Here is a 57,671-nt window from a genome sequence, read left to right as displayed (position 1 = left end):
CACACAACGCGCGACGTGACATCTTGCAAGGAGCACATCATGAACCGCCGCTATTGGCTTTTGAGTTTGGCCGTCTGTGCACTAGGCACGCATATGACGTCGTCGCGGGCCGCCGATCCCCAAGTCGTCAAGATCGGTTTTGTCGGACCGTTGACCGGTCCGGTTGCACGTGTCGGCAAAGACTTGCAGTACGGTGCGCAACTAGCACTCGACGAAGAGAACGCCAGGCATCCGACGATCGGCGGCAAGCCGGTCACGTTCGTGCTCGACGTGCAAGACGATCAGGCGGACCCGCGCGTGGCGATCCAGGTCGCGCAGAAACTGGTCGACGACGGCGTAGTTGGCGTGATCGGCCACTACAACTCGGGGTGTAGCATCCCCGCATCGACCGTCTACCATCAAGCGAACGTCGCGATGATTACGCCGGGTTCGACCAATCCCCAATTGACCAAGCAGGGCTACAAGAACGTGTTTCGCACGATGGGGCACGACGGCATTGGCGGTGTCGTCGCGGGGCATTTCGTGGTCGAACAGATGAAGGCGAAGCGCATTGGGATCATCGACGATCGTACGGCGTTCGGGCAGGGGCTTGCCGATGCCTTCGAAAAAGGTGTTAAGAGACGGTTTCAAAAAGGCCCCGTGGGGCTGTTAACTTTCGCGGTGAGCTGTTAACCTCAGGCATCGGAACAACCGAGACTGAGGAGATGGCCAAGCCGATCATCGACGATGAATTGTGGACACTGATCGAGCCGTTACTGCCGCCACCCAAGCCGCGGCGCGAGAAGAACCCGGGCCGCCTGCCTGTTTCGAATCGCGCCGCGCTGACCGGCATCCTGTTCGTTCTCAAGACCGGACTACGCTGGCGCGACCTGCCGGCCGAGATGGGATGCGGCTCGGGCGTGACATGTTGGCGCCGGCTGCGCGATTGGCAAGCAGCCGGTGTCTGGGATCGCTTGCACGAGCTACTGCTCGCAAAGCTGCGCGCAGCGGACCAGATCGACTTCTCACGAGCCGCCGTCGATTCATCATCGATTCGCGCCGTTGGGGCAGGCCAAAAACTGGGCCAAACCCCACCGATCGCGCGCGACCCGGTTCCAAGCACCACATCGTCACCGACGCCAACGGTACGCCGCTCGCCGCGATCCTGACCGGCGCGAACGTCAACGACGTCACGCAATTGCTGCCGCTGATCGACGCGATTCCGCCGATCCGCGGATTGCGTGGCCACCCATTGCAGCGGCCGCGTGTGGTCTACGCGGATCGCGGTTACGACTCCGAGCGACATCGGCGCGCGTTGCGCGATCGCGGTATCGAGCCAGTGATCGCCAAGCGCCGTACCGAACATGGCAGCGGCCTTGGCAAATATCGCTGGGTCGTCGAACGCACGCATGCCTGGCTGCATCACTTCCGTCGTCTCCGTATTCGTTTCGAGCGCCGTGCAGACATTCACGGCGCGTTCCTCAAACTCGGTTGCTGTCTGATCTGCTGGAATACCCTTCGGCGGGCCGATCAGTCTTTATGAAACCGTCTCTAAGGAAGCGAACGGCTACGTGGTCGATCGCGAGTTCACCAATGACAAAGCCGTTGATTTCCGCGCCATCCTGACGACGCTCAAGAGCAAGAACGTTGACCTGATTTTCTTTGGCGGTCTGGATGAACAGGGCGCCATGCTCGTCAAACAGATGCGCTCGCTGGGTATGCCAGCGCAATTGTTTGGCGCGGGTGCATTGAAGAGCAACGCTTTCCTGCAGATCGCAGGTGCAGCGGCGGACGGTACGCAGGACCTGGAGCCCGGCCCAGCCCTTGATAAACTGCCTGCCGCGCAGCAATTTGGCAAACGTTACAAGGCGCGGTTTAACCAAGACGTCGAACTGTACGCGCCGTTTGCGTATGACGCAGCACTCGCGCTGATAAAAGCGATTCACAGTGCCGATTCGCTCGATCGGGGGAAGATCGTCGATAATCTTTCGAAGGTCACTGTCACGGGTGTTACCGGCAAGATCACGTTTGATCCGTACGGCGACCTGATCAAGCCGCCCTACACGCTGTTTCAGGTCCAGCAGGGACAATGGAGGAGTATCAAGACGGTTGGGAGCAGTGGCGTTTAGTAATTTGCGCAGGGGTTCCCGGAAGCTTGCTTTTGGGAACAAGTGCCGTGCCTAAGACCACGCGTGGCAGAACTCAATGCGGACCTGGCGGGATCCGCTAGGTGGTTTTCCACATCTCAAAGGGCTGAAAGCCGGCGGCGACTGGTCATTCAGAACCGCCGAGCGACTGACCTGTCCGGGTTCTTTCGGTTGAAAAACTCTTCGACCACAGCTGCGGCGAGGGGCCTCTTACCCCAAACCGATGCTCGCGAGCCGCTTGTAGGGCGATCTGAGAGATCGATTTTTCGCGAGTCGGTCCCGCGGCACGAGCGAAGGAGTTTTTCAACAGAATCGGTCGATCACGGTCCTTGATTAAGCGACGGCTAAGCAATCTCAGACCTAATCTGACGCCGACTGACAGACCAAGTTTCGACTAATGCACGTCACGCTCGCATTGCGTGCGTATCCCACACGTATTCAGCCCGTACCCACACCCACACCCAAGCCCAAGCCTGTATCCAGGCCCGTATCCGAGCCCGGTACCACCTCGCCCCCGCCCTCGGGCAAACCCGCTTCTCGTGAAGTGCCATTTTCGTCTGCTGAATCTCCCCCCGCCGCCGCACCGCCGCCCGCCCGCACATTCCACTCAAACATGCCGTTTGCGCGCGCCAAACGCGTTTCGGACGCCGAATCCCCAATTTTGTCGGTGCAATCTGCCGCGCGTGCCGCTTTACGATTCCCTTCATCGGCATGCGCGGCGCGAGCGCGACGCCCGGGCGCCCATCACCCGGCGACGCGCGCAGGCATGCAGCAATTCATGCTGCGCGGGCGGTCCAAAACGGTCGATTCGTATCGTGCGGCCGGCCCGAATCGCGACAAACCGCATTTTGGCGGTGCTTAAATGAATTGCAACTGCACGACGTCGTACCCGCCACCAGCATGCGGGCGCGGCGGGATTCGACAACCACGCTGGACCCCAGGACCCACTTTCCACAGTCAGGAGCAGTTCGGATGAACGACGATATCGACAACGGCAGCGGCAAGGGCGGCTTCACGCGCCGCGACATGATGCGGGTCATGGCGGCGAGCGGCATGATGGCCGTCGGCGGCGGCGGACTGCTGCTCGACGCGCAGTCGGCGTTCGCCGCGCCGGCGCCCAAGCGCGGCGGCAAGATCCGGGTTGCGAACGAATCCAGCTCGACGGCCGATACGCTCGACCCGGCCAAGGGCTCCACAGGCGCCGACTACATTCGCTTCTTCATGTTCTACAGCGGCCTCACGCAGCTCGACGCGAGCCTCACGCCGCAGATGAACCTCGCCGAGTCGCTCCAGACGACCGACGCGAAGACCTGGATCATCAAGCTGCGCAAGGGCGTCACGTTCCACGACGGCAAACCGGTCGGCCCGGCCGACGTGGTGTTCTCGCTGCTGCGCCACAAGAACGCCGCGACCGCATCGAAGGTCAAGCCGCTCGCCGACCAGTTCGCCGACGTGAAGGCGAGCGGCCCCGACGAAGTCACGTTGACGCTCGCCAGCGCGAACGCCGATCTGCCGGTGATCCTCGCGACGCCGCAGCTCGTGATCGTCAAGGACGGCACCACCGACTTCAGCACCGGTATCGGCTGCGGCCCCTACAAGCTGAAGTCGTTCAAGCCCGGCGTATCGACCATCGGCGTGCGCAACGACAGCTACTTCAAGCCGGGCATGCCGTACCTCGACGAGATCGAGATGATCGGCATCAGCGACAGCGCCGCGCGCCTGAACGCGCTGCTGTCGGGCGACGTGCACCTGATCAACGCGATCGATCCGCGCTCGACGCAGCGCGTCGCGTCGACGCCCGGCTATGCGCTGAAGGAAACCAAGTCGGGCCTGTACACCGACCTGATCATGCGCAGCGAGAACCCGATCACCGCGAATCCCGATTTCGTCGAAGGGATGAAGTACCTGTTCGATCGCGAGCAGATCCGCTCGGCGGTGTTCCGCGGCTACGCGGTGATCGGCAACGATCAGCCGATCCCGCCGGGGCATCGCTACTTCAACGCGTCGCTGCCGCAGCGCCCGCACGATCCGGACAAGGCGAAGTTCCTGTTCCAGAAGGCCGGCGCGCTCGGCGCCACGCTGCCGCCGATCTACGCGACCTCCGACGCGAACGGCTCGATCGAGATGGCCGTGCTGCTCCAGCAGGCCGGCGCGAAGATCGGGCTGAACCTGCAGGTGAACCGCGTGTCGCCGGACGGCTACTGGTCGAACCACTGGATGAAGCATCCGCTCGGCTTCGGCAACATCAACCCGCGCTCGAGCGCCGATGTGCTGTTCACGCAGTTCTTCAAGTCGGACGCGCCGTGGAACGAGTCGGGCTGGAAGAACGCGAAGTTCGACCAGTTGCTGCTCGCCGCGCGCTCGGAAACCGACGACGCGAAACGCAAGCAGATGTACGGCGAGATGCAGGTGCTCGTCGCGCAGCAGGGCCGGGTCGGGATTCCGTCGTTCATCAGCTTCCTCGACGGTTACGACAAGCGGCTCTCAGGCCTCGGCTCGATCCCGACCGGTCCGATGATGGGCGGCATGTTCGCCGAGCACGTCTGGTGGAACGCCTGACGCCATTGCCTGCTGCCGCGTGCGGCCGGCGCCGCTGTGCGCGCCGGCCGCACGCGGCCTTTCCGGGAACGCAAGCCCATGAACCGAATCCTGCTCGGGCTGATCGGCCGGCGCATCGCGGTCACCGCGCTGACGCTGCTGATCGTGTCCGCGATCATCTTCACGATCACGAATCTGCTGCCGGGCGACGCCGCACAGGCCGCGCTCGGCCAGTCCGCCACGCCCGAGACGGTCGCGGCGCTGCGCCAGCAGTTCGGCCTCGACATGCCGGCGCACGTGCGCTATCTGCATTGGCTCGGCGGCCTGCTGCACGGCGATTTCGGCCGCTCGCTGTCGGGCGACCTGCCGGTGTCGGAGATGATCGGCGGACGCCTGCCGAAGTCGCTCGCGCTCGCCGCGATCACGACCGCCGTGTCGGTGCCGATCGCGCTGCTGCTCGGCATCGTCGCGGCGGTGAAGCGCGAGTCGGTGGTCGATCGCGTGATCAGCCTCGGCACGCTGGCGCTGGTCGCGACGCCCGAATTCCTGATCGCGACGGTCGCCGTGCTCGTGCTGGCCGTGAAGCTGCACTGGCTGTCCGCGCTGTCGTACGGCGGCCCGATCGACGGCATGCACGACTTCCTGCGCGCGTACGCGATGCCGGTGCTGACGCTGTGTGCGGTCGTGATCGCCCAGATGGCGCGCATGACGCGCGCCGCGGTGATCGAGCAGCTGAGCGCGTCGTACGTCGAGATGGCCGTGCTGAAGGGCGCGAGCCCCGCGCGCGTCGTGCTGCGCCATGCGCTGCCCAACGCGATCGGCCCGATCGCGAATGCGATCGCGCTGAGCCTGTCGTATCTGCTCGGCGGCGTGATCGTCGTCGAGACGATCTTCAACTATCCGGGCCTCGCGAGCCTGATGGTCGATGCCGTCGGCAACCGCGACTTCCCGCTCGTGCAGGCGTGCACGCTGATCTTCTGCGTCGCCTATCTGCTGCTCGTGCTGTTGGCCGATCTGTGCTCGATCGTGTCGAACCCGCGCCTGCGCACCTGAGTGTTTCGCTTTCTTCCGAGATGCCGATCATGCAACCGACCGACTCCGTTCAACGCAGCAGCACGCTGCCGCCGTCCGGCGACCCGCGCCCGTCGCGCGGCGGCCCGCCGCCTGCGGCGCCCACGCCCGGCGCGCCGCGCAAGCGTCGCGCGCCGCGCCTCGCCCTGACCGGCGGCGGCCGCGCCGGCCTCGCGATGGTCGCGCTGATGCTGTTCATCGCGGTGTTCGCGCCGCTGCTCGCGCCGCACGACGTCGGCACGATCGTCACGCCCGACGTGTTCGCGGCGTTCAGCGCGAAGCTGCCGTTCGGCTCCGACTTCCTCGGCCGCGACATGCTGAGCCGCATCCTGTACGGCACCCGGCTGACCGTGCTGCTCGCGCTCGCGGCGGTGCTGCTCGCCGCGCTGACCGGCACGACGCTCGGGCTGCTCGCCACCGTGTCGGGCCGCGCGGTGGACGAGACGATGAGCCGCCTGCTCGATGCGCTCACGTCGATTCCGTCGAAGATGTTCGCGCTGATGCTCGTGGCCGCGTTCGGCTCGTCGCTGCCGCTGCTGGTGCTGACCGCCGCGGTCAGCTACATGCCGGGCTCGTACCGGATCGCGCGCGCGCTGGCCGTCAACATCAGCACGCTCGAGTTCGTGCAGGTGGCGAAGGCGCGCGGCGAAAGCGCGCTGTACATCGCGTGCGTCGAGATGCTGCCGAACATGATTCATCCGATGCTGGCGGACACCGGGCTGCGCTTCACGTTCGTCGTGCTGCTGCTGAGCGGCCTGAGCTTTCTCGGGCTCGGCGTGCAGCCGCCGTACGCGGACCTCGGCTCGCTCGTGCGCGAGAACATCGCGAGCCTCGGCGACGGCTCGGCCGTCGCCATCATGCCCGCGGTCGCGATCGCGATCCTGACGGTGGGCGTCAACCTGTTGATCGACGGCCTGCCGCACCGCGGCCGCCGCAAGGGCGCGGCTGCGGCCGCGGGAGAACACTGATGCGAGATGAATCGACTCCGCTCGTCGAGGTGCGCGGGCTGCGCGTGGTCGGCGGACGTCCGGGCGGCGCGGAAACGACGATCGTGCACGGCGTCGACTTCGACATCCGGCGCGGCGAGGTGCTCGCGCTGATCGGCGAGTCGGGCTCGGGCAAGACGACGATCGCGTTGTCGCTGATGGGCCATGCGCGCGCGGGCTGCCGGATCGCCGGCGGCTCGGTGAAGTTCGACGGCGCCGACGTCTGCACGCTGTCCGCGCCGGCGCTCGCGGCGCTGCGCGGCCGCAAGGTCGCGTACATCGCGCAGAGCGCGGCGGCCGCGTTCAACCCGTCGCGCACGATCCTCGATCAGGTGATCGAGAGCGCGCTGATCCACCGCACGATGACGAAGCGCGCTGCGCAGGCGAAGGCGGTCGAGCTGTTCCGCGCGCTCGCGCTGCCGGAGCCCGAGACGATCGGCAGACGCTATCCGCACCAGGTGTCGGGCGGTCAGTTGCAGCGGCTGATGGCGGCGATGGCGCTGATCACCGATCCGGAGCTGGTGATCCTCGACGAGCCGACGACCGCGCTCGACGTGACCACCCAGATCGACGTGCTGCAGGCGTTCAAGCGCGTGATCCGGGATTGCGGGATGAGCGCGGTGTACGTGTCGCACGATCTGGCGGTGGTCGCGCAGATGGCCGACCGGATCGTCGTGCTGAGCGACGGCGTGATCCGCGAGGCGGGCGCGACCGAACAGATCCTGCATGCGCCGGCCCATCCGTATACGCAAAGCCTGATCGCGGCCGTCACGCCCGACGGTGCCGCACGCGAGCCGCAGATGCCGGCCGCCGCGCCGGCGCCGCTGCTCGACGTGCGCGGCGCGATCGCCGGCTACGGCGCCCGTAACGCGCAAGGCTGGCCCGCGAAGGTGATCCTGCATGAGGTCGACCTGCGCATCGGGCGCGGCCAGACGGTCGGTGTGATCGGCGAATCGGGCTCCGGCAAGACCACGCTCGCGAAGGTGATCGCGGGGCTCGTGCCGGCGACGGCCGGCCAGATCCTGCTCGACGGCCAGCCGCTCGCGCTCGACATCGGCAAGCGCTCGAAGGAGCAGCACCGGCGCGTGCAGATCGTGTTCCAGAACGCCGATACCGCGCTCAATCCGGTGCATACCGTCGAGCGGACGCTCGCGCGGCCGCTTGCGTTCTATCACGGCATCAAGGGCGCGCGTGCGCGGCAGCGCGTCGCCGAGCTGCTCGAACTCGTGCGGCTGCCGCCGGCGGTCGCCGCGCGCCGCACCGGCGAGCTGTCCGGCGGACAGAAGCAGCGCGTGAACCTCGCGCGCGCGCTGGCGGCCGAGCCCGACCTGATCCTGTGCGACGAGGTCACGTCGGCGCTCGACACCGTCGTCGGCGCCGCGATCATCGACTTGCTGCGCGATCTGCAGGCGAAGCTCGGCGTGTCGTACGTGTTCATCACGCACGACATCGCGAAGGTGCGCGCGATCAGCGACGACATCGTCGTGCTGTACGCGGGCCGGCGCGTGGAGACGGGCAGCCGCGACGCGCTGTGCGCGCCGCCGTACCACCCGTATTCGCACCTGCTGGTGTCGTCGGCGCCGGAACTGCGCGCGGGCTGGCTCGACGTCGCTGCCGAGCGCTGCCATCGGCCGCTCGTGCCGATCGGCGCGAGCGCCGACGATGCCGGCCTGTGTCCGTTCCTGTCCCGCTGCGCGATGCGGGTGGACGGCATGTGCAACCTCGCCGCGCCGCCGCTGCGCACGCTCGGCAACGGCGCGCAGGTGCTGTGCCATCGCAGCGAGGAAGATCTCGCGCGATTCCAGGCCGAGCCGCAGCCCGAAGGCGCCGTGCTGGGGCAGCCGGTGCGGCTGTAGCGATGTGTATGGCGCGCCGGCGGCTCGTGACTCACGGCTTATGGCTGATGCAGATGGACGCTGCGCACAGTGTGCTGCGGCGGTCGTGCAAAACGATGCAACCGGCGCGTGCCGCGCACGAATACGCGGCAAATGCGCTTTTTGACGGTGATTAAATGGTTTCCGGTGAGCGATCGCCGATCGCGTCCGCCGCAATGTTCGAGAAGGATCGGATGAAATTCGAATCGTACTGGCTGGATACTCGTCCGCCGTTTCATGCCGGCTGCGAAGGCCCCGTCGACGGGCGCGCCGACGTGGTCGTGATCGGCGGCGGCTTCACCGGTCTGTCGGCGGCACTTGCACTGGCGCAGCGCGGCGTCTCGGTCGTCGTGCTGGAAGCCGCGCAGATCGCCGGCGAAGCGTCGGGACGCAACGGCGGACAGTGCAACACCGGCGTCGCGCAGGACTACGCGTCGCTGGCCGCGCGCATCGGCGCGGAGCCGGCGCGGCAGTTCTATCGGGCATACGAGAGCGCCGTGAAAAGCGTCGAGGCGCTCGTCGCCGAACACGCGATCGATTGCGATTTCCGGCGCGCCGGCAAGCTCAAGCTCGCCGCGAAGCCGCAGCATTTCGCGGCGCTGGCGAAGACGTACGACGCGCTGCGCCGCGACGTCGATGCCGACATCGAGCTGATCGAGCCGTCGCGGGTGCGCGACGAGATCGGCTCCGACGGTTTCCACGGCGGGCTGTTGCAGCACAACGGCGTGCAGATGCACATGGGCAAGTTCGGCGTCGGCCTCGCGCAGGCGGCGGCACGGGCGGGCGCCCGCATCTACGAGCACGCGGCGGTCACGCAGATCGAGCGGCTCGGCGGCGAGCGTCACACGATCGTCAGCACTCGCGGCACGATCGTCGCCGATCGCGTGCTGGTCGCGACCGGCGCATCGCAGCACGGGCCGTTCGCGTGGTTCCGGCGGCGCATCGCGCCGGTCGGCAGTTTCATCGTCGTCACCGAGCCGCTGCCCGACGCGCAGCTGAACCGGCTGTTCGTGCATCGCCGCGCGTACGTGACGTCGCGCCAGATCGGCAACTACTTCCGCGTCACGCCCGACAACCGGCTGCTGTTCGGCGGTCGCGCCCGCTTCGCGATGTCGAGCCCGCGCTCCGACGCGAAAAGCGGCGAAATCCTGCGCGCGGGCCTCGCCGGCTATTTCCCCGAGCTGGCGGCCGTGCGGCTCGATTACTGCTGGGGCGGGCTGGTCGACATCACGGCCGACCGGCTGCCGAGGGCGGGCCAGCACGAAGGGCTCTACTACTCGATGGGCTACAGCGGTCACGGTGTGCAGATGGCCGTACACATGGGCCGCGTGATGGCCGACGTGCTGTACGGCGCGGCCGCGTCGAATCCGTGGCGCGAGCTCGACTGGCCGGCGATGCCGGGCCATTTCGGGCACGCGTGGTTCCTGCCGTTGGTCGGCGCCTATTACCGGATGCAGGACTTCCTGCACTGAAGCGAATGCCGCAAGGACTGGATATGACCGCACGATTCGTTTGTCCGCCCGCCGCGTGCGCGGCCGCATGAGGACCGCGAGCATGGCGACCCTGTTTCCCGTTGCGCCCGAACGCGAGGCAGCGCGCGCCCGGCGCGCGCCGTATTCCGCGCCGTGTTCCGCGCCGTGTTCCGCGCCGTGTTCCGTATCGCCCGCGATCGGCGACGTGCTGCGCACCATCGACGCGTCGTTCGCGCAGCCGCTGAACCTCGACACGCTCGCGGCCGTCGCCGGCCTGAGCGTGTCGCGCTTCACCGCGCGCTTTCGCGGCGAAGTCGGCCTGTCGCCGCATCGCTATCTGTGCCTGGTGCGCGTGCGACGCGCGCAGGAACTGCTGCGCGCGGGGCTGGCGCCTTCGGTCGTCGCGACCGACGTCGGCTTCTTCGATCAGAGCCATCTGTGCCGGCATTTTCGCCGCGTGCTCGGCGTCACGCCGCGCGACTACGTGGGCGCGCGGCAGGACGGCGCGGCGCTGCGCGCGGCGCCGCGGCACGCGTGCGCCGAGCGCCGCGACACGCCCTGTCACGTTGCATAGGCGCGGGTCGCGACGGGAGGCGCGGGCACGTTTGCCGCATTAAGCGGCGCTTAACGATGGTTTTGTGAGGCGTTAATCCGGTAGGCGAACCGACGCGACACAATGGTTCGCAAGTGGCGCAACCGCGTTCGAGTGCGCCGAGGGGTGCGCGGACCTGACGTCCGCAAACGCATATTTTGCAACACGCGCGACCGCTGGGCTGCCACGTCGTCGCGCATCGGCTGGAGCAGAAATGACCGCAGCTTACGTATTGCACCGCGCCGACGGCACGGCTGACACAACCGCGTTTCGCCAGCAGGCGTTCGGCGAGCACGACCCGTTCGCGCGTGAGCGCGAGATCGCGTGGGAAGGCCCCGACGCGATGGCGGCCGGCCGGATCGGCTTCGTCGGCGAGCTCGACGTCGCGCGTTATCCGCACGTCGAAAGCATCGTCGTCGTCGAAGGCGAGCTGACGCTCGACGCAGCGGGCGGCGCCCGCTTGGTGCTGGGGCCGGGACAGGGTGCGGTCATCGGCGCCGGCACCGCGCTGCGCATCGGCGCGGCGTCGCCGGTGCGGCTCGTGTTCTGCGCCGCCGCGTGCCCGCAACCGACCAAGCGCGGCCTGGTCGCGCTGCGCGCCGACGCCGACTTCAAGCCGTCGGCGTCGCTGCCGCCCGACGTGCTGCTCGGCCCCGCGCCGGCCTGCCGCAGCGACAACGTGTTCGTCGAAGACGGCATCGGCCACTGCGCGGGCACCTGGGATTCGACGCCGTATCACCGGATCGTCCGGCCGCATCGCGTCAACGAATTCATGTTCCTGCTGGCCGGCAGCGTGCGCTTCGCCGCGCCCGACGGCAGCGTGCTGACGCTCGGCGCCGGCGACGCGCTGTTCGTGCCGCGCGGCGCGCCGATCGGGTGGGAAAGCCGCGAGCACGTGGCCAAGTTTTACGTCGTGCAGAACGTCAACGCATCAACCGAACGGAACTGAACATGTCGCCTCCGCTGCGCCAAATAGAAACGTCGCCGACGCTGCCGGCCGAAGCAGATGTCGTCGTGATCGGCGGCGGCATCATCGGCGTCTTCACCGCGTACTACCTCGCCCGGCGCGGGGTGTCGGTCGCGCTGGTCGAGAAGGGCCGTATCGGCGCCGAGCAATCGAGCCGCAACTGGGGCTGGTGCCGGCAGCAGAACCGCGACGAGCGCGAGCTGCCGATGGCGAGCAAGAGCATCGACCTGTGGGAGCGCTTCGCTGCCGAATCGGGCGAGGACACCGGCTTTCACCGCTGCGGGCTGCTGTACCTGAGCAACGACGAGGCCGAGCTGTCGCGCTGGGCGAGCTGGGGCGAATTCGCGAAGACGGCGGGCGTGACGACCTACATGCTCGACAGCAAGCAGGCCGGCGAGCGCGGGCGCGCGACCGGGCGTGCGTGGAAAGGCGGCGTGTTCTCGCCGAGCGACGGCACCGCCGACCCGGAGAAGGCCGCGCCGGCCGTCGCGGCCGCGCTGATGAAGCTCGGCGGCAGCGTCCACCAGCACTGCGCCGCGCGCGGCATCGAACTGGCGGCCGGGCGCGTCGCGGGCGTCATCACGGAGGCCGGCGTCATCAAGACCCGCAAGGTCGTGCTCGCCGGTGGCGCGTGGGCGTCGTCGTTCTGCCGGCAGCTGGGCGTCCGGTTCCCGCAGGCGTCGATCCGCCAGTCGATCCTGAGCGTGTCGCCGGTCGAGCAGGCGCTGCCGGGCGCGCTGTATACGTCCGGTGTGTCGGTGACGCGCCGCAGCGACGGCCGCTACGCGCTGGCCATCAGCGGCCGCGCGCGCGTCGACCCGACCGCGCAGTTCCTGCGCTTCGCGCCGCAGTTCGTGCCGATGTTCGCGAAGCGCTGGCGCAATCTTCTGCCGGGCGGCCTCGAAGGCGTGCGCGGCGGCCACGAAACGCTGAAGCGCTGGCGTCTCGATGCGCCGACGCCGATGGAGGCCGTGCGCATCCTCGACCCGAAGCCCGATCTGCCGACGGTCAACGAAACGTATCGCCGCGCGGTCGAGCTGTTGCCCGAGTTGCGCGACGCAACGATCACGCATGCGTGGGCCGGCTTCGTCGACAGCACGCCGGACGGCGTCCCCGGGATCGGCGAACTGCCGGGCGTGCCGGGCCTCGTGCTCGCGGCGGGCTTTTCCGGCCACGGCTTCGGCATCGGCCCCGGCGCCGGGCATCTGATCGCGGATCTCGTGACGGGCGCGCAACCGCTGGTGGACCCGACGCCGTACCGGCCGAGCCGGTTCGCCGATTCCGCGTGGGGCAAGGTCGCCGATTTCTAGGCCGACGCCGGCGGCGTGACGACGCTGCGCATCGTCACGCGCCGTTCGCGCAGGCAGACGATACGACACGGTGCGACGCGATGCGACGCGAACAATGCGCACCATGCCTCGCGGCATGGTGCGGCCGACAATGGAGTGCGTGATGCGTTTCGGTTCCTATTGGCTCGATACGTCCGAGCCCTTCGCGAGCCGCTCGCCTGAGCTGCCGGACGGAATGTGCGACGTGGCGGTCGTGGGCGGCGGGATCACAGGTTCGGCGGCCGCGCTCGCGCTCGCGAAGAAGGGCGCGCGTGTGGTGGTGTGCGAAGCCGGCACCGTCGGGCACGCCGCGTCGGGCCGCAACGGCGGCATGTGCAACAACGGCTTCGCGCAGGACTACGCGATGCTGTCGCAGCGCATCGGCGCCGAGCTGGCGAACCGGCTGTATCAGGCGTTCGACGCGGGCGTCGACATGGTCGAGCGTCTGGTCGAAGAAGAGTCGATCGATTGCGATTTCGTGCGGCGCGGCAAGCTCAAGCTCGCGGCGAAGCCCGCGCACTACGACAAGCTCGTGCGCAGCCAGGCGCTGCTCGCCGCGAACGTCGATCGAGACACGCGCATCGTGACGAAGGCGCAGCTGCGCGACGAGATCGGATCGAGCCGCTACCACGGCGGCTTGCTGTTCGAGAAGAGCGCCGGGATGCACGTCGGCCGGTATGTGCGCGGCCTCGCCAACGCCGCGCAGGCGCGCGGCGCGCACGTCGTCGAACATGCGCCGGTGCTCGGGATGAAGCGCGACGCGGGCGGCGCATACGCGCTGCGCACGCCGCTCGGCGAGATCCGCGCGCGTCAGGTGCTGCTCGCGAGCGGGATCTCGCAGGTGGGGCCGTTCGGCTGGATCCGGCGCAGGATCGTGCCGGTCGGCGCGTTCATCATCGTCACCGAGCCGCTGCCGCGCGAACTGCTCGACCGCCTGCTGCCGACCCGCCGGATGGTCACCGACACCAAGAACTTCGTGAATTTCTTCCGCGTGACGCCGGACCACCGGATGCTGTTCGGCGGGCGCGCGCGTTTCGCCACCTCGAACCCGCGTTCGGACGAAAAGAGCGGACTGATCCTGCGCCGTCAGATGGCCGCCGTGTTTCCCGAGCTGGCGAACGTGCGCGTCGACTACTGCTGGGGCGGCATGGTCGACATGACCGCCGACCGGCTGCCGCGCGCCGGCGAGCGCGACGGCGTGTATTACTCGATGGGCTACAGCGGCCACGGCACCCACATGGCCACGCTGATGGGCACGCTGATGGCCGAGATCATGGACGGGCGCGCCGATCTCAACCCGTGGCAACGTTTCGACTGGCCGGCGATTCCCGGCCACTTCGGCAAACCGTGGTTTCTGCCGCTCGTCGGCGCATGGTACCGACTCAAGGACACACTCCAATGACTTCTTACGACCAATCACCGGTTCGTCACCTGCTCGAGGCCGGCCGGCTCGAGCGCTTCTTCATCGACGGCGACTGGGTCGCGCCCGACGGCGGCGGCCGCTTCGCGGTCGTCTGCCCGTCGACGGAAGACACGCTGTGCGAGATCCCGCTCGGCAGCGCGCGCGACGCCGATCGCGCGGTGCAAGCCGCGCGCCACGCATTCGCCGGCTGGGCCGCGACGTCGCCGCAGGAACGCGCGGCGCTGCTCGACCGCGTGCATCGGCTGCTGCTCGAGCGCGCCGAGCGGTTCGCGACGGCGCTCGCGCTGGAGATGGGCGCGCCGCTCGGCTATGCGCGCAGCGCGCACGTGCCGCTCGCCGCCGAACATATCCGGGTCGCGCGCGACAACCTGACCGATTACCCGTTTCGCAAGCAGCGCGGCACGACCGCGATCGTGCGCGAGCCGATCGGCGTATGCGCGCTGATCACGCCGTGGAACTGGCCGATCTATCAGATCACCGCGAAGGTCGGCCCGGCGCTCGCGGCGGGCTGCACCGTGGTGCTGAAGCCGAGCGAGCTGTCGCCGCTCAGCGCGCTGCTGTTTGCGGAAGTGCTCGCCGATGCGGGCGTGCCCGCGGGCGTATTCAACCTGGTGAGCGGCACCGGCGCGGAGGTGGGCGCCGCGCTGTCGTCGCATCCGCTGGTCGACATGGTGTCGATCACCGGCTCGACGCGCGCCGGCGTGCTGGTCGCGCAGGCCGCGGCGCCGACCGTCAAGCGCGTCGCACAGGAGCTCGGCGGCAAGTCGCCGAACGTCGTGCTGCCCGATGCCGACCTGGAGCGCGCCATCGCGCCGGGCGTGGCCGCCGCGTTCCGCAACATGGGGCAGTCGTGCAGCGCGCCGACCCGCATGATCGTGCCGCGCGCAGCGCTCGGCGCGGTCGAGGCGCTCGCTGTGGCCGCGGCGCAGCGTTGCGTGGTCGGCGATCCGTTCGCCGACGCAACGACGCACGGGCCGCTCGCCAATCGCGCGCAGTTCGAGCGGGTCGCGCAGATGATCGACGTGGGCGTCGCCGAAGGCGCGAAGCTGATCGCGGGCGGCCCCGGCCGCCCGGCGGGATGCGAGCGCGGCTTCTATGCGCGGCCGACGATCTTCTCCGACGTGCGCACCGGCATGGCGATCGCGCAGCAGGAGATCTTCGGCCCGGTGCTCGCGATCCTGCCTTACGACAGCATCGACGAAGCGGTCTCCATCGCCAACGACACGGTGTACGGGCTGGGCGCACACGTGCAGGGCACCGACAGGGAACGCACGCGCGCCGTCGCGGCCCGCATCCGGGCCGGGCAGGTGCATCTGAACTACCCGGCGTGGGACCCGCAGGCACCGTTCGGCGGCTACAAGCAGTCGGGCAACGGCCGCGAGTACGGCGTCGAGGGGATGGAGGAGTACATGGAGGTCAAGTCGATTCTCGGCTACTACGACTGAAGCCTTGGCCGCGCGACGTCCGCGCGGCGATGCACAATCCCGACCGTCCATCATCGAAGGTGTCGAACTTGGAACACGCCATTCTCTCCGAAGCGTCGCTGAGCGCGCATCGTGCCCACTGGGCGAGCTTGCGCCGCGACCTGCATGCGCATCCCGAATTGCGATTCGACGAGCACCGGACCGCCGACGTCGTGGCCCGCGAACTCGCGGCGCTCGGCTACGCGGTGTCGCGCGGGCTCGGCGGCACCGGCGTGGTCGCGAGCCTGCCCGGCACCGACCCGCGCCGCGGCATCGTGCTGCGCGCCGACCTCGACGCGTTGCCGATTCGCGAAGCCAACGACTTCGCGCATGCGTCGTGCACGCACGGCGTGATGCACGCCTGCGGGCATGACGGTCATACGGTGATGTTGCTCGGCGCCGCGCGCGTGCTCCGGGAGCTGCCGCAGCTGGCCGGCAGCGTCCACTTCGTGTTTCAGCCGGGCGAGGAAGGCGGCGCGGGCGCGCGCAAGATGATCGACGACGGCCTGTTCGAGCAGTTTCCGACCGAAGCGGTGTTCGGCATGCACAACTGGCCCGGCTTGCCCGCCGGGCACTTCGGGTTGCGCACCGGCCCGATCATGGCGGCCGGCTCGCGGTTCCGCATCACGGTGACCGGCAAGGGCGCGCACGCGGCGCAGCCGCATCTCGGCATCGATCCCGTCCCGCTCGCCTGCGCGATGGTGCTGCAGTGCCAGACGATCGCCGCAAGGCACAAGGACCCGGTGGACCCGGCCGTGATCTCCGTCTGCATGTTCCAGGCCGGCACCACGGACAACGTCATTCCCGACAGCGCCGAGCTGCGCGGCACGATCCGCACGCTGTCGTCCGCGTTGCAGCAGCAGTTGCAGCGCGACGTCCGGCTCATGTGCGAGGCGCTGGCCGGCGCGAGCGGCGCGCGCGCGGACGTCGAGTTCTTTCAGTACTACCCGGCGACGGTGAACACGCCGGCCGAGACGGCCCTGTGCGAAGCGGTGATTCGCGACACCTTCGGCGAGCAGCGCCTGCGCCGCGAGGTGCCGCCGAACATGACGTCCGAAGACTTCGGCTTCATGCTCGAGGAGCGGCCCGGCGCGTACGTGCTGATCGGCAACGCGGCGGACGGTGACGCGGCGCCGGCGCTGCATCACCCGAAATACGATTTCAACGACGACATCATTCCGGCCGGCGTGCGCTACTGGGTGTCGCTGGCGCAGCGGTATTTCGCGCGCGCGGCGTGACGGTGCGCGGCTTCGAACGCGCCGCATTAAACGGCGGCTAACGAACGCTTAAGCGCGCGTTAGCCACAGCAAACACGTCTGTTCCTATAGTGACCGCTGCGAACACGCCGCGCGATGTCGCCGGCGATACGGCAACACAGGCGCGGGCCGTCGTCCGTGCCGGCTCGACACACGACACAAGAGGGATCGCCCGATGACACACGAACACGCGACCAACGCTGCCGCGCCGGCGACGGCGCTGCACTATCGACGCTTCACCGCCGCCGACGTGAGCGGAGCTCACGCGCTGTCGATGGCGCTGCGCTGGCCGTTCAGGGCCGAAGACTGGCAGTTCTCCGCCGACACGTCGACCGCGTTCGTCGCCGAGGAGGACGACGTGGTGATCGGTACGGCGATGTGCTGGAAGTACGGCGCGGATCGCGCTGCGCTCGGACACGTGATCGTGTCGTCCGAGCACCAGGGCCGCGGCATCGGGCGTGCGCTGATGGAGATCGTGCTCGACGAGCTCGGGCCGCGCATCACGTTCCTGCACGCGACGCCGGCCGGCCAGCCGCTCTACGAAAAGCTCGGCTTCGCCGTGTGCGGCTCGCTGGACCAGTTTCAAGGCAACGTCGAGCGGCCTGCCTCGCAGACGCTCGCCGACGGCGAGCGCCTGCGGGCCGCCACGCCGGGCGACCTGGATTGCCTGGTGGCGCTCGACACGCGCGCGTCCGGGCTCGGGCGCGCCGCGCTGCTGGCCGCGTTGCTCGCGCGCGGCGAAGGCGTCGTGCTGGAGCGCGGCGGCGAGATCGCCGGCTTTGCGGTGCTGCGCCGCTTCGGCCGCGGCCACGTGATCGGCCCGGTCGTCGCGCCGCGTTCGCCCGACGATGCGCATGCGAAGGCGCTGATCGCGCACTGGCTGCGCGCGCGCGACGGCGAATTCGTCCGCATCGACGTGCCGTCCGGCACCTGCCTGCCCGACTGGCTCGATGCGCAGGGCCTGAAGCGCGTCGACACCTGCTCGAAGATGGTCCGCAACGCGCCTGCCGCGGCGCACGGCGCGCCGCACGATCCGGACTGCGGGCTGTACGCGCTCGTCAGCCAGGCGATGGTGTAACGCGCGTCCGGGCGCCGACGCGCAGACGGCATCGCGGCGGTGCCCGGCGGTGCCCAGCTCGCCGCCGGGCCGGCCGCATGCCGCACGCCATGTGCCGCGTGCCGCGATCGCCGCCGAACGCGATGATGACCGGCACATTACAGTTTCGTCATCGACGCTGCCGACGCATGCACGGAACGTCTCGCCATCGCCGTTTCCCGGTAACATCGCCGCATCTTTCCCCATGCGACGGAGCCGGCGATGCGCATCCTGATAGTCGAAGACGAACCGAAGACGGGCGCGTACCTGAAGAAGGGTCTGGAGGAGTCCGGATTCAGCGTCGATCTCGCCAAAGACGGCGGTGAAGGGCTGATGCTCGCGCAGGAAGAGCGCTACGACGTGATCGTGCTCGACGTGATGCTGCCCGTGCTCGACGGCTGGGGCGTGCTCAAGCGGCTGCGCGACACGCACACCACGCCCGTGCTGTTCCTGACCGCGCGCGACGACGTGCAGGACCGCGTGCATGGGCTCGAACTCGGCGCCGACGACTACCTCGTGAAGCCGTTCGCCTTCGTCGAGCTGCTGGCGCGCATCCGCACGCTCGCGCGTCGCGGCCCGCCGCGCGAAACCGAGCATCTGGCGGTCGGCGATCTGGAGATCGACGTGGTGCGCCGCCGCGTGAAGCGCGGCGCCGTGCGGATCGACCTGACGCCGCGCGAATTCTCGCTGCTGCAACTGCTCGCGCGCCGGCAGGGCGAGGTGCTGAGCCGCACGCAGATCGCGTCCTACGTCTGGGACATGAATTTCGACAGCGACACCAACGTCGTCGAAGTCGCGATCCGGCGGCTGCGCGCGAAGATCGACGATGCCTTCCCGGTGAAGCTGATCCATACGGTGCGCGGCGTCGGCTACGTGCTCGAACCGAAGGACGACGCGTGACGCGCTTGCGATCGCTGTCGGCGACGCTCGCGCTCGCGTTCGCCGCGACCACGCTCGCCGCGTTCGCGCTCGTCGGCGCGTACGTGTACATGGGCCTCGAGCGGCAGGTGAACACGCAGGACGATCTCGACATCGTGCTGGCCGCGCGCCACACGCGCCGGCTCGCGGGCGAGCTCGAATCGCTCGATGCGGTGCGCGCACATGCGGAGCGCTTGACGAGTCAGGTGCTCGGCAACGAGGCGCTGTCGATGGCCGTTTTCGATGCGAACGGCGACGTGCTGGTGCGCCACAACGTCCGGCTGAGCGCACCCGACGCGGCGCTCTACGACGCGCCGGGCGCACCGACCGACGCGCAGCTGCTGGCACCCCGCGCCGAGCCGGTGCCCGACAACGAACGGATCACGGCCGAGCGGCTGCAGACATGGACGGTCGACGGCGGCACGCCGATGCGCGGCGTCGTGATCGCCGCGGCGCTCGGCGATCACACGCCGATCCGCATCGCGATCGCGCGCAACATGCGCGACCGCGCGCAACTGCTCGACGGCTACCGAGACCGGCTGAAGATTGCGGGAGCGGCAGGCGCGCTGTTCGCGCTGCTGTTCGGCTACTGGCTGATCCGCACGGCGCTTGCGCCGCTGCGCGAGATCGTCGCGAACACCGGCCGGATCACGGTCGACAAGCTCGACACGCGGCTCGACGCGTCGCGCGCGCCGCACGAGCTGCGCGCGCTGGTCGACGCGCAGAACGCGATGCTCGCGCGCCTGCAGCAGGCGTTCGCGCACCTGTCGCAGTTCAGCGCGGATCTCGCGCACGACCTGCGTACGCCGCTGAACAACATGCGCGGCGCAACGGAAGTCGCGCTCGCGCGGCCGCGCTCGGCCGACGAATACCAGGCGCTGCTCGAATCGAACCTCGAGGAATACGACCGTCTCGCGCGGATGATCGACAACGTGCTGTTTCTCGCGCGCGCCGAGCACCCGAGCTTCGTCACGCGGCAGCGCGCATTCGACGTGCGCGACGAACTCGATCGCATCGCCGAATACTTCGAGGGGCTCGCCGACGAAGCGGGCTCGACGCTGCGCGTCGAAGGGCACGGCCGGCTGACGGCCGACGTCGAGCTGTTCCGCCGCGCGATCGGCAACCTGCTCGCCAACGCGCTGCGCTACACGCCGGCCGGCGGCGTGATCACGCTGGCGGTCGACGAAACGGCGGACGCCGTGCAGGTCGTCGTCGCGAATCCGGGCGAGCCGATCGACGCGGCGCTGCTGCCGCGGATCTTCGACCGGTTCGTGCGCGGCGACCCCGCGCGCAGCGGCGGTGCGCCGGGCGGCACGGCCGGGCTCGGCCTCGCGATCGTGCGCTCGGTGATGGAGCTGCACGGCGGCAGCGTGCGCGTCGAGAGCGACGCGCGCGGCACGCGTTTCATCCTCACGTTCAACCCGCCGCCGCCGGCGTGACGGCCGCGCGGTCGTCCGTCGCCGCTGACGGCGCCGGTTGCGCGCCGGCCGCCGCGTCTGCGTCGCGGCTCGCGGCGCCTTGCCAGCCGCCGCCCAGCGCCTTCAGCAAGCCGACTTCGGCTTCCATGCGGCGCGCGTCGATCTGGTCGGCCGTGCGGCGGTTCGTCAGCGCGATCGTCTGGGCGGTGACCACGTCCAGATAGCTGACCGCGCCCGCGTTGAAGCGGTTCGTCGTCAGCCGCAGCGACAGGTCGGCCGCGTCGGTCGCGCGCTGCTGGCTGCGCGCTTCGGACGCGAGCGTGGCGATCGTCGACAGTTGATCCTCGACCTGCTGGAACGCGACCAGCACCGTTTGCCGATAGCCGGCGACCGCGCCGTCGTATTGCGCGTGCGCGCCGCGCAGCGACGCGCTGCGGCGTCCGCCGTCGAACAGCGTGCCGGCGAGCTGCGGGCCGATCGACCAGAACAGGCTCGGCGCGGTGAGCCACGGCGCGAAGAACGAGCTTTCGAGGCCGGCGCTCGCGGACAGCACGAGATCGGGGAAGAACGCGGCGCGCGCCTCGCCGATCTGCGCGTTCGCGGCCGCGACGCGGCGTTCCGCCGCCGCGATGTCGGGCCGCCGTTCGAGCAGCTGCGACGGCACGCCGGCCGGAATGGCCGGCACCGCGAACGGCGTCATGCGCGGCGGCAGAGCGAAGGTCGACGCGCTCTCGCCGACGAGCGTCGCGATCGCATGCTGGAGTTGCGCGCGCGCTGCGTCGATGTCGGTGTCCTGCGTGCGCGTCGCTTCGAGCTGCGTGTCGGCTTGCGCGACCGCCGACGCGTCGATCGCGCCGGCCGCCAACTGCTGCTGCAACAGCGTGAGTGCGTCGGCGTACGCGCGCACCGTGTCGTCGAGCAACTGCTTCTGCGTATCGAGCGAGCGCAGCGCGAAATAGTCGGTCGCGAGTTCGGCGGTCACCGACAGCTTCACGGCCTGCAGGTCGGCCGCGCTCGCGGCCGCATCGGCCTGCGCGCCGGCCACCGCGTCGCGCACGCGGCCGAACACGTCGGGCTCCCAGCTCGCGGCGACGCCGGCCTGATAGTCGGGCGTGGTCTTGCCGGCGAGCGACGAGCCGAGCCGGTTCTGCGACACGCGCGCGCGGCTTTGCGCGGCGCCCGCGGTGATCGTCGGCAGGAAGCCCGCGTGCTGGTAATCGACCATCGCGCGTGCTTGCTGCAGATCGGCGACGGCTTTCTTCACCGTCTGGTTCGACACGTCGACGCGGGCTTCGAGCGCGTTCAGGTCGGCGTCGCCGAACACGGTCCACCACGCGCCGCGCGCGGCGGCGTCGGCCGGCACCGCGACGTGCCAGCCGGCCTGGGCCGCTGCGGCGGCCGGGGCGCCCGCGTAACGGGCGGGCACGGCGACGGACGGCGGCGCGTACGGTGGCAGCGTCGAGCACGCGCTCAGCGCGGCGGCGACGCCGAGCGCGACGATGCGGCGGGCAAACGGGAGCGGATGACGAAGAAGGCGCATGGCGGGTGTCTCGCGGGTTGTCGTCGATGAATCAGCTTTGGGTCGGTGTCGATGTCGACGCAGATGGCGGCGGGGCGGCGGCGGTCGTGAGCCGGGACGGTACGGCGTGCGCGGTCAGCGCGGCGGCGGCCCCGAGCGCGACGATGTGCCGGGCCAACGGGAGCGGATGACGAAGAAGGCGCATGGCGGGCATCTCGCGGGTGGTCGTCGATGAATCAGCTGTGGGTCGGTGTCGATGTCGGCGCAGACGCCGGTGACGCGGCGGTCGTGGGCCGGGACGGCACGGCGTGCGCGGACGATGCGGCAAGCGGCGCGGCAACGGCTGACGCAACCGACGCGCCAGCGGGTGAGGCAACCGGTGCGCCAACTGCCGAACCCGCGCGGGCCACGATCTTCACGGCTTCCCCCGCGGCGATCGCATCGCCCGGGTTGTCGATCACGCGATCGGTCGGCGCGAGCCCTGCGACGATCTCCACGCGCGTGCCGAAATCGCGGCCGATCTGCACGGTTTTCAGCGCGGTGCGTCCGTGCGCGTCGACGGTCGCGACCGTCACGCCGTTCGGACGGAACAGCAGCGCGCTGACCGGCAATTCGAGCGCGGGCGCCGCGCTCGGCACGACGAGATGCGCTTGCGCATAGGCGCCGGGCAGCAGCGCGCCATCGCGGTTGTCGACGTCGATCTCGACGCGCAGCGTGCGCGTGACCGGATCGATCGCCCCGGCGGTGCGCGCGACGCGCGCGGCGAAGCGGCGCCCCGGATACTGCTGCGTGCTCAGGTAGACCTGCGTGCCGGTCGTGATGCCGGTCGCGCTGTCCTGCGGCACGTCGACGAACACGCGCAGCGTGTCGGTCTGCTCGAGATGGAACAGTTCGCCGGACAGCCCCGCACTGCCCGGCGTGCCGCCCGCGGTGACGAGCGTGCCGACGTCGACGTCGCGCGCGGTGATCACGCCGTCGAACGGCGCGGTGACCGACTCGTACGACACGAGTTCGGCGAGGTGCGCGACATTGGCCTGCGCGGAGGCGAGCATCGCGCGCTTCGCGTTCATGTCGGCGGCCTTCGTGTCGGCGTCCTGCTGCGATACCGACTGCGTGGCGAGCATCTGCTGCCAGCGCTGCGCGGTCGATTTCGCATAGTCGTAGTTCGCCTGCGCAGTGGCCGCGTCGGCGCGCGCCTGGCGCAACTGCGCGTCGAGGTCGGGCGCGGCGATCTGCGCGAGCGCCTGGCCGGCCTTCACGCGCGCGCCGAGATCGGCGCTCCAGTGCGCGATGTAGCCGCTCGTACGCGCATAGATCGACGCCTCCTCGTACGGCATCACCGCACCCGGCAGCGTGAGCGTCTGGTCGGCCGGCGCCGCGCCCGGCACGATCACCGACACCGGCAGCACCTGCTGGGCGGCCACCTGCGCACGCTGCGCGGCGCGCGCGTCGAGCCGCGGCACGATGCCGATCGCGAGCAGCACGGCCGCCAGCGCGATGCCGGCGAGCGGCACGGCCAGCTTGCGGCCGCCGCGGGCGGGCGGCGCGTCGGGTGCTGCATAGGGTGTGGCGGTGGGCGTGGCATACGTGGCGGACGTAGCAGACGTGGCCGAGGTGGCCGAGGTGGCCGAGGTGGCGCGCGTCGCAGACGTCGCTGGCGTCGCAGTCGCGGCGGTTGAAGTGCCGGCTTCGCCAGCCGGCGGCGGGGCGGGTTCGATCGAGTCGTTCATGATGGGTCCGGGGTCGGGGCGAGTCGAGGGATGAAGGAGCGGCCGTCCGCGCTCAACGCAGCGCCGGCGTATCGGGGGCTTCGGGCGCACCGGGCGCATCGCGCATATCAAGCGCACCACGCGCGCCCGCCGCGTCGCGACGCCGCTCGAGCCACGCGTGCACGAAGCCGAACACGACGGGCACGAACAGCAGCGTCGACAGCGTGCCGAACGCGAGCCCGCCGATCACCGCGCGGCCGAGCGGCGCGTTCTGCTCGCCGCCGTCGCCGAGGCCGAGCGCCATCGGCAGCATCCCGATCAGCATCGCGAGCGCGGTCATCACGACCGGACGGAAGCGGCTGAAGCCGGCGTCGAGCGCGGCCTGCCACGGCGATGCGCCGCCGGCGAGCAGCTCGCGCGCCGCATTGACGACGAGGATGCTGTTCGCGGTCGCGATGCCGATGCACAGGATCGTCCCGGTCAACGCCGGCACCGACAGCGTCGTGCGCGTCACGAACAGCATCCACGCGATGCCGGCCAGCGACGCCGGCAGGCCGCCGACGATCACGAGCGGATCGAGCCACGACTGGAAATTGACGACCATCAGCAGGTAGACCAGCGCGATCGCGAGCGCGAGACCGCCGAGCAGCCCGGCGAACGACTCGTGCATCGCCTGCACCTGGCCGCGCAGCACGATCGACGAGCCGGGCGGCAGCTGCGCGCGCGCGTCGTCGACGAGCTTCGTCACGTCGGCCGTGACCGCGCCGAGGTCGCGCCCCTGCACCGACGCGAAAATGTCGAGCACCGGCTGCACGTTGTAGTGCGACACGACCGCCTGCTGCGTCGTGCGCGAGAAGCTGCCGAGCGTGCCGAGCAGGTTTTGCGCGGGCGCACCGGCCGCCGGGCCGCCGGCCGGGCGCTGCGGCGACGGCGCGTCGCTGGTCGGCAACGGCACGTTCGCGAGCGCTTGCAGCGAATCGATCGTGTACTGCGGCGTCTGCACGAGCACGGGGTAGCTCACGCCGTTGCGCGGATCGAGCCAGAAGTTCGGCGTCGTCTGCGAGCTGCCGGACAGCGCGATCAAAAGGTTCTGCGCGACGTCGCGCTGCTGGAGCCCGGCCTCGATCGCCTTGGTGCGGTCCACGTTCACGTCGATCGCCGGCTCGTCGCCGGGCTGCTGGATGCGCGCGTCGACCAAACCGCGCACGCCGCGCAGTTTCGCGAGCAGCGCGTTCGCGACCGCGCGGTTCTGATCCAGCTTGTTGCCGACGATCTGGATGTCGACCGGCGCGGGCAGCCCGAAATTGAGGATCTGGCTCACGATGTCGGCCGGCAGGAACGCGAACGTCACGCCGGGGAACGACTGCGCGAGCAGGTTGCGCAGCCGTGCGACGTACGCGGCGGTCGGCGCGTGGCCCGGCTTCAGCGTGATCATCACGTCGGCGTCCTCGGTGCCGATCGGGTCGGACGAGTCGTAGGTGAGGTTGATCCCGCTCACCGGCACGCCGATGTTGTCGAGCATGCCGGCCAGTTCGCGCGCCGGAATCACGCTGCGCACCTTGGCCTCGACTTCGTCGGTCAGCCGTGCGGTCTGCTCGATCCGCGTGCCGGTCGGCGCGCGCAGATGCAGGCGGATCTCGCCGGTGTCGATCGCCGGGAAGAAGTCCTGGCCGGCGAACGCGAACAGGCCCGTGGACGCCACGCACGCCAGCACGAACGCGGCCGCGAAGCGGCGCCGGTGCGCGATCGCCGCGGCGAGCAGCGCGCGATAGCCGAGCCGGATCGCGTCGAAGCGGCGTTCGAACGCGGCCTGCAGGCCGGCGATACGCGCGAACACGCCGCGCGGCGGGCGGCCCTGGCCCTTCGCGCGCATCAGCACCATCGCGAGCGTCGGCACCAGCGTGCGCGAGAAGAAGTACGACGCGACCATCGCGAAGATCACCGCCTCGGCCATCGGCACGAACAGGTAGCGTGCGACGCCCGTCAACAGGAACATCGGCACGAACACGATGCAGATCGACAGCGTCGACACGAAGGTCGGCACCGCGATCTCGCCGGCGCCGGTGAGGATCGCGTCCTCGAGCGGCTCGCCGCGTTCGAGATGATGCGTGATGTTCTCGATCGCGACGGTCGCGTCGTCGACGAGTATGCCGACCGCCAGCGCGAGCCCGCCGAGCGTCATGATGTTGATGGTCTGGCCGAGCGCGCCGAGCGCGAGCAGCGACGTCAGCACCGCGAGCGGAATCGACACCGCGATGATCAGCGTCGCGCGCCAGCTGCCGAGGAACAGCAGGATCATCAGCGCGGTCAGGCACGCGGCGATCAGCGCCTCGCGCACGACGCCCTGGATCGCGGACTTCACGAACACCGACTGGTCGTCGAGCGCCGCAATGTGCAGCGCCTTCGGCAGCCCGGCTGCGATCTTCGGCAGCATCGCCTTCACCTGGTCGATGATCGTCAGCGTCGATGCGCTGCCGGTCTTCTCGACGGTCAGCAGCGCCGCGCGCTTGCCGTCGGCGCGCACGATGTTGGTCTGCGGCGCGTAGCCGTCGCGCACGTGGGCGACGTCGCGCACATAGACGACGCTGCCGCCGATCGTCTTCACCGGCAGGTCGTTCAGCGCGGCGACCGTCTGCGTGCTGCCGTTCAGCTGCACGTCGTACTCGTGCGTGCCGATCTTCGCGGTGCCGCCCGGCAGGATCAGGTTCTGCGCGTTGATCGCGTTCACCACGTCGATCGGCGCGAGCCCCTTCGCCTGCAGCGCGCGCGTGTCGAGATCGACGACGATCTGGCGGATCTTGCCGCCGTACGGCAGCGGCACGGCCGCGCCCTGGACGGTTGCGAGCTGCGTGCGGATGAAACTGTTGCCGAGGTCGTACAGCTGCTGTTCGGCGAGCGTGTCGCTCGACAGCCCGAGCTGCAGGATCGGCACCGTCGACGCGTTGTACGTGATGATGTTCGGCGGCAGCGTGCCGGGCGGCAGGATGCGCAGGATCGACGCGGCGTTGCTGGCGGCTTCCGCGATCGCGCGATTGATGTCCGCGCCGGGGTGGAAGAACACCTTCACGACCGACACGCCGTTCAGCGACTGCGATTCGATGTGCTCGATGTCGTCGACGTCGGACGTGAGCGCGCGCTCGTAGTTCGACGTGATGCGCTTGGCCATGTCTTCGGCGGAGAAGCCGTTGTACGACCAGACGATGCTGACGACCGGGATGTCGATGTTCGGAAAGATGTCGGTCGGCATGCGCAGCAGCGCAAGCGGCCCCGCGATGAAGATCAGCAGCGCGAGCACGACGAACGTATAGGGCCTGCGCAATGCGAGCCGGACGATCCACATGATGTTGTTCCTCGAAGCAGGGCACGGATGCCGCGTTCGATGCGGCGAGCATGCAGTCTGCCGGCGCGGCGTTGACCCGAGCCTGTCGCGAAGATTACGAAACCGTCATCCGCGTGCGGCGGCGGCGGATGACGAATTTGTCATGTTCCGGTCAGCGTCGCGTGCACCGCGATCGCCAGAATGAAGACGTCAGGCAGCGAGTCGCATCGGGGCTCGTGCCGGCGGCGCATCGACGATGCGTCTTCATCGAATCGTTTCCGGGAGTTCCATCATGAACCGCAGGATGATTGCAGCCGCCTTGCTCGCGCTCACCATCGGCACGCCGGTGGCCGCGTTCGCCCAGAGCGCCTCGGCGGGCCTGACCCGCGCCGACGTGCTCGCCGAATTGGTCCAGGCCCAGCGTGACGGCACGGTGCCGACGTCGCGCTGGGATTACCCGCCGAGCGCGCCGACGATCGAGCGCAACCGCGAGCTGTATGCGCTCGGGCATGGCGAGCAGCACACGCAGAGCGCCGCGGCGGCGCCGTCCGGGGCGACGGGGAGTGCGTTGTGAAGGCCCGTGTGGTCGTGGCGCGCGTGACGGCGCTGGCGCTCGCCGCAGCGCTCGCGGCCGCCGTCGCACCGGCGTTCGCGCGCGGCCAGCCGCAATTGCCCGACGACGACGGCGGACGCGCCAGCGTGCTCGCCGCGTTGAATCCGCAGCACGACGCGACGCCCGAGCGCGCGGTCGCGGCCACGGGCACGGGCACGACGGGCGAGGCGCGGGTCGCGCATGCGCATGCTCATGCGGCGCCCATCAAGCGCGCGCCGAGCGCGATGCCGCGCGCGGACACCAGCGCGCTCGCCGCGCGCTGATCGGCATCCCAGGTCGCGAGTGCGGCGTCGAACGCCGCGCCGGGCGCAACGTCGTGCAGTGCCGCGGCGAGCGCGACCGCGTTGTCCGCCGCCTTCGCGACGCCCGCCGCGGTGTGCGGACGCACGACGCACGCGGCATCGCCGAGCAGCACGGTGCGGCCGAACGCCATGCGCTCGACGGCCAGATCGTAGATCGCCTGCGCGAACGGGGCCGGTGTCGTGTCGACGAGCGTGGCGAGCGTCGGCGCGAGCATGCGGTCGGCGGCGTCCACGAGTTCGGCGCGGTTGTCGTCGCGCATCGCGCCCGGCGGCAGCGACCCGTCGCGCTGCGTGCCGTCGCGGGTCAGGAACAGCGACGGCAGCCGCTCCGACGCGAGACGGCGATACCAGACCCAGTTCACGCGCCGCTTGCCGGGTTCGATCGCACCGTCCGCGCCGGGCACCAGATAGGTCAGGAACAGGTGCGCGCCGCCTTGCTGGAACGTGAAGCGCTCGCGCAGCAGGTACAGCACCTGCTCGGGCAGCGCGTGTTCGTCGACGAGCCCGCGCCACGCGACGTAGCCGGCATACGCGGGCCGCACGTCCGGCAGCAATTGCGCGCGCACCGTCGAGCGCGCGCCGTCGGCGCCGATCAACAGATCGGCCGTCTCGACGCGGCCGCTCGCGAACTGCGCGACGACCCGTTCGCCGTCCTGCTGGAACCGCTCGAACGCGTCGCCGGCATGAATCACGTCGTCCGGCAGCGCATGCTTCAGCGCCGTATAGATCACGTTCCATCCGGTTTGCGTTTGCGGCATGGTCAGGCGTTGCACGACGCGATCCTGCGCGTCGACGTAGATGCGCTCGATCGAATCGACGCCCGCATTGGCGGGCAGCGCGACGCCGCCGAACGCGAACGCGCGCTCGATCGGCGGTTGCAGCACGATGCCGCCGCCGCGGCTGTCGAGCTCGCGCGCCGATTGCTCGAACACGCGAACGTGCCAGCCGCGCGCGCGTAGCGCGGTCGCGGCGAACAGGCCGCCGACCGATCCGCCGACGATGACGGCCTTGCGGCCCGATGCGCGTTCCATGATGTGTGCTCCCGACGAAGATCCATGCGAACGGCGGGCGGCCGTGCGCGGCGGCGTAGCGCCGATATCGCACCGAGCTTAGGGCAGGATGGGCGCGCGCGAGTTGAATCGTTCTGAAGCGCTCGGACGGCGGGCGGGGTTTGCGCTACCCGCGCTTGCGGCGCGGTGTGGGCGTTGGCTCGGGTGTAGTCGTGGTCGTCGGCGTGTCCGCCGCCACGCGCTTCAGCGCGGCCGGCGTGCCGTTCAGGAACGCGTCGATCTGCCGCTCGATCTCGGCGTCGACGTCGTCGGGCACCGGCAGCCCGTACACCCATTTGCGCACGCCGAGATAGAAGATGCTCGCGTGCAGGCTCCACACCAGCTCGATCTCCGCATTGCGCTGCGCGTCGGACGCCGGCGTCGGGATGTCGTATTCATGGCGCAGCTCGCGCAGCACGGGCAGGAACACGCGCTCGCGCAGCCGCGACAGATAGCGCGTATTGAACCCTTCTCGGCTCAGGCCGGCGAAGATGAAGGTGCGGATCCATGCGCGCCGCAGGATCGTCTGCGCGTACGAACGATAGAACGCGACGAGCCGCTGTTGCAGCGGAATCGTCCGGTCGGCGATCAGTTTTTCCCAATCGGGATTCCACGTGTAGACCTCGTCGTACACGCGATCGATCAGCGCTTCCTTGCTCGGGAAGTAGCGGTACAGCAACGGCTGCGTGACGCCGATCTGCCGCGCCAGCTCGCGCGTGCTGCCGGAAAAGCCGTGCGTCGCGAAGTGTTCGACCGCCTTTTCGACGATCTGCCGCTCGCGGGCCTCCGGCGTGAGGCGGCGGCCCGGCGTGGCGGCCGGTTCGGCGGCCGCCGTCCGGCTCGGGCGGGACGCTGCTTTGCGCTTGGTTTCGGTCATCCATCGGCTCCTGAGTGGCGCCCATTCTGCACTTATCGGTCGAAAAATAGCAAGGCGAGCCGGCCGCCGGATTCAGAAGATTTAAGTTCGCCGCCATGACTTTAAGGATGGCGTTCCTTAGGCTGCTCCGTGATCGCCGCACGCATCGGACGCCGCCCGGCGCCGGCCCGTGCGCCGCAACCGAAACGGACCATGCCTCACCTGATCTCGCTGGGAGCCGGCATCGCAGCCGGCCCGCCGTACTACCTGGCGCGCATGCCATCGCTCGCGCCGCCACCGGGCGCGCCTGCCGGGCCGCTCGACATCGTCGCGGGCGAGCCCGCGCTTCCCTTGATGGCCGCGCCGATGCGCGCGCCGCAGAGGACGAAGGAGGGTGCGTCATGCCAGCTGGCCAGCTAGCGGCAAGCGGCGCGAGCGCGCCCGATCACGTGGCCGGCGAGGACGTGATGCTCGCGTCGATCGCGGGCTACGTCGACACGCTCGGCTTCGTCGCGCTGTTCGGGCTGTTCACCGCGCACGTGACCGGCAACTTCATCCTGATCGGCTCCGGCATCGCGGGCGTCGGGCAGGGCCTCGTGATCAAGTGGCTCGCGTTTCCCGCGTTCATCGCCGGGATCGTCGCCGCCCGCCTGCTCGATCACGGGATGCGCGTGCGCGGCCACGGCCCGCGCGCGTGCTCGCTGTATGCGATGCAGGCGATCCTGCTGACCGGCTTCATGCTGGCCGGGGTGGCGGCGTCGCCGATCGCGAGCGCCGATGCGCCCGCGACGATCCTCTGCGGGCTGCTCGGCGCCGCCGCGATGGGCGTGCAGAATGCCCACGGCCGGCTGACCGCGCGCTCGGTGGTGGCGAACACCGTGATGACCGGCAACGTCACGCAGGCCGTCATCGACGCATTCGACTGGCTCGTGCCGATCGCCGCGCCCGCGGAGCGGGAAGCCGCCCGCGCCCGGTTGCGGCGCACGCTGCCGCCGGTCGCCGGTTTTGCGCTCGGCGCGGGCGCCGGTGCGACCGCGTATCTGTATGCGGGGTTCTGGGCGCTCGCGCTGCCGCTGGCGGTGCTGGTGTTTCTTGCCTGTCGCGCGGGCCGCCGCGACGCGCGGCCCGCATCCCGCTGAATCCGAATCCGCGCGCGGCGCCACGCCGCGCGCGTCACCATCAAGGAGAAACCCGATGAGTTCACTGAATCTGCGCAGCATGCTGCGCTCGACCGCCGCGGCGTCGGCCGTGCTCGCCGCGCTGCTGGTCGGCGCGCCCGCCCATGCCGACGAAACCCACCTCGACGACATCGCGTCGCCGGCCGCCTCGACGCGCCTGCCGGCCGTCGCCGTAGGCCCGCAGTACGACACGACCCATGTGTGCGTGGCGCCGGAAGACTTCGACCGCTTCACCGACAGCTTCGTCGCGACTTTCGGCGGCAAGAAATCGCAGCAGGGCGTGTTCCAGGTCACGCCGACGCCGAGCCAGACGATGTCGCAACTCGTGCTGACGCCGGTCGGCACGATCTCGGTGTTCGGCTTCAAGACGCCGATCCCGTATCCGTTCTGCGACGAGCGCACCGGCTATCTGGTCAGCGACATCGACGTGGCGGTGAAGTCGGCGCGCGCGCACGGCGCCGACGTCATCGTCGCGACGTTCCCCGATCCGATCGGGCGCGACGCGATCGTCCGCTGGCCGGGCGGCGTGAACATGCAGCTCTACTGGCACACGCAGGCGCCGAACTACGACCCGCTGCAGACGGTGCCGGAGAATCGCGTGTACGTGTCGCCGCAAAGCGCGAGCAAGCTCGCGCGCGACTTCGTCGCGTTCTCGCACGGCAAGATCGTGTCGGACGTGCGCCATGCGCCGGGCGTCGAGATCGGCCGGCCGAACGACACGTATCGCCGCATCCGGATCGAATCGGGCTTCGGCAAGATGACCGTGCTGGCGACCGACGGCCATCTGCCCTATCCGTTCGGCCGCGAGATGACCGGCTATGAAGTGACCGATCTCGCCGCGACGCTGAAGAAGGCCGAAGCGGCCGGCGTGACCGTGCTCGTGCCGCCGTTCGCATCGGACGGCCGCGAGGCGGCGCTGGTGCAGTTCCCCGGCGGCTACGTCGCCGAGATCCACGCGCGGACGAAATAACCGTGCGCCGCCCGATGAACCGAGCGTGGCGCGGCGCGCTGCCGTGCGTCGTGCTGGCGGGCGGCGTCGCGTTGCACGCGGGCGCGGCGGCCGGCGCCGAAGCGGCAGACGCGACGGCCCCGGCGGCCGCACCGGCCGCCACGCCCGCTGCGACACCCGCAGCCGCGGCCGCTGCGACGTGTACCGCGAAGCGGCCCGTCGTGCTGTTCAACCGCTGGCAGGAAGACTGGTCGGTGCTCGCGAACCCGTGCGTGCCGCGCAAGCCGTTCGACTCGCTGAAATACGTGCCGCTCGGCGACGACCCGTCGACCTACCTGTCGCTCGGCGCGAGCCTGCGCGAGCGCTTCGAGCTGAACAATGCGCCGCTGTTCGGGCTGGGCGCGGCGCACGACGACAACTACGTGATCCAGCGCGCGAACGTCCATGCGGACCTGCGCTATCGCGGCCATCTGCAGGCGTTCGTGCAGTTCGTCGACGCGCGGCCGTTCGGCAAGAACACGGTCGGCCCGGTCGACAAGGATCAGCTCGATCTCGAACAGGCGTTCGTCGCGTACGTCGATCAGGTGGGGCCCGGCACGGTCAAGACGCGCATCGGCCGGCAGGAGATGGCGTTCGACTTGCAGCGCTTCGTGTCGGTGCGCGATGGTCCGAACGTGCGGCAGGCCTACGACGGCCTGTGGGCCGATTATGAAATCGGCAAGTGGCGGCTGATCGGCTATGTGACGCGGCCCGTGCAGTACCGCGACGACGCGGCGTTCGACGACGTGTCGAACCGCCATCTGCGCTTCGACGGCGTGCGCGTCGAGCGCAACGGCACGGGGCCCGGCGACTTGTCCGCGTACTGGTCGCGCTATACGCGCGACAACGCGCGCTTCGCCGACGCGGCGGGCACCGAGCGCCGCGACGTGTTCGACGTGCGCTACGCGGGCAAGGCCGACTCGCTCGACTGGGACGTCGAGGCGATGCTGCAGACCGGTCACGTCGGACAGGACACGGTCGGCGCGTGGGCGTTCGGCGCACTGGGCGGCTATACGTTCGCGAAGACGCCCGGCACGCCGCGCGTCGGCATCCAGGTCGACGGCGCGTCGGGCGACGCGCATCCGGGCGACCACCGCGTCGGCACGTTCAACCCGATGTTTCCGAACGGCTATTACTTCACGCTCGCCGGTTACACGGGGTACAGCAACCTGATCCACGTGAAGCCGTCGCTGACGTTCAAGCCGTCCAGCTCGGTCACGGTGCTCACGGCCGTCGGTTTCCAGTGGCGGCAGACCACGGCCGACGCGATCTACGGGCAGGGGATGTCGGCCGTGCCGGGCACGGCGGGCAAGGGCGGCGCGTGGACCGGCATGTACGCGCAGGCGCGCGTCGACTGGCTGGTCAACGCGAACCTCGCGCTCGCGCTCGAGGCCGTGCACTTCGAGCTCGGCTCGTCGATTCGCGCGCTCGGCGCGCGCAATGCCGACTACGTCGGCATGGAAGCGAAGTTCGGCTGGTAACGCGCGTGACGGCCGACGTGTGACGCGGGACGCGTCATGCCGGCGCGCGGGCGAGCGCGGCGACGAAGTCGATGAACGCGGCGACGCGCTTCGAGCCGCGCTGGTTCGGCAGGTACAGCGCGGTGATCACCGCGCGTGCGGCGCCGGGCGTGACGTCGTAGTCGTCGAACAGACGCCGCAGGCGGCCGGCCTCGACGTCCGCATCGACCAGCCAGTCGGGCAGCAGCGCGATGCCCGCGCCGTCGAGCGCGGCTTCGCACAGCACTTCGCTGTGATTCGATTTGAGCCGGCCGGCGACGACGACCTGTGTGGTCCCCTGCGCGCCGACGAAGGTCCACGCCTGCTGGTCGACGCCGAAGTGAAAGCGCAGGCACGCGTGGTCGACCAGGTCGCCGGGCGTGGCCGGCGTGCCATGCGCGTCGAGATAGCCTGGGCTGGCGACCACGTGGCGCCGGAACGTGCCGAGCGGGCGCGCGACGACGTCTGCGCTCGGCGCCGCGTCGCCGAGCCGGATCGCGACGTCGATCCGGCTCGTCACGAGGTCGACGCGTTCGTCGGTGAGCTGCAGGTCGATGTCGAGCTTCGGATGGCGCGCGAGCAACGCCGCGACGTGCGGCGCGATGCGGCGCAGCCCGTAGGCGACCGGCACCGACACGCGCAGCGGCCCGGACGGCTCGCTGCCGCGGTCGGCGACGAGCGCATCCGCATCGGCCAGTTCCTCCAGCACGCGCTTCGCCCGCGCGTAGTAGACGACGCCGGCATCGGACAGCGTGACCTGCCGGGTCGTGCGGTTGAACAGCACCGTGCCGAGCGATGCCTCGAGCGCGTCCACCGCGCGCACCACCGACGAAGCGGCGAGTTCGAGACGCCGTCCGGCGCTCGAGAAACCGCCGGCTTCGGCCACTTCAACGAACGCGCGCAGTGCGGAGAATTTGTCCATCGGGTCGCCCTCGTGCGTGTCGCAACGTCGCGTTGCATGCGGTTCGCATTCTAGCGTCGGCTGCGTGGGGCGCAGCGGCGGCGTGGGCGATCTTCAGGACGATTCAGGGGCGGGGTGGGAGGAGGGTTGTGAGGTGTGCGCGTGCATTCTGCGACGCGCACGCCTGACGGCTTCGCGCAACGTCAGGCCCGCTTCTTCGACGGCGCGAGGCGCAGCAGCTCGGCCACGCTGTCGACGTTGAACTGTTTCATGAGCCTCGCATGGCGCGCTGCGCGCCGACGCCGTTGCCAGGCCGACGCGATCAGCGCGAGCGCGCGCGGCGCCACGCGCCGGGCGGATGGCCGATCACGCGCAGGAACACGCGGTTCAGATGGCTCTGGTCGGAGAACCCGCAATCGGCGGCGATCTCGGCGAGCGTCATGTCGGACGTCTCGATCAGATGGCGCGCCCGCGTCACGCGCTGTTCGAGCAGCCACTGGTGCGGCGTGCGGCCGGTGGTGCGGGAGAACGCGCGGATGAAATAGCCGCGCGACAGGTCGCATTCGTTCGCGACTTCCTCGATCGACACGCCGAGGTTCGCCTTTTCCATCAGCAGTTCCTTCGCGAGCGCCACTTTTGCCGGCGACAGCACGCCCTTGCGCTCGAGGTCGCGCACGCGCGCAGCGCCGTAGCGGCGCAGCAGATGGGTGCCCATCGCCAGCCCGATCTGCTCGATGAACAGCGCATCGAGCGGCCCGGGCGCGTCGAGGCTGTCGGCCACGGCGTGCGCGAGATGGCCGAGCACCGGGTCGCGCACGTCGGGCCGCGAGGTCAGGCCGCCGACCGCGCTGCCGCCATGCTCCCGGCCGACGCGTTCGAGATACGCGGGCGGCAGCTCGACCAGCACGAAGTCGAAATTACCGTACAGGTCGGCGCGGAAATGGCGCGAGAAGTCGCGAATGTAGATCGAGTGTTGCTGGAACCGGCGCTCGCTCGCGCCCGCGCGCCCGTAGAGCGTGCGGCGGTGGCCGCCGTTCAGCGATACGCCGACCAGGAAGCCGCGATCGCATGCGGGCATGTCGATATGCTCGACGTGCGCCTCGCGCATGCATTTGCGGTGCAGCTTCAGGCCGCCGGCGGCCGTCTCGATGTCCTTCGACAGCAGGCTTGCCGCGCAGCCGAGCGTGTCTTTCGGCGTTGGCGCGACCGGGGCGTCCGGCGCTGCGATGACGAGGTCGGGCATGGATTTTCCTGCGAGTGACTCGTGGCGCGTTACGACGAGTCGAGTTTATACGGGCACGCGTGCATTCAAAATGAATTTGTACAAAGGTCCGCTCGCGACCCTGACGATCGGCTTTCGATGCGCGGGCGCGACGGCCGCACGCCCGAACGCCCGCGCGGGGCACGTGTGCGCGGGGCCCGGCACAGTATAGCGGCGCTGCCCGACACGCAAGTGACCGCGCCGAGCGGCGCGCCGGCACCCGTGCAGCGCATTTTTCTTCAAGATTTCCGCCGGACGTCCTTTTACACTGGGCCGTCAATTCGATATTTCCCCGCCCGGCGCGATCGCGCGCCGGGCTCCGACTTCCTGCCGCGTGAGCTGCCGCGCTCATGCGGCGGTCATCCTGAGGTACCCGGAGGCGGCCATGATCCAGATCGGTACTTTGTCGGTCGATTTCGAGCAGCGGGACATTCGTCGTCACGGCGCGTCGCTGCGCATCGGCGCGCGTGCGCTCGACATCCTCGAAGTGCTGCACCGCGCGAGCGGTTCGGTCGTGTCGAAGGACGACATCATGGATGCGGTCTGGCCGGGCCTGATCGTCGAGGAAAACCGGCTGCAGGTGCACGTCGCGACGCTGCGCAAGGCGCTCGGCGCGAATCGCGATCTGATCAAGACGGTTCCCGGGCGCGGCTATCTGCTCGTCGCGAGCGCGTCGGCCGCGGCCGGGCCGGCGCCGGACGTCCCAGAGGGCGGCGAGCCTGGGCAGGGCATGTCCGCGGCCGCTGCGCCCGCTGGATCCGTTGCGCTCGTGGAGTCCGCAGCCCCCGATCTCGCCGCGCTGCCCGACGCCTCCCACGCCGTGCCGACCCCGCCGCTGGTCGGGCGCGATGCCGAGCTCGCGCAGATCGTCGCCATGTTGGCGCGCACGCCGGTCGTCACGCTCGTGGGCGCGGGCGGCATCGGCAAGACGAGCCTCGCCGCGCATGTGGCGCACGATGCGCGCTGCCACGGACGCGAGCGCGTGCTGTTCGTCGAGCTCGCAGCCGCGTCGACGCACGACGACATGCTGATCGCGATCGCGGCCGAACTCGGGCTCGACGTCGACGGCATACCGGCCGTCGAGTGCGTCGGCGCCGCGTTCGCCGAGTCGCGCAGCCTGCTCGTGCTCGACAACGCCGAGCACATCGTCGATCTGGTCGCGAAGCTCGTCGAAACCCTCACCTCCGTTGCCGGGTCGCTGCGCGTGCTGGTCACGAGCCGCGAGCCGCTGCACATCTCGGCCGAAGCGGTGCTGCGGATGAGCCCGCTCGCGGTGCCGGCAAGCGATGCGTCGTTCGACGAAATCGCCCGGTGCTCGGCCGTCGCGCTGTTCCTGGAACGCGTACGCGCCGCCGCGCCGGAGTGCCCGATCGACGAAGCGGCCGTGCGGCTGATGGGCGACATCTGCCGGCGCCTCGACGGGCTGCCGCTCGCGATCGAGCTGGCCGCGGCAAGGGTGGCGACGCTCGGGCTCGCGGTCGTCGCGTCGCGGCTGGACGACCGGCTGAACCTGCTGACCGGCGGCCTGCGGTCGTCGCTGCCGCGCCATCAGACCCTGCGCGCCACGTTCGACTGGAGCTACGTGCTGCTCGATCCGACCGCGCGTGCGCTGTTTCGCCGGATGGGCTGCTTCATCGGGCCGTTCTCGTTCGATGCCGCGCGCGCGGTCGCCGCGGAGCCCGACACGTCGGCGTCGGACACGATCGCGGTGCTCGGCGAACTGGTCGCGAAATCGCTGGTGAGCGTCGAATTCCATGGCGCATACGTGTGCTACCGGCTCACCGAGTCGACGCGCGCCTATGCGCTGGAGAAACTGCACAACGAGGGCGAGTTCGAGCGGATCGCCGCGCGCCACGCGCTGTACGAGCGCGAACATGCGCCGGCGCGTGTGGGTGTCGGCGCTGAAGCGGGCACGGACACGGACGCGGACGGGCGCGCGGCGCACGCGGACGATGCGCGGGCGGATGCGCAAGTCCATGCGCAGGCCCACGCGCAAGCCCGGATCATGGCAGCGGCCGAAGCCGAAGCCGAAGCCCAAGCCCAAGCCCAAGCCCAAGCCCAAGCCACGACCGACCCGGCGCCGCCGGCCGCCGCCATTCCCGACCCCGACCCGGACCTGTTGACGCACGCATTGCAGGAGCCCGCGCGGATGCGCGAGTCCGCCGCGCACGCGAGACAGCTGCTCGACGCGCTGGACGCAGGCGCCGCCGCCCCGCTCGACGCGGGCCGCGAGATGCGGTTGCGCGCTGCATGCGCGTCGGCGGTGCTGCACACCGACGGCGATGCGCTGGCCGCGGCCGCGATGTGGGACCGCACGCTGGGCCTCGCGGCCCGCAGCGGCGACGACGCGTTCGACGCGCGCGCGCTGGTCGGATTGTGGAACACGATGCTGACGCTGTCCGATATCCACGAATCGCTGCGCTACGCGATGCGCTTCGAGCGCGCGGCCGAGCGGCGCGGCGACCCGTCGCAGCGCTTGCTCGCGCATGCGATGGTCGCGACCTCGCTGCACTATTTCGGCGAGCACGCGCAGGCGCGCGAGCGGCTGGAGGCGGCTACGGCCGGCCTCGCGGACGCCGGCGAACCGCCGTGCGCGCAGGCGGCGCTCGGCGTCGACGTGGCGACGCTCGCGCGCACCATGCTCACGCGGCTCGTGTGGATGCAGGGCGAGCCGGAAGCCGCGATGCGCTTCGCCGCGCAGGCGGTCGAGTGCGCACGCCGCGCGGGCTCGCCGCTCGCGCTGTGCATCGTGCTCGGCGCGGCCGCCGTGCCGATCGCGCTGCGCTACGGCGATCACGACATCACGTCGGACTATCTCGCGACGCTGCGCGCGAGCGCCGCTGCGCACGGCTTCGACATCTGGCGCAGCCACGCGGAATGCCTGACCGGCCAGTTCGACATCCAGGCCGGCCATCCGGGCGCGGGGCTCGCGCGGCTCGAGCCGGCGCTGCAGCGTGTCGACGCGAGCGGGTTCCGCAGGCTGCTCGCGCCGCTGAACGTCGCGTATGCGGAAGGGCTGGTGCGCACCGGCCGCGCGGCGCAGGCGCGCGCGCTGCTCGACGCGACGCTCGCGCGCTGCCGCGCGCATGGCGAGCACCTGTTCGTCCCCGAACTGCTGCGCGTGCGCGGCGTCGCGATGCTCGAGCACGCGCGTACCGTCGGCGCGGACCTCTCGGTCGCATGCGAGGCGGACGGGCAGCGTCATCTGCAGATGGCGATCGAGACGGCGAACGCGCAGGGCGCCGGGATGTGGGCGCTGCGCAGCTCGCTGGATCTCGCCGATCACCTGATCGAGCGCGGGCGTACCGCGCAGGCGTCGACGCTGGTCGCCGGCATCGTGCAGGACTTCGACCCGCGCTCGCGCGCGCACGACGTGCGCCGGCTGCTGCGGGTGCAGAGTTTCGTGCGTCAGGACGCGGCGCCCGTGCCGTCCCGCCCGCGCGCCCGACACGACGCCGTCGACGCGGCGCAGCAGGGGGCATGACGATGCGCGCATTCGGGGCGGCGGGGCCGCTGTGGGTGGGCGGTATGCGTGCCGCCGTGCGCGTGCCGGCCGCATTGGCGAGTGCGTACGAGCCGCGGACCGCGCGGCGCGCCGCGCACCGGAGGCCCGACAGTGCTTAGAGCGACGGAACCCGCGCACTCGGCGGATCTCGTCGTCTTCAACGGCAAGATTGCGACACAGGACGAGCGGGGCTCGTTCGTCAGCGCGCTCGCGGTGAAGGACGGGCGCATCGTCGCGACCGGCGACGATCGCGACGTGCTGCGCCATGCGGGCGTCGCCACGACGCGCATCGACCTGCACGGCCGCACCGTGATTCCCGGCCTCGTCGATGCGCATCTGCAGGCGATCCGCGGCGGCCAGACCTTCAACCTCGAATTGCGCTGGGACGGCATACCGTCGCTCGCCGACGCGCTCGACCGGTTGCGCCGGCAGGTGCGGCGCACGCCTGCGCCGCAGTGGGTGCGCGTCGCCGGCGGCTGGAGCGCGCTGCAGTTCGCGGAAAAGCGCGGGCCGACGCTGGCCGAGCTCAATGCAATCGCGCCCGATACGCCCGTGTTCGTCCAGCACCTGGGCGACAGCGCGTGGCTGAACGCGGCCGCGCTGCGCGCGCTCGGCTACGACCGCGACACGCCCGATCCGGGCGGCGGCGAACTGCGGCGCGACCGCTACGGGCGACCGACCGGGCTGCTGCTCGCGCGGCCCGACCCGGCCGTGCTGAGCGCGGCGCTCGACCCAGCGCCGGCGCTGTCGGACGGCGACCGGCTCAACTCGACGCAACAGTTCATGCATGCGCTGAATCGCGTCGGCGTGACGAGCGCGATCGACGCGGGCGGCGACGGCCTCGTCTATCCGGACGACTATGCGGCCGTCATGACGCTCGCGCGGCGCGGCGAGCTGACGACGCGCATCGCCTACGCGCTCGGCGCGCGGCATGCGGGCCGCGAAGTCGACGACTTCGCGAAATGGATCGCACTGACGGCGCCCGGCGACGGCGACGCGTTCCTGCGCACGCACGGCGCCGGCGAGCGGCTGCTGTTCTCGGCGGTCGATCTCGGCAACTTCCTCGAGCCGCGCACCGAGCTGCCGGCGTCGCTCGAGGCGGATCTCGCGGCCGTCGTGCGGCTGCTGGTGCGCCACCGCTGGCCGTTCCGGCTGCATGCGACCTACGACGAGTCGATCGGCCGTTTCCTCGACGTTCTCGAAGCGGTGAACCGCGAGCTGCCGTTCGACGGCTTGCGCTGGTGCTTCGACCGTTGTGAAACGCTGTCGGACGCCAATATCGCCCGGATCGCAGCGCTCGGCGGCGGCGTGACCGTGCAGCCGCGCATGGCGTTCCAGGGCGAGGCGTTCATCGCGCGCTACGGCGCGACCGCGGCGCGCCGCGCGCCGCCGATCCGCGCGATGCTCGCGGCCGGGCTGCCGGTCGGCGCGGGCTCCGGTGCGACGCAGACGGCCGGCTACAACCCGTTCGTCGCGCTGTACTGGATGGTGTCGGGGCGCTCGGTCGGCGGCACGCCGCTGTACCCCGCGCGTGCGCGGCTCGGCCGGATGGAAGCGCTGCGCGTCCACACGCTCGGCAGCGCGTGGTTCTCGGCGGACGAGCACCGCAAGGGCGCGCTGACGCCCGGCCGGTACGCGGACTTCGCGGTGCTGAGCGACGACTACTTCGCGATCGACGTCGCGCGCATTCCGCAGTTGTCGTCGGTGCTGACGGTCGTGGACGGCAAGGTCGTGCACGCGGATGCCGAATTCGCGTCGCTCGCGCCGCCGTTGCCGCCCGTCAGCCCCGCGTGGTCGCCGGTGGCCGACCGCGGCGCAGACGGCGGCGCCGACGATGCGGCGGGCGGCGCGCGAGCCCGTGCGCGCGCGTCGGCAGCGGCGGGCGCATGCGCCGAGCCGGGGATGGACGCGTGCCGTACCCGCGGCCACGGACGCCGCTTCGCGCGCTCGCGCTTCCCGACGGCGAGCGCCGCCGGCGATCGTTGCGACGCGTTCGGCTGCCGCTGCGTCGCGTTCTAGCGCGCCGCCCCGGCGTGCCGCGTGCGCGGCCGCGCGTTGCATTGAACGATTTTCCGCCCCGTGCACGGGGCATGAGGAGACGAGATGAATGCTGCGCACACGCGCGCACCGGCTGACGGCGGCGAAGTGGCCGGCGTGCGCATTCCGCGCACGCCGCTGGCGATCGACGCGGCCGACGCGGCGCGCGCATCGTTGCCTGCCGCGCTCGCCGGTCACGCCGCGCGCGTATTCGTGTTCGCGTCGCTCGCCGCGCGGCGCGCGGGCGACACGTGCGATGCCGATGCGCTGTATGTCGCCGCGATGTACGTGAACATGGGATTGAGCCACGCGTACTGCCGCTCGACCGCACGTTACGAGCTCGACGGGGCGGATGCCGCGCATGCGCTGCTGCTGCGGCATCGCCGCTCGCGGCGCATGCGCGACGACGTGTGGCACGCGATCGCGCTGCATACGACGCCGGGCGTGGCCGTGCGCGCATCGCCGCTCGCGCGCGCGCTGGCCGGTGCGGTGTCGACCGATCTGATGGCGACCGACTTCGACGCCTATACGGCCGCCGAGCGGGCCGCGCTGCTGGCCGCGTACCCGCGCGGCAGCGGTTTTCGCGAAGCGTTTCTCGACACGGTCGCGCGCGGCGTCGAACATCGGCCGCAGTCGACGTTCGGTACGTGGAGCGCCGACGTGCTCGAACGCGCGGACCCGGATTTTCATCGGCCGAACTTCTGCGGGCGCGTGCTGGGCGCGCGATGGACCGACGCGTGACGGCGTCGGTGCGGCCGGGCGAAGGCCGGCTGCCGCGGGATGGGGCGGGCGGCGACGGGTAACTGCACGCTCTCCGCCCCCCACATCCCTACACCCCCGCTTCCGCCGCATCGTGCCGCGCATAGTCCACGTAACCGGCGCGGTCGCCGCCGTACCAGCCGCTCGACTTCGGCTGCGCGAGCGGTGCGCGCGTCGCGAGGCGCTCGACGAGATCGGGGTTGGCGATATACGCACGCGCGAACGCGACGAGATCGGCGTCGCCCGCATCGAGCAGCGCGTTCGCCGCGTCCGGCGCGATGCCGCCGTTGACGATCAGCGTGCCGCCGAACGAGCGGCGCGCCTGCGCGACGATGCGCGGCAGATCGGGCTCGCCGCTCCAGCCGTTGGTGTCGGCCGCGTGCAGGTAGGCGACGCCCGCGTCGTCGAGCATGCGCCCGACGTAGGCGTAGGTCGCATCGGGATCGGCGTCGCGCACGTTGTTGTACTTCGCGTACGGCGAAACGCGCACGCCGACGCGGCTCAGCGGCATCACGCCGCCCACCGCGTCGACGATCTCCTCGAGAAAGCGCGCGCGGTTCGCGACCGAGCCGCCGTAGCGATCGTCGCGGCGGTTCAGCGTCGACGACAGAAACTGGTGCGGCAGATAGCCGTTGGCCGCATGGATCTCGACGCCGTCGAAGCCCGCGGCCATCGCCTGCATTGCCGCGTGGCGGAATTCGGCGACCGCTGCGACCACTTCGTCGGTCGTCATCGCGCGCGACGGCGTCGCGTGGATCTTCGTGTAATAGCCGTTGTGCAGCTGCGCCCACACCTGCAGCTGCTCGAGGTCGTCGTTCACGCCCGACGGCGACAGCGGCGCGGCGCCGTCGAGCAGCGCCAGCGAGCCGACGCGCCCGCCGTGCCACAACTGCGCGAAGATGCGCCCGCCGTTCGCATGGACGGCGTCGGTGATCTTCTTCCAGCCGGCGACCTGCGCATCGTCGATCAGCCCGGGCGTCGATTCGAACGCCGCGGACGCCGTGCTGACGTTGGTCGCCTCGGTCACGATCAGCCCGGCGGACGCGCGCTGCGCGTAGTACTCGGCCATCAGTTCGGTCGGCAGGCCGCGCGACGGCGCGCGCGAACGCGTCATCGGCCCCATCACGACACGGTTGGGCAGCGCGAGGCCGCGCAGGTCGTAGGCACTGAGCAGGGAAGACATGGTGGACTCCTTTCGTTTCATGTTGGGCGCGGTGACGTCCGCGCCGTTAGCCTTGGGCGTGGCGGCGCGCATGCGGCCGCCCGATCGCGAGGTAGTGCGCGAGCGCGACGACCGGGAACACACCAGCCACCGCCGCGACGAGTGGCCAGCCGCCGCGTTCGTAAAGCGGGCTCGCGAGCGCCGAGCCGAGCGCGCCGCCGACGAAGATGCTCGTCATGTACAGCGCGTTCAGGCGATTGCGGCTCGCCGCATGCAGCGCATAGATCTCGCGCTGGCCGAGCACCATGTTCATCTGCACCGCGAAGTCGAGCACGATGCCGGTGACGACGAGCCCGTAGAGGCCCGCGCCGTGCACCAGCGCGATCGCATACGCGAGGGCGCCGGCGATCAGCGCGATCAGCGTCGCGCGCACCGTATGGCCGGCGTCCGCGAGCCGGCCGGCCACCGGCGCCGACGTCGCGCCGATCGCGCCGACCAGCGCGAACACGCCGATCGCCGTTTGCGACAGACCGTAGTGGCGCGTCAGCTCGACCGGCACGGCGGTCCAGAACAGGCTGAACGACGCGAACATCAGGCCCTGGTAGAACGCGCGGTGACGCAGGATCGGCATCGTGCGGACCAGATGCAGCAGCGAGCCGATCAGCTCGAAGTAGGTCGCGCGATGGTCGGGCTGGCGCGCCGGAATCGTCAGCGCGAGCACCGCGGTGACGAGCGTCATCAGCACGGCCGCCGCCGCGAACACGAAGCGCCAGCCGAACGCGTCGGCGACCACGCTCGACAGCGGACGCGCGAGCAGGATGCCGAGCAGCAGCCCGCTCATGATGGTGCCGACCACGCGGCCGCGCGAATGATCGGGCGCGAGATGCGCGGCGAGCGGCACCAGGATCTGGACCGCCACCGAGCTGAAGCCGATCAGCAGCGAGATCGCCAGAAACAGCCCGGCGGTGTGCACGAACGCGGCCGCCGCGAGGCTCGCGATCGACACGACGGCCGTCACGATCATCAGCTTGCGGTTCTCGAGCAGATCGCCGAGCGGCACGATGAAGAACAGGCCGAGCGCATAGCCGATCTGCGTCAGCGACACGATCAGGCTCGCCGTGTCGCCCGACATGTGGAGCCCCGGCGCGATCAGTTCGGTGATGGGCTGCGCGTAGTACAGGTTCGCGACGATCGCGCCGCAGCTGAACGCGAACAGCAGGATCAGCCCCTGCGTGAGTTTGGCGCCGTGCGCGCCCGCCGCGAGCGGCGTTGAATCTGCTGACATGGTCGACTCCTGAAAAAGGGAAGGGCGGGCGCCGTATCACCGCGCCGGCAGCGCCTGTCGGCCCGGCGGGCGACGATGCACCGCATTGCCGTCGATACTATTGATCATTCGATAAAACGGGAATCGAGCGGGCGCGCAATCGAGCGTTGCGCGGCACGCAAAGGTGCCGCGCCGCGCGGGTTCAGCCGCGCTGGCCCTGCAGGGTGGGAATCCGCTCGAACTGGCTCGCGAGCCAGTCGACGAACACCTTGAGCTTGACGGGGATGTGACGGTTGGGCGGATACAGCACCGAGATCGGCCGCGGCGGCGCGTTGAATGCGGTCAGCACTTCGCGCAGCCGCCCCGACTTCAGGTACGGGTCGACCAGATACAGCGACGTCTTGATGAGGCCGATGCCGGCCACGCCGCACTCGATGTAGTTGTCCGCATCGTTGACGGCCACCGTGCCGCACATCTGCACGACGCGCGGTTCGCCGTCGACCACGTAGTCCCACACGCGCGGCCGGCCGGTGTCGGCCGAGATGTGGCTGACCGCGACGTGCTGCGCGAGATCGTCGACGGTCTCGGGTTCGCCGAAGCGGGCGAGGTACGCGGGCGACGCGCACGTGCAGGTGGTCAGGCTGCCGATTCGCTTCGCGATCATCCCCGAGTCGTCGAGCGCACCGATGCGCACCACGCAGTCGACGCCTTCGCCGACCAGGTCGATCTGCCGGTCGGTCACGCCGAGCTCGATCATGATGCCCGGATGCGCTTCGAGAAACTCCGGCAGCGCCGGCACCACGACCTGCCGCGCCATCGCCGGCGGCAGGTTCACCTTTAGGCGGCCGCGCGGCACGTTGCGCGCGTGCGATACCGACGCCTCCATGTCGTCGATCTCGCGCAGCACCGCGACCGAGCGCTCGTAGTACGCCTGACCGTCCTCGGTCAGCGAGATGCGGCGCGTGGTGCGGTTCAGCAGCCGGCAGCCGAGGTGCTGTTCGAGGGCGCTCAGCAGCGCGGACACGCGCGGCGTCGTGAGGCCCGTGGTGTCCGACGCGCGCGTGAAGCTGCCGGTTTCGACGATGCGCGTGAACACGCGCATCGAAAGCAAGGTATCCATCGTCGGGGTTCTCCAGGCGGTGGGCGCGTGGCGCCGGTGCGCGCCGGCGCCATCGGCGCGGGTAGGTCGGGCGTCGCGCGGCGCGCTACGCGTCGATGCGTTTTCTCAGCGCGTCGCCGGCGAACGGCATCTCCCGCATGCGCTGGCCGGTCGCATCGAAGATCGCGTTGGCCAGTGCGCCGGCGGTCGGCCCCATCGACGCCTCGGCCGCACCGAGAAACGGCGCGCCCGGACGATTGACGAGGTGCACCTTCACGCTTTGCGGTGCGGCGGAGAAACGCAGGATAGGATAACTGCTCCAGTCGAAGCTGCGGATCCGCTCGGTGTCGTATTTCAGCGCCTCGTACAGCGTCCAGCTCGCAGCCTGCACGATGCCGCCCTCGATCTGGTTGCGGATGCCGTCCGGCGACACGATCTGGCCGGCGTCGACGGCCGCTTCCGCGTGCTCGAGCGTGACCTGCCCCGTCTCCGGCACGATCGACACCTCGACGGCGATCGCGACGTACGCCATCAGGTTCTTGTACTTGCCGAACGCGAAGCCGACGCCGCGGTTGCGCGCGCGCGGCGGCCGCGGCCAGCCGAAGTGCGTCGCGACGAGCTTGATGACCTGGCGCGCGCGATGGTCGTCCATGTGGCGCAGCCGGAACTCGACCGGATCGACGCCGGCCGCGTGCGCGAGCTCGTCCATGAAGCTCTCGATCGCCCAGACGTTGGTGTGTGCGCCGAGCGAGCGCATTGCGGAGGTCTGCAGCGGCATCGTCGGCGAGAAGTTGTTGACGATGTGCTGGTTCGGCAGCGTGTACAGCGGGATCGCGTTGCGGTCGGCGCCGCCTTCGGGCTGCAGCATCGGCGTCGACGGCGCGGGCACGAACGGCGGCTCCAGCATGCGCGCGGGCAGCAGCCGGCCGGCGTCGACGATCCGCTCGTTGTGCGAGCTGCTCCACAGCGCGTAGTTCCAGTCGACGATGCGGCCGCTCGCGTCGAGCGACGCGCTGACCTCGGTCACCATCGCCGGCGTGAAGTGATCCCACGTGTGTTCCTGCTCGCGCATCCACTGCACGCGGATCGGCTTGCCGGGCAGCGCGGCCGCGATCAGCGCGGCGTGCGCGGCCACGTCGTCCGCGCCGTTGTGGCCGTAGCAGCCCGAGCCCTCGGTGTGGATGCAGCGCACGTTCGCCTTCGGCATCGACAGCATCTGCGCGAGCGCATCGCGCAGCGGGTAGACGCCCTGCGAATGGGTCCACACCGTCATCATTCCGTTCTCGAGATGCGCGACCGAACACGACGGCCCGATCGACCCGTGCAGCAGATAGTTCTTCAGGAACGTCGCGTTCAGCGTCTTCGCGGCCGGCGCCGTCGTCGCGTGCGTGTTCGCGATTTCGATGCGCTGCGTCGAGATCCGCTTCAGGTCCGCGTGGACGGTGGCGCGATCGGGCAGCTTGCGGCCCGGCGACCAGCGGCAGCCGGCGGCCAGTGCGCGCTGCGCGACCACCGCCTGCCACTCGCCCTGGGCGACCACCGCGAGCATGCTGCCGTTGCGCACGATCCGCACGACGCCCGGCAGCTTCAGGATCGCGGCTTCGTCGAACGACAGCAGCTTCGCGTCGTACACCGGCGGCATCACGACGCGCGCGTGCAGCATGCCGGGCAGCTGCATGTCCTGTACGTAGCTGACGCCGCCCGTGACCTTGTTCGGAATGTCGACGCGCGGCAGCGACGTGCCGATGACCGCGAACGTCGACGGATTCTTCAGCGGCGACGTCGGCGCCGCGTTGCGGTGCAGGTCGACCGTGCGGATCGCGTCGCCGTAGGTCATCGTGCGGCCGTCGGGCGCGCGGATCACCGCGTCGGCCGTGGTCAGCGTGTTCGGAGCGACGCCCAGGCGCTTCGCCGCGCCCTCGACCAGCAGCGCGCGCACCTGCGCGGCCGCATTCAGCAGCGCGGAGCCGCTGTCGGCCATCGTGTGGCTGCCGGCGGTCAACCCCTCGTCGGGCGACGCGCCGGTGTCGGCCGTCAGGAACGTGATCAGCGACGGCTTCATGTCGAGCTGCTCGGCGGCGACCTGCAGCAACGCGGTGCGAATGCCGGTGCCCAGCTCGACCTTACCGGTGAAGACGGTCACCTTGCCGTCGGGTGCGATCTTGATCCACGCGTCGAGCAGCGGATTCGTCTTCAGACTGCCGGCCAGCGCCTGCGTGGCTTTGGCGACGTGAACGGCCGCGCCTTCGTCGGCGATCACGAGCTGCGCCGCCGCACGCGCGGCAGGCGCGAGCGTAAACGCGACGAACAGCGCGCCGGAGACGATGAAATGCCGGCGGCCTTCGTCGATGTCGTCGTGGGAATTCATCACAGTGCCTTGCTGATCGTGACGGGAGCGGAAGCCGGTTCCGGAGCCGGCAGCCCGGCGACCGAGCGCACGGCCGCGAGAATGCGCATGTGCGTGCCGCAGCGGCACAGATTCGGCTCCATGTGCGTGCGCAGCTCCTGCTCCGTCGGTTTCGGATTGCGCTCGAGCAGCGCCTGCGCGCGCATGATCATGCCGGCGATGCAGTAGCCGCACTGCGCGGCCTGGTGCTCGACGAACGCGCGCTGCAGCGGCCCGGGATGCTCGGCAGTGCCGAGGCTTTCGATCGTGCGCACGTTGCGCGAACCGACCGCGGCGACCGGCATCAGGCACGAGAAGGTCGGCTTGCCGTCGACGATCACGGTGCAGGCGCCGCATTGGCCGAGCCCGCAGCCGAACTTCGCGCCGTGCAGGTGCAGGTCGTTGCGCAGCGCGTACAGCAGCGGCGTGGATGGATCGATGTCGAGCGTGTGCCGCACGCCGTTGACGGTGAGGGTGATCATCGAGCGGTGTCCTCTTTTCTGAGCTTGGCGGCCATCGCGTCGGCACCGGTCCACGCGGGGCGATCGGTGTATGCCGCGCGAACGTACGCGGCGAGATCGGCGATCTGCGCATCGTCGTACTGGTCGACGAACGACGGCATGTAGTTCAGCGTGTCCTCGCCGTGCCAGCCGATGCCGTTGAACATCATCTGGATCGCGTTGCGCGGCGTATCGGCGTTCAGCGCGGTGCTGAACGCGAGCGTCGGACGCTCGCCGATCGACTGCATCGGCGCGCCCGGCCCGTGGCACTGCGCGCACGATGCCTGGAACAGCACGGCGCCGCGCTGCGCGGCCGGGTCCTTCGCGATGCGTTCCGACCCGGACGCGGTGTCGCGCGCCCGCGCATCGGCCGGTTTCTGGATCGACAGGATGTACGTGGCGATCGCTTCGACGTCGTCGGCCGGCACCGTCGCGAGATCGCGCGTGACCGGCAGCATCGGCCCCGCTGCGGCGCCGTGCTCGCTCGCGCGGCCGGTGCGCAGATACGTGACGAGCTGCGCCTGCGTCCACGGGCGCGCGGCGTGGCCGAGCGCGTTGAGCGGCGGCGCTTCCCAGCCGTCGACGAGGCCGCCGTCGAACGCGCGGCCGCCCTGTTCGCCGCCGATCGCATTCAGCGGCGAATGGCACGACGCGCAGTGGCCGAGGCCATCGACGAGCATCCTGCCGCGGTTCCATTGGGCGGATTGGGCCGGGTCGGCGCGATAGGCGCCTTCACGCAGGAACAGCACGTTCCAGAACGCGACCAGCGGCCGGAAGTTCAGCGGGAACATCAGGTCGTTGGCCGGCGCGCTCGCGTGTACCGGCTCGCGCGTCATCAGGTACGCATAGGCTGCGGCGATGTCGTCGTCCGACATCCGCGTGAAATGGATGTACGGGAACGCCGGGTAGAGCGGCTGGCCGTTGCGGCCGATGCCGGTGCGCAGCGCGCGGGCGAACGCGTCGCGCGACCAGCGGCCGATGCCGGTGTCCGGATCGGGCGTGATGTTGGTCGCGTAGATCGTGCCGAACGGCGTCGCGAGCGGCAGGCCGCCGGCGAACGGCTTGCCGTCCTTCGCGGTGTGGCACACGACGCAATCGCCGAGCGCGACCACGCGCGCGCCCGCGCGCACGAGTTGCGGATCGAACGAAGCGGCGGCCGGCGGATCGATCGGCGCGATCGCGGGCCGCACCATGATGCCGATCGCGACGGCGATGCCCGCGATCGCGATGCCGGCTGCGCCGATCCAGAGTCGCTTGTGCTTCATGCGTGCTCCGTGCGCGTCGGGGCGCCGCACGACGCGTGCAGGCCGTGTCGTGCGGGTCGGGTTGTCGCGCGCCGGTGATGGGCGACAGGGGTCATGTGATTACTCCAGCAGTCGATGACGAGCGCACGCGCGGTGCTGCGCGGCGGCTCAGGATGGCAGTCTACGCACGGGGCGCGATCAAGGCCTGAAGCCCGGCTGAAACGTTCTGAACGCATCGGACCGGTGAACAGGCCCCGGCGCGGCGCGCGCCACGCCCGCGCCTAGATCCGCAGCAGCCGGCCGGCATTGCCGCCCAGCACCATCGCGCGCTGGGCGGCGGTGAGGTCCAGCCGGTCGAGAAAGCGCACCGGCTGCGCGTAGCCCATGTCGAAACAGTAGTCGCTGCCGAGCACGAGCCGGTCGATGCCGACCGTGTCGATCAGGAAGTTCAGCACTGGCCCCGAATGCGACACGGTGTCGTAGCTGAAGCGCCGCAGGTAGCTGCTCGGCTGCTGCGCGAGCCGGCGCGTTTCGGGCCGCACGCTCCAGCCGGCATCGAGCCGCCCGACCAGGATCGGCAACGCGCCGCCCGCATGCGGCAGCGTGAAATGCAGCGCCGGATGGCGGTCCAGCACGCCGCCGAGTATCAGATGCGAGCCGGCGATCGCGGTGTCGAACGGATTGCCGAGCAGGTTGCTCAGATAGAAATCGCCGAGCCGCGCGCCTCCGACCGTCTGCTGCGGATGCAGGAACACCGGCAGCCCGAGCTGCTCGATGCGGGCGAAGACCGGCGCGAAGCGCGGGTCGTCGAGGTCGCGGTTGTCGATGTTGGTGCCCATGTAGACGCCGCGTACGCCGGGCAGCTGCGACGCGCGCTCGAGCTCGTCGATCGCGTCGGTCGCATCGAGCATCGGCAGCGTCGCGAGCACGACGAAGCGCGTCGGATGACGCTGATGCACGTGCGACGCGGCCGTGTTCCAGGTGCGCGCCAGTTTCGCGTTGAACGGCCGGTCGCCCCAGTACGCCATCGGCACGCTCAGCGACAGCGCCTGCACGTCGACGCCGGATGCGTCCATGTCGGCGAGCCGCGCGTCGACGTCGATGAACTTCATCGGCAGCGGCCCGAGGCCGCCGGCCGGCGTGCGGAACGTGAAGCTCGTGTCGTCGCAGGTGAACGCGCCGCCGAACCGCTTGCCTTCGCCGCCGACCAGCGAGCAGAAGCTCTCCGGGTAGTAGTGCGCGTGAATGTCGATCGCGCGCGGGTGGGCGGCGGGCGGCGTGGATGGAGCCGATGAAGCCGATGAAGCCGATGCAAGCGATGAAACCGAGCCCGGCTCGGCGGCCGTCGCCGGCCGCCCGGCAACCGCCGCGCCGGCGAGCGCCGCGAATGCGCCCAGCATGCGGCGCCGGCCGCTGGACATGCAGCAGGTACAGGTCATCGTGTCGTCTCCAGGTTGTGATGGTCGTACTGCGACGGCACGACGCCCAACTCGCATGCGACGAGCTGCAGATCGAACAGCTCGCGTTCGCGGCGCGCGCGGGCCGACCGGTCGGTCACCGACACCGCGACGATCGCGACGAACGCCGCCGCCATCGAGAACAGCGCCGGATACTCGTACGGGTAGGGCGCATGCGCGTGGCCGAGCACCTGCACCCAGACGGTCGGGCTCAGCACGGTCAGCGCGACCGCGGTGACGAGGCCGACCGCGCCGCCGACTACCGCGCCGCGCGTGGTGAGCCCGCGCCAGTAGATCGACAGCAGCAGCACCGGGAAATTGGAGCTGGCCGCGATCGAGAACGTCAGGCTGACGATGAACGCGATGTTCTGCTTCTGAAACGCGATGCCCAGCACGATCGCGAGCACGCCGAGCACCAGCGTCGTCGCGCGCGCGACGCGCATTTCGTCGCGGTCGGTGGCGCGGCCGCGGCGCAGCACGTTCGCGTAGAGGTCGTGCGAGATCGCCGACGAGCCGGCCAGCGTCAGCCCGGCGACCACCGCGAGAATGGTCGAGAACGCGACCGCGCAGATGAAGCCGAGAAACAGGTCGCCGCCGACCGCGTGCGCGAGATGGATCGCGACCATGTTCGCGCCACCCGCGATCGCGCCGCTTGCGTCGTGATACTGCGGGTCCGCGGCGACGAGCGCGATCGTGCCGAAGCCGATCACGATGATCAGCGCATAGCCGGCGCCGACGATGCCGGTCGCATAGAGAATGCTCTTGCGCGCGGCGCCGACGTCGCCGACGGTGAAGAAGCGCATCAGGATGTGCGGCAGGCCGGCCGTGCCGAAGATCAGCGCGAGCCCGAGCGACACCGCGGACACCGGATCGGACACGAGCCCGCCCGGCCGCATGATCGCCGCGTGCTTCGGATGGATGCGCATCGCCTGCGCGAACAGCGCGTCGAGGCTGAAGCCGAAGCGGCTCAGCACCATGACCGCCATGAAGGCCGCGCCGGCGAGCAGCAGCACGGCCTTGACGATCTGGATCCACGTGGTCGCGAGCATGCCGCCGAAGAACACGTAGACGACCATCAACACGCCGACGATCACGACCGCGACCGTGTAGTTCAGCCCGAACAGCAGCTCGACCAGCTTGCCGGCGCCGACCATCTGCGACACCAGGTACAGCAGCACGATGACGATCGAGCTCGACGCCGCGAACGCGCGGATCGGGCGTTGCTGCAGCCGGTACGACACGACGTCGGCGAGCGTGTACTTGCCGAGGTTGCGCAACGGCTCGGCGATCAGGAACAGGATGATCGGCCAGCTCGCGAGGAAGCCGACCGAATAGATCAGCCCGTCGTAGCCGCTCGTGAACACGAGCGCGGAGATGCCGAGCAGCGACGCGGCCGACATGTAGTCGCCGGCGATCGCCCAGCCGTTCTGCAGCGCGGTGATGCGGCCGCCGGCCGCGTAGTGATCGGCGACGCTGTGGTTGTGGCGCGCGGCCCAGCGCGTGATGACGAGCGTCGCGGCGACGAACAGCATGAACATGCCGATCGCGAGCGGATCGTGCGCGGGCGCATGCACGGCCGGTGCGGCCGCGCATGCGGGCGTTGCGCCGGCCGCCGCGACGATCGACGCAGCGATGGTGGCGGCGCGCTTCATTGGCCGCCTCCGTCGCGAATCGACGCGACGCGCGCGTCGTGTACCGAATTGGCGCGCCGCACGTACAGCGCGACGAGCGCGAAGGTCGCGACGAACATCCCGAAGCCGACGGGGATGCCCCACGTCGTCGTGCGGCCCGGCGCGATCGGCCGGCCCAGCCAGGCGGGCGAGAACGCCAGCGCGAGAATGAACGCGAAGTAGAGCGCGAGCATGACGGCGGTCAGCGACCACGCGAACCGCCTTCTGCGCGCGACGAGTTGGCGGAAGCGGGCATCGCGCAGCAGCGGGTGCTGGGGCGCGGCGAATGCGTCCGGATCGGGGACGGGGCCGGCGCAAGCCGGAATCGAGCGGTTCACGGTGTCTCCTGGTTGGTATCGGTCATGACGTGGTGCGGCACGTCGGGCAGGCGGCCTGCGCGATTCACAGTTGCGGCGGCACGGCGGTGTCGCGCATCACGATTTCGGGCGTGCGATAGCGCTCGGCCATTTCGCGTTCGGTGTCGTTCTGCAACTGCGCCTGCATGTACGCGCCGAGATGACGCGCATGCTGGACGATCGCGGCGCCGAACGCGGTGCGCGTGTCGCTGTAGGCATGCAGCGCATCGAGCGTATCGGCGTGGGCGCCCAGCGCCTGCACGAGCGCCATCGCGTCGCCGGCCGCCTTCGTGACGCCCATCCCGCAGTGCGGGCGCGCGACGAACGCGGCGTCGCCGAGCAGTGCGATCCGGTCGAACGTCATGTGCGGCACCTCGAGGTCGTAGATCGGCTGAAACAGCGGCTGCGCGGCGCGCGACACGACTTCCGCGAACTGCGGCGCGAGCAGCGCATGCGCGGCGTCTTCCATCGCGGCGAGCACGTCGGGCCGGATCAGCGTCGGCGGAATGCCGCCGGCCCACTGCTTGCCGGTCGCGTCGGTCAGCAGGTTCGGCAAGTCGGTGTCTTCGCGGGTCGCGCGATACCAGACGAAGTTGTAGCGGCGCTCGCCGGGCTGCGTGCTGTTGTGCCGCCCGGCAACCGGGTAGCCGAGGATCTGTTCGCGGGGCGGCAGCCCGAATGCGAACTTGCCGAACAGCGTCGCGTGCGTCGTGTCGGACAGCTCGCGTTCGTCGACCAGCCCGCGCCACGCGACATAGCCCGCGTATTGCAAGCGCGCGTCGGGCAGGAAGGTTTCGCGGATCGCCGAGCGCAGGCCGTCCGCGGCGATGACGAGATCCGCGTGGACCACCGAGCCGTCGGCGAGCGTGACCGACGCGCGATCGGGGCCGTCCGCCACGTCGGCGACCACGGCGCCCGCGTGGTAATGCTGGTCGGGCAGCGCGGCGCGCAGCACGTGGTACATCTTGCTCCACGCGGTGAGCGTCTGCGGCAGCGGCCGCTCGGAGGCGAGCGAGCCGTCGCGTGCGAGCGTGATGCGCGCCTCGACGTTCACGCCGATCGACGCGTCGATCCGGACGCCGGCCGCGCGCAGCACGTCGAACAGCTCGGGATGCGTGACGATGCCGGCGCCGCGCCCGGACAGTTCGTCCGGCACGCGCTCGAACACGTCGACGTCCCAGCCGTTGCGCAGCAGCAGGTTCGCGGCGAACAGGCCGCCCAGTGAGCCGCCGACGATGGCGGCATTGCGCTTGGTCGAATTGCGGTCGTTCATGTCACGCTCCACGGGTAGCCGCGGCTGCGCCGCGCGGGTCGAGGCCGGCCACTTCGGCGGCCGGATAGTTCAGTTCGATCGTCACGCCCGACGGGTCTTCGATGAAGATCTGATGCAGCCCGAGGCTCGGCACGGTGCGGTCGCGCCACGCGACGTTCTCGGCGCGCAGCGTGCGCCACATCGCTTCGACGCCGGTCGCGAGGAACGCGATGTGATCGACGGTGCCGGTGCCTGTCGCTGGCACGGCCTTGTCGCCGAGATAGGCGGCAAGGCCGCGCGGGTCGGCCGGATCGATGCCGATCAGGTGCACGATTCCGTAGTCGGCTTCGTCGTCGCCGGCGTATAGCCACGCGCCCGGGAAGTCGAATGGCGGGCGGTAGCCGCGCTTGAAGCCGAGCACCCGCTCGTAGAACCGGCACGACCGGTCGAGGTCGAGCGTGCGGATCGAGTAGTGCGCGAGTCGCGAGACAGGCATGGCGAACTCCTTGTTTATCGAGAGATAAGTTATCGGTCGATAAATTCTAGGCGAAAAGACGCACGGCACAAAGCCGGAAGTGCGCCGTGTTAACCCTCGGTGTCGGATGGGGCGGGATCGGGCCGCCGCGGCTGGGTTGGAGTGACCCGGGCGTCGAATCAGTGGCGGTCAGCCGCCCGGCGTGTCAGCCACATGCGGCCGGGCGGCTCGAAGTCGGTGCCGAACCGCACCAGGCCGGCTTTCTTCAGATGGCCGCGTCAAGGCCAGCCGCTTGATGTAGAACCTGGACTGATCGGCAAGCAGCCGGGACGCCATGCCTACGAGCAGGCCGCCGTTGAGGGGACCGATATCCCGGACCATCTCTATCGTGAATTCGGAGTTGCCGGCCCGTCAGCGAGCCGTGATTGCATCGAACGATGCTCTGGAATACAGCACAAAGTCTGGGGTTCCGACCGTGGCCTCTCGGCAGGCTACAACCCGCGTTATAGCGCCGGCGCGTTGAGTGAAGGCTGACCGCGCCAGCCCCCACCCACCCCGCCTTAATTGTTATGAACCCCGCCACGCACCGCGCCCCACGGCGTACATTCGCGACTGCGGCGGCGATCATCCCACCAGCCGGCCGCGTCCCCATCGCCAACATCGGGAGCCGCGCATGAATCAGCCGCACCACATACGAATCATCGGCATGCCGCGCAGCCGCGACGCGTATGCGATCCGCGATTTCCTGCAGCGTCGCATGGTCGCGTACGACTGGTGCGAGCTCACCTCCGACGCCGACAGCACGCGCGAGCTCGGCATCGCACCATTGCGCGACGTCCGGCTGCCGGTCGTGATCTTTCCGGACGGCTCGCGCCTGTACCGGCCGACGCTCGCGGAAATCGCCGCGCGGCTCGGCTGGGTCGCGCAGCCGCGCTTCGTCGAATACGACGTGTCGATCTACGGCGCGGGGCCGGCCGGTTTGTCGGCGGCCGTCTATGCGGCATCGGAAGGGCTGCGCGCGGTACTGATCGAGCGCGCCGCGGTGGGCGGTCAGGCCGGCACCAGCTCGCTGATCGAGAACTACATGGGCTTCCCGGACGGCATTCCCGGCGCGGAACTCGCGGAGCGCGCACGAGAACAGGCCATGAAGTTCGGCGTCGAACTGCTGACGATGCGCGAAGGCGTGCACGCGCGCTTCGTCGACGGCAAGATTCACGTCGATCTCGCCGATGGCTCGGTGCTCGTCGCCCGCTCGAACATCTGCGCGACCGGCATCGAATACCGCAGCCTCGGGCTGCCGGAGGAGCCCGCGTTTCTCAACGCCGGGCTGTTTTACGGCGCCGGATCGAGCGAGGCGCCGATGTGCTCCGGTGAACACGTGTTCATCGTCGGCGGCGGCAATTCGGCCGGCCAGGCCGCGATGAATTTCTCGCGCCATGCGCGCGAGGTCACGATGCTCGTGCGCGGCGCATCGCTCGCCGACACGTTGTCGCGCTATCTGATCGACCGGATCGAGCGCACGCCGAACATCGCGGTGCGCTACCGGTCGGCGGTCGACGCACTGTACGGCGACGGCTGGCTCGATGCGATCGGAATCCGCACGGACGACGGCCCATCCGAACGCGTGCCGGCCACACGCCTGTTCGTCTGCATCGGCGGCGCGCCGAATACCGAATGGGCGAAGGACACCGCCATCATCCGCAATTCCGGCGGCTATCTCGTCACCGGCACCGATCTGTACGACTGTCCGGCGTTCGAACGGGTGTGGCCGCTCGAACGCCGTCCCTACTATCTCGAGACCAGCGTGCCGGGCTCGTTCGCGGCGGGCGACGTCCGGTCCGGGTCGGTCAAGCGCGTCGCGTCGGCAGTCGGCGAAGGCGCGATGGCCGTGACCTTCGTGCACCGGTTTCTCGGCGAGGATGCGCACCGGCTCGCATGATGCGCGCGTGCATGCGCGCACCGCACGACGAGCGCGGCTTCACTGCGCATCGGTTTGCACCGCATCGCGCGCCGCTTGCCGGCCCGCTCCCGCGGGCGCCGTCCAGCCGCCACCCAGCGCACGCACGAGGCTCACCGTCGCGATCGCGAGCGCTTGCCGGCTGTGAATCAACTGGCGCCGGGCATTCAACGCGTCACGGTCCGCATCGATGACTTCCAGATAGCCGACGTAACCATGCGCATAGCGGCTCAGCGACAGCCGCGCGGCGGCATCCGTCGCGCGCACGGCGTCGCCGTAGCGCGCGATCCGCTCCCGTTGCGCGGCGATGTCATTGAGCGCGTCCTGTACGTCGCGCAACGCGCCGATCGCAGTCGCCCGGTAGTTCGCGTCGGCAACCTCGACGCCGGCTCGCGCGGCCGCCACCGCGGCATCGCGTTTGCCACCGTCGAACAGCGTCAGCGCGACGTTCGCGCCGAGGCTCCACAGCGAGCTGTTGCGATCGATGAAGGTGCGCAGGTCGCGGGTCGCGAAGCCGCCGTCGGCGGTCAGCGTCAGCGTCGGCAGCCACGCGGTGCGCGCGATGCCGACCTCGAGCGACGCGGCATCGACACGCCGCGCGGCCGCGAACACGTCCGGACGGCGCGCGAGCAGCGTCGACGGCAGGCCGGGCGGCACGTCCGGCACGCGAACGGGCACGGCGCTCGCCTCGAGCTCGAACGCGCTCGGGGCCATACCCGTCAGCACCGCAATGGCATCGACGAGATTCTCGCGCAAGCGCCGGCTGTCCGCGAGATCGGCGCGCGCGGTATCGAGATCGGCCGACGCGCGCAGTGCGTCGAGGTCG

At 70.1% G+C, this 57,671-nt stretch carries 44 protein-coding genes and 3 pseudogenes (1 of these 47 cut by a window edge); 27 read left to right on the top strand and 20 right to left on the bottom strand.

What is annotated here, in order from left to right:
- Nucleotides 1-39: 39 nt before the first annotated feature.
- The 17 genes and pseudogenes from AK36_RS29095 to AK36_RS29020 all read left to right on the top strand — a co-directional run.
- Nucleotides 40-618: pseudogene (locus AK36_RS29095) on the top strand (branched chain amino acid ABC transporter substrate-binding protein); the annotation flags it as partial.
- A gap of 86 nt (nt 619-704) precedes the next feature.
- A protein-coding gene (locus AK36_RS32270; protein ID WP_085954470.1) for an IS5-like element IS402 family transposase occupies nt 705-1,522 on the top strand; the annotation gives its coding sequence in 2 pieces (ribosomal slippage) (nt 705-1,053 and nt 1,053-1,522; 819 coding nt in all).
- 4 nt (nt 1,523-1,526) lie between these two features.
- Nucleotides 1,527-2,108 (top strand): annotated as a pseudogene (locus AK36_RS29090) (branched-chain amino acid ABC transporter substrate-binding protein); the annotation flags it as partial.
- A gap of 990 nt (nt 2,109-3,098) precedes the next feature.
- Nucleotides 3,099-4,685 carry an ABC transporter substrate-binding protein gene (locus AK36_RS29085; protein WP_011880473.1) on the top strand — a complete coding sequence of 529 codons (1,587 nt, stop codon included), beginning with the start codon at nt 3,099-3,101 and terminating at the stop codon, nt 4,683-4,685.
- Nucleotides 4,686-4,763: 78 nt separating this feature from the next.
- Nucleotides 4,764-5,717, top strand: coding sequence for an ABC transporter permease (locus tag AK36_RS29080; RefSeq protein WP_011880472.1), 954 nt, complete (start codon nt 4,764-4,766; stop codon nt 5,715-5,717).
- A gap of 29 nt (nt 5,718-5,746) precedes the next feature.
- Nucleotides 5,747-6,703, top strand: a complete 957-nt coding sequence (locus tag AK36_RS29075; protein ID WP_014726135.1) for an ABC transporter permease — start codon at nt 5,747-5,749, stop codon at nt 6,701-6,703.
- Nucleotides 6,703-8,577 carry an ABC transporter ATP-binding protein gene (locus tag AK36_RS29070; protein WP_011880470.1) on the top strand — a complete coding sequence of 625 codons (1,875 nt, stop codon included), beginning with the start codon at nt 6,703-6,705 and terminating at the stop codon, nt 8,575-8,577. The genes AK36_RS29075 and AK36_RS29070 overlap by 1 nt, the downstream gene beginning before the upstream one ends.
- A gap of 212 nt (nt 8,578-8,789) precedes the next feature.
- Nucleotides 8,790-10,067: an NAD(P)/FAD-dependent oxidoreductase gene (locus AK36_RS29065; protein ID WP_011880469.1), complete on the top strand. Its 1,278-nt coding sequence runs from the start codon at nt 8,790-8,792 to the stop codon at nt 10,065-10,067.
- Nucleotides 10,068-10,149: 82 nt separating this feature from the next.
- On the top strand, nt 10,150-10,641 hold the full coding sequence (locus AK36_RS29060; protein WP_106919381.1) for a helix-turn-helix domain-containing protein: 492 nt from the start codon (nt 10,150-10,152) through the stop codon (nt 10,639-10,641).
- A gap of 232 nt (nt 10,642-10,873) precedes the next feature.
- Nucleotides 10,874-11,608, top strand: coding sequence for a cupin domain-containing protein (locus AK36_RS29055; RefSeq protein ID WP_011880467.1), 735 nt, complete (start codon nt 10,874-10,876; stop codon nt 11,606-11,608).
- A gap of 2 nt (nt 11,609-11,610) precedes the next feature.
- Nucleotides 11,611-12,936, top strand: coding sequence for an NAD(P)/FAD-dependent oxidoreductase (locus AK36_RS29050; protein WP_011880466.1), 1,326 nt, complete (start codon nt 11,611-11,613; stop codon nt 12,934-12,936).
- 142 nt (nt 12,937-13,078) lie between these two features.
- Nucleotides 13,079-14,356, top strand: a complete 1,278-nt coding sequence (locus tag AK36_RS29045) for an NAD(P)/FAD-dependent oxidoreductase (RefSeq protein ID WP_041494464.1) — start codon at nt 13,079-13,081, stop codon at nt 14,354-14,356.
- Complete coding sequence (locus AK36_RS29040; RefSeq protein WP_011880464.1) at nt 14,353-15,822, top strand: aldehyde dehydrogenase family protein; 1,470 nt, start codon at nt 14,353-14,355, stop codon at nt 15,820-15,822. Before AK36_RS29045 ends, AK36_RS29040 begins: the two co-directional genes overlap by 4 nt.
- 29 nt (nt 15,823-15,851) lie before the next feature.
- Complete coding sequence (locus AK36_RS29035) at nt 15,852-17,078, top strand: M20 aminoacylase family protein (RefSeq protein WP_371464616.1); 1,227 nt, start codon at nt 15,852-15,854, stop codon at nt 17,076-17,078.
- Between the two features lie 193 nt (nt 17,079-17,271).
- Entirely contained in the window at nt 17,272-18,174 is a 903-nt protein-coding gene (locus AK36_RS29030) for a GNAT family N-acetyltransferase (RefSeq protein WP_011880462.1), read from the top strand.
- A gap of 240 nt (nt 18,175-18,414) precedes the next feature.
- Nucleotides 18,415-19,092 carry a heavy metal response regulator transcription factor gene (locus AK36_RS29025; RefSeq protein ID WP_011880461.1) on the top strand — a complete coding sequence of 226 codons (678 nt, stop codon included), beginning with the start codon at nt 18,415-18,417 and terminating at the stop codon, nt 19,090-19,092.
- Nucleotides 19,089-20,549, top strand: coding sequence for a heavy metal sensor histidine kinase (locus tag AK36_RS29020; protein WP_045579823.1), 1,461 nt, complete (start codon nt 19,089-19,091; stop codon nt 20,547-20,549). The genes AK36_RS29025 and AK36_RS29020 overlap by 4 nt, the downstream gene beginning before the upstream one ends.
- Here AK36_RS29020 and AK36_RS29015 read toward each other — a convergent pair.
- From AK36_RS29015 to AK36_RS29005, 3 genes are all read right to left on the bottom strand, one after another.
- Nucleotides 20,527-22,068, bottom strand: coding sequence for an efflux transporter outer membrane subunit (locus AK36_RS29015; protein ID WP_045579822.1), 1,542 nt, complete (start codon nt 22,066-22,068; stop codon nt 20,527-20,529). The two genes, AK36_RS29020 and AK36_RS29015, sit on opposite strands and share 23 nt — an antisense overlap.
- Before the next feature lie 215 nt (nt 22,069-22,283).
- Complete coding sequence (locus AK36_RS29010; RefSeq protein ID WP_045579821.1) at nt 22,284-23,777, bottom strand: efflux RND transporter periplasmic adaptor subunit; 1,494 nt, start codon at nt 23,775-23,777, stop codon at nt 22,284-22,286.
- 52 nt (nt 23,778-23,829) lie between these two features.
- Entirely contained in the window at nt 23,830-27,096 is a 3,267-nt protein-coding gene (locus AK36_RS29005) for an efflux RND transporter permease subunit (RefSeq protein WP_011880457.1), read from the bottom strand.
- A gap of 271 nt (nt 27,097-27,367) precedes the next feature.
- Between AK36_RS29005 and AK36_RS29000 the strand changes: the two genes are divergently transcribed.
- Both AK36_RS29000 and AK36_RS28995 read left to right on the top strand, forming a co-directional pair.
- Nucleotides 27,368-27,649 carry a DUF4148 domain-containing protein gene (locus AK36_RS29000; RefSeq protein ID WP_011880456.1) on the top strand — a complete coding sequence of 94 codons (282 nt, stop codon included), beginning with the start codon at nt 27,368-27,370 and terminating at the stop codon, nt 27,647-27,649.
- A complete protein-coding gene (locus AK36_RS28995; protein ID WP_041494395.1) occupies nt 27,646-27,951 on the top strand; it encodes a hypothetical protein in 306 nt (101 codons plus the stop codon). Before AK36_RS29000 ends, AK36_RS28995 begins: the two co-directional genes overlap by 4 nt.
- Here AK36_RS28995 and AK36_RS28990 read toward each other — a convergent pair.
- On the bottom strand, nt 27,879-29,021 hold the full coding sequence (locus AK36_RS28990; protein WP_011880455.1) for an FAD binding domain-containing protein: 1,143 nt from the start codon (nt 29,019-29,021) through the stop codon (nt 27,879-27,881). The genes AK36_RS28995 and AK36_RS28990 overlap by 73 nt on opposite strands.
- Before the next feature lie 145 nt (nt 29,022-29,166).
- A complete protein-coding gene (locus AK36_RS28985) occupies nt 29,167-29,916 on the bottom strand; it encodes a TetR/AcrR family transcriptional regulator (protein ID WP_011880454.1) in 750 nt (249 codons plus the stop codon).
- 192 nt (nt 29,917-30,108) lie between these two features.
- Between AK36_RS28985 and AK36_RS28980 the strand changes: the two genes are divergently transcribed.
- Genes AK36_RS28980 through AK36_RS28965 form a run of 4 tightly spaced genes read left to right on the top strand, consistent with a single transcriptional unit; the run spans nt 30,109 to nt 33,542 of the window.
- Nucleotides 30,109-30,315, top strand: a complete 207-nt coding sequence (locus tag AK36_RS28980) for a hypothetical protein (RefSeq protein ID WP_043292820.1) — start codon at nt 30,109-30,111, stop codon at nt 30,313-30,315.
- Nucleotides 30,297-31,034 carry a YoaK family protein gene (locus AK36_RS28975; RefSeq protein ID WP_043292692.1) on the top strand — a complete coding sequence of 246 codons (738 nt, stop codon included), beginning with the start codon at nt 30,297-30,299 and terminating at the stop codon, nt 31,032-31,034. Before AK36_RS28980 ends, AK36_RS28975 begins: the two co-directional genes overlap by 19 nt.
- Before the next feature lie 55 nt (nt 31,035-31,089).
- Nucleotides 31,090-32,043 carry a VOC family protein gene (locus AK36_RS28970; protein ID WP_011880451.1) on the top strand — a complete coding sequence of 318 codons (954 nt, stop codon included), beginning with the start codon at nt 31,090-31,092 and terminating at the stop codon, nt 32,041-32,043.
- 14 nt (nt 32,044-32,057) lie between these two features.
- Complete coding sequence (locus AK36_RS28965) at nt 32,058-33,542, top strand: alginate export family protein (RefSeq protein WP_011880450.1); 1,485 nt, start codon at nt 32,058-32,060, stop codon at nt 33,540-33,542.
- Between the two features lie 34 nt (nt 33,543-33,576).
- On the opposite strand, the gene AK36_RS28960 is transcribed toward AK36_RS28965, so the two are convergent.
- Entirely contained in the window at nt 33,577-34,482 is a 906-nt protein-coding gene (locus AK36_RS28960; protein WP_011880449.1) for a LysR family transcriptional regulator, read from the bottom strand.
- A gap of 301 nt (nt 34,483-34,783) precedes the next feature.
- Entirely contained in the window at nt 34,784-35,704 is a 921-nt protein-coding gene (locus AK36_RS28955) for a helix-turn-helix domain-containing protein (protein WP_011880448.1), read from the bottom strand.
- 403 nt (nt 35,705-36,107) lie between these two features.
- On the opposite strand from AK36_RS28955, the gene AK36_RS28950 reads away from it, so the two are divergent.
- The 3 genes from AK36_RS28950 to AK36_RS28940 all read left to right on the top strand — a co-directional run bounded on the left by AK36_RS28950 (nt 36,108) and on the right by AK36_RS28940 (nt 42,005).
- Nucleotides 36,108-39,206, top strand: a complete 3,099-nt coding sequence (locus AK36_RS28950) for an ATP-binding protein (RefSeq protein WP_045579820.1) — start codon at nt 36,108-36,110, stop codon at nt 39,204-39,206.
- Nucleotides 39,207-39,338: 132 nt separating this feature from the next.
- Complete coding sequence (locus AK36_RS28945) at nt 39,339-41,246, top strand: amidohydrolase (protein WP_045579819.1); 1,908 nt, start codon at nt 39,339-39,341, stop codon at nt 41,244-41,246.
- Nucleotides 41,247-41,330: 84 nt separating this feature from the next.
- Entirely contained in the window at nt 41,331-42,005 is a 675-nt protein-coding gene (locus AK36_RS28940; protein ID WP_011880445.1) for a hypothetical protein, read from the top strand.
- A gap of 88 nt (nt 42,006-42,093) precedes the next feature.
- Here the strand turns inward: AK36_RS28940 and AK36_RS28935 are convergent, their stop codons facing one another.
- The 12 genes and pseudogenes from AK36_RS28935 to AK36_RS34515 all read right to left on the bottom strand — a co-directional run.
- Entirely contained in the window at nt 42,094-43,206 is a 1,113-nt protein-coding gene (locus AK36_RS28935; RefSeq protein WP_011880444.1) for an alkene reductase, read from the bottom strand.
- Between the two features lie 46 nt (nt 43,207-43,252).
- Nucleotides 43,253-44,470 carry an MFS transporter gene (locus tag AK36_RS28930; protein WP_011880443.1) on the bottom strand — a complete coding sequence of 406 codons (1,218 nt, stop codon included), beginning with the start codon at nt 44,468-44,470 and terminating at the stop codon, nt 43,253-43,255.
- Between the two features lie 181 nt (nt 44,471-44,651).
- Entirely contained in the window at nt 44,652-45,569 is a 918-nt protein-coding gene (locus tag AK36_RS28925; RefSeq protein ID WP_011880442.1) for a LysR family transcriptional regulator, read from the bottom strand.
- Nucleotides 45,570-45,654: 85 nt separating this feature from the next.
- Nucleotides 45,655-47,916: a xanthine dehydrogenase family protein molybdopterin-binding subunit gene (locus AK36_RS28920; RefSeq protein WP_011880441.1), complete on the bottom strand. Its 2,262-nt coding sequence runs from the start codon at nt 47,914-47,916 to the stop codon at nt 45,655-45,657.
- The gene (locus AK36_RS28915) at nt 47,916-48,416 is read right to left on the bottom strand and encodes a (2Fe-2S)-binding protein (protein WP_011880440.1); all 501 of its coding nucleotides are present in this window, start codon (nt 48,414-48,416) and stop codon (nt 47,916-47,918) included. Before AK36_RS28915 ends, AK36_RS28920 begins: the two co-directional genes overlap by 1 nt.
- Nucleotides 48,413-49,699: a c-type cytochrome gene (locus AK36_RS28910; RefSeq protein ID WP_011880439.1), complete on the bottom strand. Its 1,287-nt coding sequence runs from the start codon at nt 49,697-49,699 to the stop codon at nt 48,413-48,415. The genes AK36_RS28915 and AK36_RS28910 overlap by 4 nt, the downstream gene beginning before the upstream one ends.
- A 260-nt stretch (nt 49,700-49,959) precedes the next feature.
- Nucleotides 49,960-51,117 carry an amidohydrolase family protein gene (locus tag AK36_RS28905; protein WP_045579818.1) on the bottom strand — a complete coding sequence of 386 codons (1,158 nt, stop codon included), beginning with the start codon at nt 51,115-51,117 and terminating at the stop codon, nt 49,960-49,962.
- On the bottom strand, nt 51,114-52,787 hold the full coding sequence (actP, locus tag AK36_RS28900; RefSeq protein WP_011880437.1) for a cation/acetate symporter ActP: 1,674 nt from the start codon (nt 52,785-52,787) through the stop codon (nt 51,114-51,116). Before actP ends, AK36_RS28905 begins: the two co-directional genes overlap by 4 nt.
- Nucleotides 52,784-53,143, bottom strand: a complete 360-nt coding sequence (locus tag AK36_RS28895) for a DUF485 domain-containing protein (RefSeq protein ID WP_011880436.1) — start codon at nt 53,141-53,143, stop codon at nt 52,784-52,786. Before AK36_RS28895 ends, actP begins: the two co-directional genes overlap by 4 nt.
- Before the next feature lie 64 nt (nt 53,144-53,207).
- Complete coding sequence (locus AK36_RS28890) at nt 53,208-54,434, bottom strand: FAD binding domain-containing protein (RefSeq protein WP_011880435.1); 1,227 nt, start codon at nt 54,432-54,434, stop codon at nt 53,208-53,210.
- 1 nt (nt 54,435) lies between these two features.
- Nucleotides 54,436-54,909 carry a VOC family protein gene (locus tag AK36_RS28885; protein WP_011880434.1) on the bottom strand — a complete coding sequence of 158 codons (474 nt, stop codon included), beginning with the start codon at nt 54,907-54,909 and terminating at the stop codon, nt 54,436-54,438.
- Nucleotides 54,910-55,067: 158 nt separating this feature from the next.
- Nucleotides 55,068-55,160 (bottom strand): annotated as a pseudogene (locus AK36_RS34515) (type VI secretion system baseplate subunit TssE); the annotation flags it as partial.
- Between the two features lie 401 nt (nt 55,161-55,561).
- Here AK36_RS34515 and AK36_RS28880 point away from each other — a divergent pair.
- Nucleotides 55,562-56,827, top strand: coding sequence for an NAD(P)/FAD-dependent oxidoreductase (locus tag AK36_RS28880; RefSeq protein ID WP_011880433.1), 1,266 nt, complete (start codon nt 55,562-55,564; stop codon nt 56,825-56,827).
- 39 nt (nt 56,828-56,866) lie between these two features.
- Here AK36_RS28880 and AK36_RS28875 read toward each other — a convergent pair whose 3' ends face one another.
- Nucleotides 56,867-57,671, bottom strand: the 3' portion of a protein-coding gene (locus tag AK36_RS28875) for an efflux transporter outer membrane subunit (protein ID WP_011880432.1). Its footprint extends 629 nt past the window's final position; 805 of the gene's 1,434 nt are visible here — the last part of the coding sequence; its start codon lies off the right edge, out of view; its stop codon occupies nt 56,867-56,869.

It is taken from the genome of Burkholderia vietnamiensis LMG 10929 (genome assembly GCF_000959445.1).
Classification (GTDB): domain Bacteria; phylum Pseudomonadota; class Gammaproteobacteria; order Burkholderiales; family Burkholderiaceae; genus Burkholderia; species Burkholderia vietnamiensis.
This window is presented reverse-complemented; position numbering and strand designations above follow the sequence as displayed.

Bases quoted from the DNA above. Each gene is read 5' to 3' on its own strand.
- AK36_RS28920 (WP_011880441.1), bottom strand. From the start codon at position 47,916: ATGAATTCCCACGACGACATCGACGAAGGCCGCCGGCATTTCATCGTC.
- AK36_RS29065 (WP_011880469.1), top strand. From the start codon at position 8,790: ATGAAATTCGAATCGTACTGGCTGGATACTCGTCCGCCGTTTCATGCC.
- AK36_RS29005 (WP_011880457.1), bottom strand. From the start codon at position 27,096: ATGTGGATCGTCCGGCTCGCATTGCGCAGGCCCTATACGTTCGTCGTG.
- AK36_RS29010 (WP_045579821.1), bottom strand. From the start codon at position 23,777: ATGAACGACTCGATCGAACCCGCCCCGCCGCCGGCTGGCGAAGCCGGC.
- AK36_RS28880 (WP_011880433.1), top strand. From the start codon at position 55,562: ATGAATCAGCCGCACCACATACGAATCATCGGCATGCCGCGCAGCCGC.
- AK36_RS29030 (WP_011880462.1), top strand. From the start codon at position 17,272: ATGACACACGAACACGCGACCAACGCTGCCGCGCCGGCGACGGCGCTG.
- AK36_RS28950 (WP_045579820.1), top strand. From the start codon at position 36,108: ATGATCCAGATCGGTACTTTGTCGGTCGATTTCGAGCAGCGGGACATT.
- AK36_RS29060 (WP_106919381.1), top strand. From the start codon at position 10,150: ATGGCGACCCTGTTTCCCGTTGCGCCCGAACGCGAGGCAGCGCGCGCC.
- AK36_RS28890 (WP_011880435.1), bottom strand. From the start codon at position 54,434: ATGAACGACCGCAATTCGACCAAGCGCAATGCCGCCATCGTCGGCGGC.
- AK36_RS28940 (WP_011880445.1), top strand. From the start codon at position 41,331: ATGAATGCTGCGCACACGCGCGCACCGGCTGACGGCGGCGAAGTGGCC.
- AK36_RS28885 (WP_011880434.1), bottom strand. From the start codon at position 54,909: ATGCCTGTCTCGCGACTCGCGCACTACTCGATCCGCACGCTCGACCTC.
- AK36_RS28905 (WP_045579818.1), bottom strand. From the start codon at position 51,117: ATGACCTGTACCTGCTGCATGTCCAGCGGCCGGCGCCGCATGCTGGGC.
- AK36_RS29085 (WP_011880473.1), top strand. From the start codon at position 3,099: ATGAACGACGATATCGACAACGGCAGCGGCAAGGGCGGCTTCACGCGC.
- AK36_RS28925 (WP_011880442.1), bottom strand. From the start codon at position 45,569: ATGGATACCTTGCTTTCGATGCGCGTGTTCACGCGCATCGTCGAAACC.
- AK36_RS29075 (WP_014726135.1), top strand. From the start codon at position 5,747: ATGCAACCGACCGACTCCGTTCAACGCAGCAGCACGCTGCCGCCGTCC.
- AK36_RS29070 (WP_011880470.1), top strand. From the start codon at position 6,703: ATGCGAGATGAATCGACTCCGCTCGTCGAGGTGCGCGGGCTGCGCGTG.
- AK36_RS29045 (WP_041494464.1), top strand. From the start codon at position 13,079: ATGCGTTTCGGTTCCTATTGGCTCGATACGTCCGAGCCCTTCGCGAGC.
- AK36_RS29025 (WP_011880461.1), top strand. From the start codon at position 18,415: ATGCGCATCCTGATAGTCGAAGACGAACCGAAGACGGGCGCGTACCTG.
- AK36_RS28960 (WP_011880449.1), bottom strand. From the start codon at position 34,482: ATGGACAAATTCTCCGCACTGCGCGCGTTCGTTGAAGTGGCCGAAGCC.
- AK36_RS28930 (WP_011880443.1), bottom strand. From the start codon at position 44,470: ATGTCAGCAGATTCAACGCCGCTCGCGGCGGGCGCGCACGGCGCCAAA.
- AK36_RS28990 (WP_011880455.1), bottom strand. From the start codon at position 29,021: ATGGAACGCGCATCGGGCCGCAAGGCCGTCATCGTCGGCGGATCGGTC.
- actP (WP_011880437.1), bottom strand. From the start codon at position 52,787: ATGAAGCGCGCCGCCACCATCGCTGCGTCGATCGTCGCGGCGGCCGGC.
- AK36_RS29035 (WP_371464616.1), top strand. From the start codon at position 15,852: ATGCACAATCCCGACCGTCCATCATCGAAGGTGTCGAACTTGGAACAC.
- AK36_RS28970 (WP_011880451.1), top strand. From the start codon at position 31,090: ATGAGTTCACTGAATCTGCGCAGCATGCTGCGCTCGACCGCCGCGGCG.
- AK36_RS28975 (WP_043292692.1), top strand. From the start codon at position 30,297: ATGCCAGCTGGCCAGCTAGCGGCAAGCGGCGCGAGCGCGCCCGATCAC.
- AK36_RS29050 (WP_011880466.1), top strand. From the start codon at position 11,611: ATGTCGCCTCCGCTGCGCCAAATAGAAACGTCGCCGACGCTGCCGGCC.
- AK36_RS28955 (WP_011880448.1), bottom strand. From the start codon at position 35,704: ATGCCCGACCTCGTCATCGCAGCGCCGGACGCCCCGGTCGCGCCAACG.
- AK36_RS28915 (WP_011880440.1), bottom strand. From the start codon at position 48,416: ATGATCACCCTCACCGTCAACGGCGTGCGGCACACGCTCGACATCGAT.
- AK36_RS29055 (WP_011880467.1), top strand. From the start codon at position 10,874: ATGACCGCAGCTTACGTATTGCACCGCGCCGACGGCACGGCTGACACA.
- AK36_RS28980 (WP_043292820.1), top strand. From the start codon at position 30,109: ATGCCTCACCTGATCTCGCTGGGAGCCGGCATCGCAGCCGGCCCGCCG.
- AK36_RS29080 (WP_011880472.1), top strand. From the start codon at position 4,764: ATGAACCGAATCCTGCTCGGGCTGATCGGCCGGCGCATCGCGGTCACC.
- AK36_RS29000 (WP_011880456.1), top strand. From the start codon at position 27,368: ATGAACCGCAGGATGATTGCAGCCGCCTTGCTCGCGCTCACCATCGGC.
- AK36_RS29040 (WP_011880464.1), top strand. From the start codon at position 14,353: ATGACTTCTTACGACCAATCACCGGTTCGTCACCTGCTCGAGGCCGGC.
- AK36_RS28985 (WP_011880454.1), bottom strand. From the start codon at position 29,916: ATGACCGAAACCAAGCGCAAAGCAGCGTCCCGCCCGAGCCGGACGGCG.
- AK36_RS28965 (WP_011880450.1), top strand. From the start codon at position 32,058: ATGAACCGAGCGTGGCGCGGCGCGCTGCCGTGCGTCGTGCTGGCGGGC.
- AK36_RS29015 (WP_045579822.1), bottom strand. From the start codon at position 22,068: ATGCGCCTTCTTCGTCATCCGCTCCCGTTTGCCCGCCGCATCGTCGCG.
- AK36_RS28910 (WP_011880439.1), bottom strand. From the start codon at position 49,699: ATGAAGCACAAGCGACTCTGGATCGGCGCAGCCGGCATCGCGATCGCG.
- AK36_RS28935 (WP_011880444.1), bottom strand. From the start codon at position 43,206: ATGTCTTCCCTGCTCAGTGCCTACGACCTGCGCGGCCTCGCGCTGCCC.